A 55,011-nucleotide genomic window follows, 5' to 3' on the forward strand; every position below is an offset into this window, starting at 1 on the left:
GCCCCCCCCCCCCGGCGGGCCCCCCCCCCCCCCCCCCCCCCCCCACCCCCCCCCCGCCCCACCCCCTCACCCACACCCCGGGCCCCCCCCCCCCCCCAAACCCCCCCCCCGGGGGGGGGGGGCGGGTTCCCCCCCCCCCCACCTCTTGTCAGCACCGGAGACGATGATGTCGCGCATTGGAATCCATTCTTTCGTCTGGTCGGCGAGCTCGGCACAGGCTGATCTCGAGCGCACGCTGGCCAACACCAGGGAGGCCGGCTTCGACCTCATCGAATTCTCCTATCTCGACCCCGCCAATGTCGACATCGGCGGGCTCGCCAGGCGCATCGCCGATCTTGGCCTCGGCGTGGCGATCAGCATCGGATTGCCTGTTGATGGCGACATTTCGAGCGCCGACAAGGCGATTGCCGCGCGCGGCGTCGAAATCCTCAACGACACCATCGCGCTGACGCGCGATCTCGGCGGCCGGAAGGTCGCCGGCATTCTCTCCACCAGCCACGGATTGCAGGTCGAGGCGCCGACGCGCGATCAATGGCAGCGCAGTGCCGGCACGCTGGCCAAGGTTGCCGAGACAGCCAAGGCGGCCGGCGTCACGCTCAACCTCGAGATCGTCAACCGCTTCGAAAGCAATCTGCTCAACACCGCCGCGCAAGGGCTGGCCTTCATCGAGGACACCGGCTCGGACAACATCTTCCTGCATCTCGACACCTTCCACATGAACATCGAGGAGGCCGATGTCGGGCTGGCCATCCGTCATGCCGCGGACAAGATCGGCTATGTCCATATCGGCGAAAGCCATCGCGGCTTCCTCGGCACCGGCAATATCGATTTCGCCGCGATCTTCGATGCGCTGACGGCTATCGGCTACAGCGACGACCTCAGCTTCGAATCCTTCTCGTCTGAAATCGTCGATGAGAACCTGTCGAAGAAGACCGCGATCTGGCGCAATCTCTGGACGGACAACATGGCGCTGGCCAAGCACGCGCGTGCTTTCATCGGTCTGGGAATGGAGACGGCAAGGCGCAAGGCGGAACTCGTCTCGGCGCGGCACAAACCCTGACCCGCCCGTCGAGAGCCGAAGGACGCCGCGTGCGCCGCAGGGCTGGGTTTCGAACTCAGATTAACAAAAGGCCTCGTGGTAGCCGTTTTGGCAGCTTTTGTGCCGCCGGTTTTTTCCGAGATAGGAATTTTTTCTTGACCCGGTGACCTCAGCTATGGTACATATTTGCCTATGGTGCTGATTTGCGCCAGTGACCCGCCGCACAGGCGGGTTTTTTGTTCGATGCACCGTCAGCCAAGGTGCCGGCCGTTGGCGCCGGCATTGCCCGCGGCAGGTGCATCGGTTATCTGACCGGCCAGGCAAACAACGCCACGCAATCCACCAAACGGAGCCCAGCACATGACACGCGAGACAATCCTCAAATTCGGCACCGTCGAACACGCGGACGCCGGCGATCTGGCTGGCTGGATCGTCGTCGAGGGCAAGCCGACCATGCAAACCGCCGTCCAGCACACGACCGAGGACGGCAAGGTGCTGTCGGGCACCTGGCGCGCGACGCCCGGCACCTATCACGCCACCTATACCGACTATGAGTTCGTGCACATGATCGCCGGCCGCATCATCATTACGCCGGACGGCGGCACGCCGGTCGAGGTCGGCCCCGGCGATGCCTTCGTGGTGGAAGCCGATTTCAAGGGAACCTGGAAGATCATCGAGCCGGTGACGAAGCATTTTGTCGTCAGGGTTGGCTGAGGCGGATCGGCGACCCCGCGTGCGGAAAACGGTGCGGTTGCTGTCACGGCAGGACCGTATCACTGCCGCATCCCGGAGCAGGCGCGGCACGCCTGAACCTTGGCGTGTTCGTCGCTCTTGTCGCGTAGGCTAGGCGGCATGAGCAGCCGTCCTCATCCGCAAGCGGCATTTTCTATTCCCGCGATGCGGTGTTCGACCGGCTGAAGAACATGCTTCGCATGACGCCATCGCGCAGCAGCACGAAATGCACCAGGGCAGCCAGGATGTGAACACCGGCAAGTCCAAGCAATACCCAGACCAGCTTTGCATGGATGAGTGCGAATCCCCTTGCCGAAAGCGCGCTGACGGACGGCGCCAACGGCACAGGCAAGTTTCCGAAAAGCCGCGCGGGAGGCATGAAAGGCATTGGTCGGTAGCCCAGCCATCCCGTTATCAGGACGGCGAGAATCGCAACGTAGAGAAACATATGGAAGAAAGCCGTCGCAAACCGCATGGGCCGTGAGGCTTGCCTGACAGGGGCGCGGGTAAAGATGCGCCAGCAAAGTCTGAGGACGATGATGGCAAGGATCGTCACGCCGATCGACATGTGAAGCGGAAGCCAGTTCATCGTCGCCATACCCGGCCCGTCCATCGGCCCAAAGGCAACGGCGATTTGCGCCGCGAGCGCGATCACGGTGAGCCAATGCAACAGACGAATGCCGAAATGCCAGCGCAGGCGAGGGTTCTCCTTCACATCCGAAGCCCGACTCTTGTCAAATGCAAGAAGGAGGGCGTGATGGTTTCATCCGCTCCAGCGGCCAATTCGCAAAGAAGTATGGCGGCTCACCAAGTCTTTGAGAAGCATGGTGATCCCGACAGGAATCGAACCTGTGACCTACAGATTAGGAATCTGCCGCTCTATCCTACTGAGCTACGGGACCACGCGGCCAGACACATAGCCGCTTCGGATCGTTTCGCCAAGAGGCCGGCCGATGGCAATTCGGCCGGCTTTGCGCTGCCGTCGTCAGGCGGCCAGCGCGGTTTCCGCCAGTTTCACCCAGTAGCTCATGCCGTGCGGGATGACCTCGTCGTTGAAATCGTAGGCCGGGTTGTGGAGACCGGCGGTGTCGCCATTGCCGATGAAGATGAAGGCGCCGGGGCGGGCTTCGAGCATGTAGGAGAAATCCTCGCCGCCCATCACCGGCTGGATGCCGCGGTGGACATGGGCGTCGCCGGCGACACTCGTCGCGACATCGCCGGCAAACACCGTTTCTTCCGCGTGGTTGAAAGTCACGGGGTAATTTGCCTGGTAGTCGACCTCGATCTTGGCGCCGAACGCGGTCGCCAGCCCGTCGCAAATGCTGCGGATGCGCTCTTCGGACTTCTTGGCGATCTCCTTGCGCAAGGTGCGCACGGTGCCGGCGATTTCGGCGGTTTCGGGGATGATGTTGTAGGCGTCACCGGCGTGGAACTTGGTCACCGACACCACCACGGCCTCGACCGGATCGGTGCTGCGCGAGGCGATCGTCTGCAAGGCGCCGACCAGTTGGCTGGTGATGACGATCGGGTCGATCGTGCCGTGCGGCATCGCCGCATGGCCGCCCTTTCCCCTAACGGTAATGGTGAACTCGGCGGTCGCCGCCATGATCGGGCCCGGGCGGAGGGCGAACTGCCCGACAGGCAGGCCAGGCATGTTGTGCATGCCGAACACTTTCGAGATGTCGAAACGCTCCATCATGCCGTCCTTGACCATCTCGTTGCCGCCGCCGCCGCCCTCTTCGGCCGGCTGGAAGATCACCGCCACCGAACCGGTGAAGTTGCGCGTCTCGGCGAGGTATTTGGCCGCGCCCAGCAGCATCGCCGTGTGGCCGTCATGGCCGCAGGCGTGCATCTTGCCGGGGATGGTCGAGGCGTAGGGCTTGCCTGATATCTCGTTGAGCGGCAGCGCGTCCATGTCGGCGCGCAGGCCGATGGTCGGGCCTTCGCCCTGGCGGCCGCGGATGACGCCGACGACGCCGGTCTTGCCGAGCCCGGTGACCACATCGTCACAGCCGAAGGCTTTCAGCTTCTCGGTGACGAAGGCGGCGGTCTTGAAGACGTCGAAGTTCAGTTCTGGCGTCTGGTGCAGATGCTGGCGCCAGCCGGCAACTTCGTCCTGCATTTCGGCGGCACGGTTCAGGATTGGCATGATGGTTCCATCTCGCTGTTGGGACAGCGGCGTTGGCCGCTGCCTTGCAATTGTGATCGCCAGGCACTTTGCCATCTTGGCGTCACATAGAGTAAATAGCACCGCAACAATGGGTCCGGTTTTTGAGGGTCGGACCATATGCTGGCGATCGCGTAACGAAATCTTACGGAGCCAGGGGCGACTACGGCAAGAGGCGATTTCGGATTTGATCATGCGGTACAGGCATTTCCTCAAACTATTCTCGGCTGGCACAATCGCGCTATGGGTCGTGGCCGGGCCGGCGCTGGCCAATCCGGTGGTCGTGTTCGACTTGAACAGCGGCAAGATCCTGCAACATCAGGATGCGTTCAAGCGCTGGTATCCGGCATCGCTGAGCAAGCTGATGACCGCTTATGTCACGTTTCGGGCGATCGCCGCCGGCGAGGTCCAGCTGGATTCGCCGATCAAGGTGACCAAACACTCCGCCGCCGAGCCGCCAAGCAAGATGGGCTTCAAGCCGGGCTCGGTGATGCGGCTCGACAACGCGCTGAAGATGATGCTGGTCAAATCGGCCAACGACATCGCCATGGCCGTCGGCGAAAATGTCGGCGGTTCGCAGGCGGCTTTTGCCGACCGGATGAACGCCGAGGCGACCCGGCTCGGCATGAACGGCACGCATTTCGTCAATCCGAACGGGCTTTTTTCGCCTGACCAGTACACGACGGCGCGCGACCTCGCCGTGCTGGTGATGGCGATCCGCCGCGAATTTCCGCAATATGCGCCGTGGTTCTCGATCGAGGGTCTTGCCGTCGGCAAGAAGGCTATTCCCAACTACAATCTGCTGATCGGCCGCTATCCCGGTGCCGATGGCATGAAGACCGGCTTTGTCTGCCCCTCCGGCTTCAACATGATCGGCTCGGCGACGCGCAATGGGCGCACGCTGGTCGCGGTCGTGCTTGGCGAGAAATCGGCGGTCATCCGCGCCGAGACCGCCGCGAGATTGCTCGACCAGGGTTTTGACACGCCGGCCGCCGGTTCGGCCACCGTCACCACGCTGGCGCCCTATGGCGACACCGTCTCGCCCAACGACATGCAGGACGAGGTCTGCAAGAAGAAGGCGCCTGCGGAACAGTCCGAGGCGCCGCCGGTTGCCGCCAAGAACGTGCCGAAATCGCCCTATCAGGAAAAGCTCGACCATGTGCCGACGCTGGTTGCCGTCGGCCTTGGCGGCGCCACCGGTCCGGCGCCGAAGGCCATCCTCGACCAGGGCGGCCAGGAATATGCCGACGTGCCGATCCCGAGCTGGCGGCCCGACAGGCCGGCACCGGCCGGCACCGGCCCGAAGATTGCCGGCTCCGCCGCACAGGGCGACCAGCCGGCCAAGGTTGCGAACTAGCCAATGGGTAGCGGCTTCCCGATCCCAGTCTCGGTGCTGACCGGTTTCCTCGGCGCCGGCAAGACGACGCTGCTCAACCGGCTGCTCAAGGATCCGGCGCTGGCCGATACGGCGGTGATCATCAACGAGTTCGGCGAGGTGGCGATCGACCATCTGCTGGTCGAGCAGTCTTCCGACGGCATCATCCAGCTGTCGGACGGCTGCCTGTGCTGCACGGTGCGCGGCGAACTGGTCGACACGCTGGCCGATCTGGTCGACCGGCTGCAGACCGGCCGCATCGCCCGTCTGGCCCGCGTCATCGTCGAAACCACCGGCCTTGCCGACCCGGCGCCGGTGCTGCAGTCGATCATGGCGCATCCCGCACTCGTCCAGGCTTTCCGGCTCGATGGCGTCATTACGCTGCTCGACGCAGTCAATGGCGATGCCACGCTCGATGCCCATGTCGAGGCGGTCAAACAGGTCGCCGTCGCCGATCGCATCGTGCTCAGCAAAGCCGATCTGGTCACCGATCCCAATGAGCTGGAAATGCTGCGGGCGCGCCTGCGGCAGATCAATCCGGGCGCCGAACTGCTCGATGCCGGCGATACGGAGACAGGCGTGGCGGCGCTGTTTGACTGCGGCCTCTACAACCCGGCAACCAAATCCGCCGATGTGCGGCGCTGGCTGGGCGAGGAAGCAGCGCATGATCACCATCATCATGATCATGATCATGATCATGATCACCATGATGGGCATGATCACGAACATGGCCGTGACCATGGGCATCGCCACGATTCGCGCGTGCGTTCCTATTCGCTGGTGCATGACGGCCCGGTGCCGTTTTCGGCGATCGAGATGTTCCTCGACCTGCTGCGTTCGACGCATGGCGAGCATCTGCTGCGCATGAAGGGCGTCATCGAGCTCAGGGAAGACCCGTCGCGGCCGCTGGTGATCCATGGCGTACAGAAGATCCTGCATCCCCCGGTGCAACTGCCGTCGTTGCCCGATGGCCAGCGCGGCACGCGGCTGGTGCTGATCACGCTCGATATGCCGGAAGACTATATCCGCAGGCTGTTCGCCGCCTTCACCAACCGGCCGTCGATCGACACGCCCGACCGCGCGGCGCTGGAAAACAACCCGCTGGCGATTGCCGGGCGTTGAACTCTACGATTACGGCGCGCCGCGCTCGATCAGAAAGCGATGGCCGCCGGAGACCGCCGCCGTTTCAATCAACTGGTGGCCACTCTCCGAACAGAATGCCGGAATGTCGATGACGGCGAGCGGGTCCGTGGTTTCGAGCCACAGCCGGCTGCCCGGTTGCATCCCGGCCAAGCGCTTCTTGGCCTTGAGCACGGGCAAGGGGCAGTTCAGCCCCTTGAGGTCATAAATAGCGGCGCGATCATCCACGGGCGAAATCAACCGCCGAACATGCCGAGCAGCTTGTTCTTCAGCTTCGTCACGCGGCTCTCGTCGGCACTCGCCGCTTGCGTCTCAGCCATCGGTGCCGCTTCCGAAGGGGCCGCGATGGTCGCGGTGGCGACAGGGGCTTCCTTGGCGGCCTTTTCGGCCTCCTTTTCAGCCAGGGCCTGAGCCTTGGCGGCTTCCTTGGCTTGCTTGGCCGCCTCTATGGCAGCCAGCCTCTGCTCCTCGGCCTTCTGCTTGGCCGCCTTTTCGGCATCGAGGGCCGCCATCTTGCGGCCGGCAGGCGAATCGATGCGGCCCATGCGTGCCGTCTCGGTGACCGAGCCGTCATTGTTGAGCGATGGCGGATCGATCGGCACGCGTTCGCCGCGTGCGCGGCGCTTGGACCAGTCGGAGACGATGCTGGCTTCCTTGATACCGGCGATGGTCGGCTTGGGCGCCGGCACGCTGGCCTTGACCGCGCCGCTGAACGCCGCGTCGTAGGTGCTCATGTAGGAATTGTAGGCGCTCTTCAGCGAATCAGGCTGCGTCGTCGCCGGGCAGGCGCCGGTCGGATCGAATGTCTGACCGTCGGCGGCAACCTGGTTGAAGACGTAGCGCTTCTCGCAGACATCGACCTTCGGCGGCACCTTGGTGATCTCGAAATTGTCGTAGCCGACCTTCAGCATCTTCCAGAAATCGTAATTCGGGTCGTTGCGATAGCGCGCCATGTTGGCGGCGGTCATGCGGAACGGAAACGCCTGGATCTGGAACTCGGTCTGGCCGCCCTGGAAGGCATCGCGGCCAAAGGCATAGATCTGCTCGATCTGCGCGTCGGTCATCGAATAGCAGCCCGACGACGAGCAGGCGCCGTGCACCATCAAATTGGAGCCGGAGCGCCCGTTGGCGCGGTCATAGGCGTTGGGGTAGCCGATGTTGAAGGACAGATGGTAGTTCGAGCGTGGATTCATCTGCGCCGGGCGCACCGTGTAGAAGCCTTCCGGCGCCTGGCGGTCGCCTTCGGTGTATTTCGGCCCGAGCTTGCCCGACCATTTGCAGATGTCGTAGCTGGCCACCATGTCGTAGCGGCCGTTGGTCTTGGCCTTCCAGATTTCGAGCTTGCCCTCTTCCTTGAAGATGCGGGCCATCACCGAAGAGGTGCGGACCATGCCCTTGGCTCTCATGTCGGCGAGGATCTTGTCGGGCAGCGGCTTGTTGGCCTCCGGGGCAAAATCCTTCATCGACGAATTGTTGCAGCCGGCAACGCCGAGGGCGGCGATCAGGATTCCGGTGCGGGCAAGCTTGATAAACATGGCTGCGGATATCGTCTTTTCTCTGGCGCCAGGACGTTTCCTGCCCCGGCTGCTGCACTGCGCATCGACGGACCCTAAGCCCGTTAACCCTAACAAATTCCTTACCGCAAGTGCCGACGCATCCCCCTGCGGCAGTCTCATTGAGCCGAATGCAGCGGCATTTTTGTGGCAAAAATGCTCGTAGCCGCCACATTGTGGCGGGCAAGGCTGCCTGCGGTCAGAGACTGCGGCCCATGGCCAGGTATTTTTCGCGGCGCTGCTCGCGGAAATCGGTGTTGGCGCCGGCAAAGTCCTTCATCGTCCTGGCGATCAGGTCTCCGGTCGCGCCGATCACGGTTTCGGCGCCGCGATGCGCGCCGCCGAGCGGCTCGGGGATGATGGCGTCGATGATCTTCAGCTCCAGAAGGTCCTGCGCGGTGATCTTCATGTTGGTTGCCGCATCCTTCGATCGCGTCGTGTCGCGCCACAGGATAGAGGCGGCACCTTCCGGCGAAATCACCGAATAGATGGCGTGTTCGAGCATGTAGACGCGGTTGGCGGTGGCGATGGCAATGGCTCCGCCCGAACCGCCTTCGCCGATGACCACCGAGATCGACGGTACTTTCAGGCCGAGACAGGTCGAGGTTGAACGGGCGATAGCCTCCGCCTGGCCGCGCTCTTCAGCGTTGACACCAGGATAGGCGCCGGCCGTGTCGACCAGCGTCAGCAGCGGGATCTTGAAGCGGTCGGCCAGTTCCATCAGCCGCACCGCCTTGCGGTAGCCCTCCGGGCGAACTGAGCCGAAATTGTGCTTCAGGCGGCTGGCTGTGTCGGAACCTTTTTCCTGGCCGATGATGGCAATGGGCTCGCCGCGGAAACGGGCGAAACCGCCGACGATCGCCTGGTCCTCACCGAAATTGCGGTCGCCGGCCAGCGGCGTGAAATCGGTGAACAGGCCCTTGATGTAGTCGACGCAATGCGGCCTGTCGGGATGGCGCGCCACCTGCACCTTCTGCCACGGCGTCAGCGCCTTGTAGGCATCGCGCAGCGCGTCGCGGGAGCGCTTCTCGAGACGGCTGATCTCGTCGCCAACATCGACCGCCTCGCCATTTTCGGCAAGCTTCTTCAGCTCGAGGATCTTGCCCTCGAGGTCCTGCACCGGCTTTTCGAAATCGAGGTAATTATACATGCGTGAGCGGACCGATACGTCGGAAGGCAATGGCTGACGGAACCCTTGAATCCAAGGCTCCGGGCGGTGGAATGTCGTCCTCACATAGCGATATGAGGCCTAGTCGGCAAGCGGATGATGATCGTTGACCAGCCGCACCAGCCGCTCTTCCAGCACATGGGTGTAAATCTGTGTCGTCGATATGTCGGCATGGCCAAGCAATTGCTGCACGGCCCGCAGATCGGCGCCGTTCTGCAGGAGATGGCTGGCGAAAGCATGGCGCAGCACGTGCGGCGAGATCTTCGCCGAGGCAATGCCGGCCCTTGCCGCCAGCCCTTTCAGGTCACGCGCGAAGACCTGGCGCGAGAGATAGCCGCTGTCGGAGGCGGCCGGAAACAGGAACGGACTGTCGGCGAAGGCGGGCACCTTGGCACGGGCGGCAAGCCAGGTCTTCATCGCCGTGCGCGCCTTGGCGGACAGCGGCACCATGCGCTCCTTGTCGCCCTTGCCGCGCACCATGAAGAAACGGTCGTCGCGCTGCGCCACCGTCACCGGCAGGCCGACCAGCTCGGAAACGCGCAGGCCGGTGGCGTAAAGCACCTCGACCAGCGCATGCAGGCGCAGTGACGCCAGACTGTCCCCATCGCCCGACGAGACATCGCCGGCCTCAAGCGCCGCACGGTCGATCAGCCGGCCGGTGTCGGCCTCGCTCATCGTCTTGGGCAGCGGGCGGCCCTTTTTCGGGCTGTCCAGCGTGCCGGTCGGGTCATCGCCGCGCAGGCCTTCGGCGTAGAGGAATTTGAAGAACTGGCGGATCGCCGACAGTTTGCGCGCCTGCGACGTGGCTGCAAAGCCGCGGGCGGCAATGTCGTCGAGATAGGCGCCGATATCGGCGGCGGCGGCACCGGCCAGCCCGCCATCGATCGCGCCAGAAGCGTCCTCGAGGTCGCGGCGGTAGGAGGAAAGCGTGTTTTCGGCCGCGCCCCGCTCGGCGCTCATCATTTCCAGAAAGGCTTCGATGCGCGCGGCGCTGTTCATTCAACTTTTCTTCGGGTTCAGCTCTTCTTGGGGTTCAGCTTTTCCGGAGGGATGCGCACGCTCATTTCCCCCTTCTTTGGCTCGACGAACATCACCAGGGCGAACATCGTACCATAGGCAATGCCAGCCAGAATCGCTGTTACCACGACAAAGCGAAACAGTGTCGGCATCAATTTTCGCCCGTCTTCTTGTTCTGCGTTTCCAAACCGTGTCCCCTTATGGGACGCCAATCCCGCCAATTCAAGAAGCTGGGGCCTGTTAGCAACTTCTCATGCAGACCCTGCCGGTCCATATCGGGTTCAAGGCACTTGCCACGCTTGACGCAAACGGGCTTTTCATGTCGATACGCCGGCAAAGAGGGCCTTCGAAACATCCGATGAACGCGCTGCCAGCAAATCCTCCAGACGAGACCCACGCCGCGTTGCTTGGCCGGCTGGGCAGCCGTTCCGTCGTCTTCGTCGGACTGATGGGCGCCGGCAAGACGGCGATCGGCCGCAAGGTGGCGACGATGCTGGCGCTGCCCTTCATCGACAGCGACCAGGAGATCGAAAGCGTCTCGCGCATGACCGTTCCGGAGCTGTTCGAGCGCTATGGCGAGACCGAATTCCGGGCGCTGGAGCAGCGCGTCATCCTGCGCGTGCTGGAAAACGGCCCGCAGGTGCTGTCGACCGGCGGCGGCGCCTTCATGAATGCGCAGACGCGCGAGGCGATTGCAGCGCAGGGCGTGTCGGTATGGCTGAAGGCCGAGCTCGATCTTCTGATGGACCGCGTCTCCAAGAAGCAGAACCGGCCATTGTTGAAAAGTGCCGATCCGCGCGCCGTGCTGGAGCGGCTGATGGGCGAGCGCTATCCGGTCTACGCGACATCGGACGTCACCGTGCCGACCCGCGACGACCGCAAGGAAGTCATCGCGACCGAGGTGGTGGACGCGCTGTGCCGGCATTTCGGCATCGATGAGACGACGGCGGCGGGCGAGGTGGAATCGTGAGCATCGATGCACCCGTTGTCGTCGAAGTAGGCCTTGGCGATCGGACCTATGACATTCTGATCGGCTCGGGGTTGTTGGCCCGCGCGGGCGCGGAGATTGCGCGCCGGCTGCCGGGCACGCGCGCCGCGGTCGTCACCGACGCCAATGTCGCGGCAGCGCATCTCGCTGCCCTTCAGGCCAGCCTCGAAACGGGCGGCATCCAGACCGCCGTGATCACGTTGCCGCCCGGCGAGAAGACCAAGAGTTTTGCCCGTCTCGAAGAGGTGGTCGACGGTGTGCTGGCTGCGAAACTGGAGCGCGGCGACATCGTCATCGCCTTCGGCGGCGGCGTTATTGGCGACCTTGCCGGCTTTGCCGCCGGCATCGTGCGGCGCGGCATGAATTTCGTGCAGATCCCGACCTCGCTGCTGGCTCAGGTCGATTCCTCGGTCGGCGGCAAGACCGGCATCAACAGCCCACGCGGCAAGAACCTTGTCGGCGTCTTCCATCAGCCGAAACTGGTGCTGGCCGACACCGGCGTGCTCGACACGCTGCCGATCCGCGAATTCCGCGCCGGCTATGCCGAACTCGCCAAATACGGGCTCATTGACCGGCCGGAATTTTTCGCCTGGCTGGAAAAGAATTGGGTCCAGGTTTTTGCCGGCGGGCCGGAGAGGGCGCAGGCTATTGCCGAAGCCTGCCGCGCCAAGGCCGATGTGGTTGCGCGCGACGAATTCGAGACCGGCGACCGCGCGTTGCTCAATCTCGGCCACACATTCGGCCACGCGCTGGAAGCCGCCACCCAATATGACGGAAGCCGCCTCGTCCATGGCGAAGGCGTCGCAATCGGCATGGCGCTGGCCTACCGGTTCTCGTCACGGCTCAATCTGGCCAGCCCCGACGATGCCGCGCGCGTCGAGTCGCATCTGCGCGCCGTCGGCCTGCCTTGGCGGATAGCCGACATCCCGGGCGAATTGCCTGACGCCGAGGCTCTGCTGGCCTTCATCACCCAGGACAAGAAGGTGTCACGCGGCGCGCTGACCTTCATCCTGACGCGCGGCATCGGCCAGGCTTTCATTGCCAAAGATGTTCCGGCATCGGAAGTGCTGTCGTTTCTGACAGAAAACCATCCTGACCAGCAGAAGATGCGGCCGAGATGACCAACGAGCCCGGCTGGATCGTCGTTGCCGTCCTTGCCATCCTCATCGCGCTGCTCGTTGCCGTGCGCACGCGCCTGCTTGCCATGTTCGGATACGAGCTTTCGCGCATCGAGCCGCAGCGTTCCAGCCAGGACGAATTGCGCGGTGCGGTCGACGATTTCCGCCGCGACGGCCAGGTGGTGCGCGAGTATCGCGACCGCGTCGGCGGGCTGTTCGATCTCGCCGAGCTGGAAGTCTCCGACGTCATGGTCCACCGCACCAACATGCGCTCGGTCAATGCCGACAATGCGCCGGAAGCGGTGGTGCGCGAGATTTTGCAAAGCCCGCACACCCGCATGCCGCTGTGGAAAGGCTCGCTCGACAACATCGTCGGCGTGCTGCATGCAAAGGATCTGCTGCGCGCCTTGAACGAAGTCGGCAACGATTTCTCCCGGATCGACGTGATGAAGATCGCCTCGAAACCCTGGTTCGTGCCCGACACCACGACCTTGCAGGAACAGCTCAACGCCTTCCTTCGCCGCAAGGCGCATTTCGCCGTCGTGGTCGACGAATATGGCGAGGTCGAAGGGCTGGTGACGCTGGAGGACATTATCGAGGAGATCGTCGGCGAGATCGCCGACGAGCATGATGTCGACATACAGGGCGTCAAGCAGGAGGCCGACGGCTCCGTCGTCGTCGACGGCACGGTGCCCATCCGTGACCTCAACCGGGCTCTCGACTGGAACCTGCCGGATGAGGAGGCCACCACCATTGCCGGCCTCGTCATCCACGAGACGCAATCGATCCCCGAGGAGAAGCAGGCTTTTACGTTCCACGGCAAGCGCTTCGTCGTGATGAAACGCGACAAGAACCGGATCGCAAGGCTGAGGATCAGGCCAGCCGGCGACACCTGATACGCGCAGGGAGGCCGGGGCACGTCATCCGGCGATCTGGCTGGTCGAGCGTTCGTGGATCGTCGCGCCGGTCTCGGCATCTATGGCGGCCAGGCTGACTTCATAGCCCCAAAGCCTGCGAATGTGACGAAGCGTGGCGTCGCGGCTGGCATCCTCGAGAAGGATGCCGTCATTGACCTTGTGCTGCAGCCGCAAATGGCGGTCGCCGAGCAGATCGACATCCACCACCTGAATGTCCGGCCGGTTCGCGCCGAGATCGTAACTGTTGGCGAGCGCGTCGCGTATCTTGCGGTAGCCGCGCTCGTCGTGGATCGAGGTGACCTGACAATGCGGTTGGTCGGCAGCGTCGCCGAGCACAAAAAACCGCCATTTCCGGATCATGGCCGGACTGAGGTACTGGCGGATAAACGATTCGTCGCGATGATCGGCCCATGCGTCAAGCAGGACCTCGCGCCAGTTGCCCTGGCCGGCGATGTCGGGAAACCAATCGCGGTCCTCGGCCGTGGGTTTGGTCGAGATGCGCTGAATGTCCTGCATCATGTCGAGGCCGAGAGCATAGGGGTTGATGCCTGAAAAGCGCGGATCGTCGAAGGCCGGCTGAAAGACCACGTTGGAATGATTGCGCAGGATTTCGAGCATGGCGCCTTCGCTGATCTGGCCGCGGTCGAACAGCATGTTCATCAGCGTATAGTGCACGAAAGTGGCACAGCCTTCGTTCATCACCTGTGTTTGCCGTTGCGGGTAAAAATATTGCGCGATGACGCGGACGATCCTGATGATCTCACGCTGCCAGGGCTCCAGGACCGGGCTGTTCTTTTCCAGGAAATAGAGCAGGTTTTCCTCAGGCAGGTTGAGCGATTTCTTCCGCTCCGGGTCCTGGCCCTTTTCGTTGGTCGCTTGCTGGGAAGGCGGCAGCGTACGCCACAAGTCGTTGTAGGAGCGCTCCTCGTATTCGAGACGCTCGCGAATTCCTTCGCGTTGCCGTTCGGACGACAGCCTCGGCGGCCGGTGATAGCGAAACACGCCCTGATCCATCAGCGCGTGAGCGGAATCGAGAACAGCCTCGACGGCGGCGAGGCCGTGCCGCTCCTCGCAACGGACTATGTAGCCCTTGGCGAAGTCCAGGTAGCCGAGGATCGCACCCGCATCCGTCCACTGTTTGAACAGCTGATTGTTCTTGAAGAAATGATTGTGCCCGAGCGCTGCATGGGCCGTCACCAAGGCCTGCAGGGCCATGGTGTTTTCCTCCATCAGATAGACGATGCAGGGATTGGAATTGATGACCAGTTCATAGGCAAGCCCTCGCCCGCCTTTGCGATAGAGCAGATCCTGGTGGAGGAAATGTTTGCCGAAAGACCAGTGACGGTACATCAATGGCATGCCGATGGACGAATAGGCGTCGAGCATTTGTTGCGACGAGATGATCTCCATCTGAACGGGATAGGTGTCCAGATGAAGCTCTTCGACCGCAAGTGCCTCGATCGCGTCATAGGCCCGCGACAATGTTTTGAAATCCCAGTCTGACCCTGAGAAAAGCAGACTGGATTTGCTCGCTTGTCTGGCCATCGGGAACCCTCACGCTCTCTTGAGGGAGGCCGGCTGCCTGCCGAAGAGCTGGCGAAAGACCGGGTAGATATCGGCGGGTGTGGCGATGCGGCTCATCTGGAAGTTCGGCCACTTCTGGTCGATGGCGTTATAGGCACGCCACAGCGACGTCCCGTTTTCGGTCGAGCCGAAAATATGGGCTTCACGCTCGTCGATGATCTCGACATAGGCAAAATATTGGCACAGCCGCATGAGTTCGCCGTTGAGCAGCGAAATGCATCGCTCTGAATCGCCGGCGAAATTGTCGCCGTCCGAGGCCTGGGCGGCATAGATGTTCCAGTCGTGGGCCGGGTAACGGCTGGCGATAATACGGTGCATTTCCTCCAGCGCGGTGGAAACGACGGTGCCGCCGCTTTGGGTGTTGTAGAAAAATGTCTCCTCGTCGACCTCCTGAGCCAGGTGCGTGTGGCGGATGAAGACAATCTCGATGCGGTCGTAGCGTCGTTTCAAGAACAGGTGCAGCAGCACGAAGAAACGCTTGGCCAGATCCTTCTCGCGCTCGCCCATGGACCCGGACACGTCCATCAGACAGAACATGACGGCATTGGCGTTCGGCACCGGCCGGGAATCGAAGCGGTTGAAGCGGATGTCGACCGGATCGACATAGGCAATCCGGCGGCGGCGTCGTTCCAGCCGGTCAAGCTCTTCGCGCAATGCCGCGATACGCTGGCGCGCGTCGACGCTGGATGGCGCCGACTCGAGCGAGGCGATTTCCTCGAGGAGGACATCCAGTTCGACCTGCTTGGGGCGCCTCAGCGCAATGCGGCGGCCGTGGCTGTTGCGCATCGTGCGGCCGACATTGATGTTGGTCGGCGAACCGGTGGCGGCGAAGCCGGCTCTGCGCGGCTTGAAGGCAAGGATCTCCTTGAGGTTGAGCTTGACCATGTCCGGGAGCTCGAGATCCTCGAAGAACAGATCGAGCACTTCCTCGCGCGACAGTACGAAACGAAAGTCGTCCTCTGATGCCTTGTTTCCCGGGGACGATGCTCCCCCGCCGCCTCCGCCGGGCTTGGGGATCAGGTCTCCGGCGGAGAAATGCCTGTTGCCCGGCAAGATGTGCTGACGCCTGCCGGTGTCGCCGGCGTTGTTGAAGCTCGGCTCGCTTGTGCCTCTTTCGGGCATGCGCACGGCGTGCTCGGAATCCGCGTCGGCAATCCTGCCGGTGCGGATCTGGTCGCGTATGCTCCGCTTCAATTCCTCGCGCGCGCGTCGGAGGAAGCGCTGGCGATTGCCGAGACTCTTGTCTTTCGGGTTCAGGCGGCGGTCGATGAAGATCGGCATGGAACCATCCGGGTTCTCTAACCCGCCCTGTTCACCCGCATGTACCAGTCCACAAGGCGACGAACCTGCCGCTCGGTGTAGCCGCGCTCGACCATCCGCTGCACGAATTCATTGTGCCGCTTTTCCGTGACGCTGTCCTGCTTGGAGCCGAAACTGATCACCGGCAGGAGGTCCTCGACCTGGCCGAACATGCGTTTCTCGATGACTTCCCGCAGCTTTTCGTAACTTGTCCACGCCGGGTTGCGGCCATGGTTTCTTGCACGGGCGCGCAGCGTGAATTTCACCACCTCGTTGCGGAAGTCCTTGGGATTGGCGATGCCGGCCGGTTTTTCGACCTGCGAAAGCTCGTTGTCCAAAACCTCGCGGTTGAGGATCTGGCCGGTGTCGGGATCCTTGTAGTCCTGGTCTTCGATCCAGGCGTCGGCGTAGGCGATGTAGCGGTCGAAAAGGTTCTGGCCGTACTCGCTGTACGATTCCAGATAGGCTTTCTGGATCTCATGGCCGATGAATTCGGCATACCGCGCGGCCAGCTCGGACTTGATGAACTCCAGATAGGCGGCTTCCGTCTCCTTCGGAAACTGTTCGCGCTTGATTGCCTCCTCCAGGATGTACATGAGATGCACGGGGTCGGCGGCCACCTCTTCGGTGTCATAGTTGAAGGTCTGCGACAGGATCTTGAAGGCAAAGCGCGTGCTGACGCCGGCCATGCCCTCGTCGACGCCCGCGGCGTCCCGATATTCCTGAACCGACTTGGCCTTGGGGTCGACTTCCTTGAGGTTCTCGCCATCATAGGCGCGCATCTTGGTGTAGAGCGGCGAATTGTCGTGCTCGGCCAACCGGGTCGAGACGGTAAACCGGCTGAGGATGTCCAGCACCTCTGGAGCGCAGGGACTGGCGGCCAATTCGCTCTCCCGCAGCAGTTTCTCGTAGATCTGCCGCTCTTCGGTTATCCGCAGGCAATACGGCACCTTGACCACGAGGATGCGATCGAGAAAAGCCTCATTGTTCTTGTTGTTCTTGAACTGCAGCCATTCCGACTCGTTGGAATGGGCCACGATGATCCCCTGATAGGGAAAGGCGCCGAAATTTTCGGTGCCGTTGTAGCTGCCTTCCTGGGTGGCGGTCAGCAGCGGATGCAGGACCTTGATAGGCGCCTTGAACATTTCGACGAATTCAAGCAGGCCCTGGGTGGTCCGGTTCAGTCCGCCACTATAGGAATAGGCGTCCGGATCGGATTGGCTGAAATTTTCCAATTGCCGGATATCTACCTTGCCAACCAGGGCCGAAACGTCCTGATTGTTCTCGTCGCCGGGCTCGGTCTTGGCGATGCCGATCTGGCGCAGTCGCGAAGGCATCAGCTTGACGACGCTGAACTTGGAAATGTCGCCGGAGAGTTCATCGAGGCGCTTGGCCGCCCATGGCGAAATGAGCCCATTCAACCGGCGTCGGGCAATGCCGTATTTATCCTCCAGCAGGTCGCCCATGCGATCGGGATGGAAAAGACCAAGCGGCGATTCGAAAACCGGGCTGACCTGGTTGCCGACCTTCAGCGTGTAGATCGGGCGCTGCTCCATCAACTTCTTCAGCCGCTCGGCAAGGGACGATTTGCCGCCGCCGACCGGGCCGAGCAAATAGAGGATTTGCTTGCGTTCCTCGAGCCCCTGCGACGCATAGCGAAAATAGCCGGCGATGCGCTCGATTGTGTCCTCCATGCCATAGAAATCGGCAAAGGAGGGGTACACTTTCAGGGTCCGGTTGGAGAATATGCGGCCGAGCCGCTCATCCTTGCTGGTGTCGACCAGGTTCGGCTCGCCGATCGCCTCGACCATCCGTTCAGGCGCTGAGGCATACATCGACTTGTCCTCGCGGCAGGCAAGGAGATATTGCTGGATGCTGATCTCTTCCTGCGTCGCGTTGGTGTAAATTTCCGAAAACAGATCGAAGACGTCAGACTGGTTCTCTCGCATGATGCTTTTGCCCTCGGAGCCGCTGTGGCTTCCATTCGGCTCACCTCGCATTCAACTGTCGGGGGGTACCGTTTGTTCCCTTCATGTGAAGAGGTGGCTACGATCATAAGGATTTGAGGCCACTCCGGGATCAAGGCGCTCGGTGCGGAGCGGTATTCAGCGCGGGTAGCGGGTGTGTGGCGAATCCCTGACTGGACGGCTGGGGCCGCCGCGTGCAGTCTTGCCTCGTCAGGAGACAGTGATGATCGATCGACGAAGCCTGATCATGGCCTCGGTGGCGGCGATGCTGCCATTGGAAGCATCGGCCGCGTCGGAAACACGCCGACCCACGCCAAAAACCTTAGACTACGGGCCGGCCAAGCTCGACATCTATGCGCCCGATGGTGCAATGGACCTGCCGGTCGTGTTTTTCGTTCATGGCGGCACCTGGCAGTTTGGCAAACGCAGTCAGGTCGACGCCAAACCGGCCTTCCTGCTCGCCAACGGCTTCTGCTTCGTCTCTATCGATTACCGCATGTTGCCGCAGGCCGATGTCGCCACCCAGGCCGGTGACGTCGAAAAGGCCTACGCCTACATCAGGGCCAACATCGCCCGGCATGGCGGCGATCCCAACCGCATCGTCGGCATGGGCCATTCGGCCGGCTGCCATCTGATTGCGCTGACCGGCATGCGCGGCGGGTTGCCCGGCATAGCTGCGCTCATTCTCGACGATACCAGGGCCTATGATCTTGCAGCACTTGCCAAGAAGGGCGGCATGGTGCGGGCCTATGCCCGCGTCTTTTCCGATCCCGCGCAATGGGCGGCACTGTCGCCGGCCAGCCATGTCGACGGCCGCAGGCACCCGCCGACTTTCATTGCCTATTCGCGCGCCCCTGGCCGCGGCGAGGACTCCAAGGCCTTTGCCGAGCGCCTGCGCGCGACGGGCACCAAGGTTACGCTGTTCGACGGCAGCGCCTACACGCATATGTCGATCAATCGGGATTTCGGCGAGGATGGCGACGCGCTGACCGCGGCCGCGCTGGCATTCCTGAAATCGACGGTTGGCTGATCTTTACGGCACTGGATCAGATCAAAAGTGGCGGCGGGACATTGCTGTGCGGGCGCGCCTGGGTGCAAGTGCTCTTCGATCGTGAGCGGGAGGGAATTGCATGAACGGCGCCGATGTCCTGTGTGACGTGCTTCTGGCCAATGATGTGACAGTCTGCTTCGCCAATCCCGGCACCTCCGAAATGCACTTCGTTGCAGCACTTGACCGCAAGCCGAAAATGCGTTGCGTGCTCGGGCTGTTCGAGGGGGTGGTGACCGGGGCCGCCGATGGCTATGCGCGGATGACCGATCGGCCGGCCGCGACGCTGCTGCATACCGGTCCCGGCCTGGCCAACGGTCTCGCCAACATGCACAATGCCCGGCGTGCCTTCAGCCCGATGATCAACATCGTCGGCGACCACGCCTCTTACCATCTGCCGCTCGATGCCCCGCTCACCAGCGATATTGAAAGCCTTGCGGCGCCGATGTCCAACTGGGTCGGCCGCGTCAAGGGCCCGGCCGATATCGCGCCGGCAGCTGAAGCAGCCTTTCGCGCCTCGCTGACACCACCCGGCGTCGCGACGATGATCCTGCCGGCGGATGCCGCCTGGGGCGAAGTCGACGCGGTTTCGGTCGGCAAGGTGACGCTGGTGCCAGCGCCGGCCGTCGATATGGACGCCGTGCGCAAGGTCGCCGCGGCGATCCGTGCCGCTCCGGGCCGGGCAGGCATGATTGTTCGCGGAAAGGCCGCACGCGCCGATGCGCTCGCCATCGCCGGGCAAATCTCGACGGGCAGCGACGTCCGGCTGTTCGGCGAGGTTCTGATCGCACGGATGCAACGCGGGCGCGGGCGTGTCGCGCCGACCCGCATTCCCTATCCGGTCGACGCGGCGATGGCTGTGCTCAGGGATGTCGATGTTCTGATCCTGGTCGGCGCGAAGGAGCCGGTTGCCTTCTTCGCCTATCCGGGAAAACCGGGACGGCTCGTTCGGGAAGGCTGCGAGGTGCTGACACTGGCCGCCCATGGCGACGATCTGCATGCGGCGCTGGAGGCGCTTCGCGACGAACTTGGCATCAAGCCGCCGCAACGACAGGTGCTCGCGGCCGCTTTTCCCGACGAGGCAACGCCGAGCGGCAAGCTGACGGAAGATGCGATCGCGCTGTCGGTGGCGCGCAAACTGCCGGCCGATGCGATCATTTGCGATGAAGCGGTCACCTCGGCCAGGCGTTTCTTCGCGCTGTCGGCCTTTGCAGCGCCGCACGACTACATGATGGGCACGGGCGGATCGATCGGCGGCGGCATCCCGATGGCGACCGGGGCGGCAATCGCCTGTCCGGACCGCAAGGTGATCAATCTCGAGGCCGACGGCAGCGGCATGTACACGGTGCAGGGATTGTGGACGCAGGCGCGGGAAAAGCTCGACGTGGTGACGATCGTGTTTTCCAACCGAACCTATGCGATCCTGCATGGCGAGATGAAGAATGTCGGCGTCGGCGCCATCGGCGAGAACGCCAGGCGCATGCTCGACCTCGACTATCCCTCGCTCGACTGGGTGTCGCTGGCCAAAGGCATGGGCGTGGAGGCGGCCCGCGCCGAGACCTGCGAGCGGTTCGAAGCGCTGCTGGACAGCGCGCTGTCACGGCGTGGGCCGTTCCTCATCGAAGCGGTGCTCTGAGCGCGGCGAAAAACGATAGGCGGAACCGAGCTACCAGCGGGTCTTTTCGCCGGGAGCCGCCGGTTCGATCGCCAGCGCGTGCACGCCGGCCTTCAATTCATCGGCAAGCAGTTCATTGACGGCGCGGTGACGGTCGATGCGGCTCATGCCGGCAAAGGCGGAAGCGACGACGCGGACGCGAAAATGCGTCTCGCCGGTGCCGTCGTAAGTGCCGTGGTGGTCGGAGCCGTGATGGTGGTGACCGGCATGGAGATGGCTCTCGTTGATGATAACCAGCCTGTCCGGCGAAAATGCCTTATTGAGCTTGTCTTCCATGGTCGCCTCTATGGACATCGCCATCTCCCTTCACCAAATATCGCTGGCGTCTCGGCCTGGAAACCGAAAATCGGGTTTCGCGAGGGGCCGCCGCCGTGCAACAAAATCCGCCATTCGCCTGCTTTATGCCGCGATTCAGCGGTTAGGGCGATGATCGCGAAAATGTCAATTCTTGTTTCGCATCTGCGAACGCCCCATAAATGGGTAAGATGAAGCCGTACCCCAAATATTTCGAGAAGATTCGCGTCCGCCCCGACAAGGACGCGGAGCTGAAGTCGCACTCGCCGATCTGCCAGTGGGACGGCTGCAAGGAAGCGGGCACCCATCGTGCGCCGGTCGGGCGCATGAAGGAGGGCGAGTATTTCCATTTCTGCTTCGATCATGTGCGCGAGTACAACAAGGGCTTCAACTACTTTTCCGGCGTGCCGGACACCGAGGTCGCGCGCTTCCAGAAGGAAGCCATGACCGGGCACCGGCCGACCTGGAAGATGGGCGCCAACGGGGCCTCGACGCGGTCGTCGCCCGATATGGCCCAGATGCGTTCCGGCCGGGCCGGCTACTATAACCGCATGCGCGACCCGTTCGACCTGTTCAAGGGACCGAAGGATCCGCGCGAGGCGCGCGAGCGCAAGGCCAAGCCGCTTGAGGCCAAGGCGCTGGAAACGCTTGGCCTTGATACAAAGGCGACTGGCAAGGAGATCAAGGCGCGCTATAAGGAACTGGTGAAACAGCACCATCCGGATGCGAATGGTGGCGACAGAGGTTCGGAAGACCGGTTCCGCGATGTGCTGCAGGCCTATCGCGTGCTCAAACAGGCGGGCCTGTGCTGAGCGGCCATACGGTTCGTGTCGTTTTCCAACTTTCATAAGGTTGGAAAAGGCTCTAAGACCGCCCCCGGACAAAATCGATTGCCGGCGAAATCAGACGTTTCGCCCGTGGAGACGTTGAGAGATATGAACAAGGTCGATCGTGACATCGCCAACCTGCCCGACACGACGGTGTCGGTGAAGGAGAAATTCGGCTTCGAGTCCAAGATGGTGGTGCCGGCCTATTCGGTGACATCGGAGCATGTCCCCGACATCGACCCGGACTATCTCTTCGACAAGAACACGACGATGGCGATCCTTGCGGGCTTTGCCTACAACCGCCGCGTCATGGTGTCGGGCTATCACGGCACCGGCAAGTCGACCCATATCGAACAGGTTGCCGCCCGCCTTAACTGGCCTTGCGTGCGCGTCAACCTCGACAGCCATGTCAGCCGTATCGATCTCGTCGGCAAGGACGCGATCGTGGTCAAGGACGGCCTGCAGATCACCGAATTCCGCGACGGCATCCTGCCCTGGGCCTACCAGCACAATGTCGCGCTGTGCTTCGACGAGTACGACGCCGGCCGTCCGGATGTGATGTTCGTCATCCAGCGCGTGCTGGAATCGTCGGGCCGGCTGACGCTGCTCGACCAGAGCCGGGTCATCCGCCCGCATCCGGCCTTCCGGTTGTTCTCGACCGCCAACACGGTCGGCCTCGGCGACACCACTGGCCTCTATCACGGCACCCAGCAGATCAACCAGGCGCAGATGGACCGCTGGTCGATCGTCACCACGCTGAACTATTTGCCGCACGACAATGAAGTCGCCATCGTGCTGGCCAAGGCCAAGCACTATCGCGACAGCAAGGGCAAGGACATCGTCAACAAGATGGTGCGCGTCGCCGACATGACGCGTTCGGCCTTCATCAACGGCGATCTGTCGACCGTGATGAGCCCGCGCACCGTGATCACCTGGGCCGAGAATGCCGAGATATTCGGCAATATCGGCATGGCGTTCCGGCTGACCTTCCTCAACAAGTGCGATGAACTGGAACGCTCGGTGGTGGCCGAGTTCTACCAGCGCGCCTTTGGCGAGGATCTGCCCGAGAGCGCCGCCAACGTGGTGCTGGGCTAAGCAGAGTCTCGATGGCGGGTCCGGGCGACAACACGCGCAACAAGTCGAAGACGGGTTCTGAAGCCGACAGCTTCAAGCGCGCCGTCACCGTCTGCATGCGCGCCATCGCCGGCGACAAGGAGCTGGAGGTCGGCTTCGCCAAGGACCGGCCGGCGCTCGCCGGCAGCCGTGCGCGTCTGCCAGAATTGCCGAAGAAGGCGTCGAAGACCGATATCGCGATCACCCGCGGCCTCGGCGATTCCATGGCGCTGAAGCGCGCCTGCCACGATGTGCGCATCCACACCAAGCTGGCGCCGGAAGGCAAGGCGGCCCGCGCCATCTATGACGCGGTCGAACAGGCCCGCGTCGAGGCGATAGGCTCACGCGCCATGCAGGGCGTCGCCGACAATATCGGCTCGATGCTGGAGGACAAATACGCCAAGGCCAACCTCGTCGACATCAAGGACAAGGCCGACGCGCCGATCGAGGAAGCTCTTGCCCTGATGGTGCGCGAGAAGCTGACCGGCCGCCCGGTCCCGAAAAGCGGCGAGCGGCTGGTCGAACTCTGGCGCCCCTGGGTCGAGGAGAAGGCCAAGGCCGACCTCGACGGATTGTCGGCCAAGCTCGGCGACCAGCAGGCGTTCGCCCGGGTCGTGCGCGAGATGCTCGCCTCCATGGAGATGGCCGAGGAACTCGGCGACGACCAGGAGACGGAAGATTCCGAGGACAATGACGACAACCAGCCGCAAGGCGAGGAGCAGAGCGAGGAGGGCGGCGAAGAGGATTCCGGCTCCGAGCAGTCGCAGTCCGAGGATGCCGAAGCTTCGGCCGATGACGAACAGTCGGCCGAGACCGAAGCCTCCGACGCCACCGCGGACGACCTGTCCGACGATGACGACGCCGATGCCGAAACGCCCGGCGAGGCGCGCCGCAACGACAATCCCTTCACCAATCTGCCGAAGGAGATCGACTACAAGGTCTTCACCACGGCTTTCGACGAGACGGTCGGCGCCGAGGAGCTGTGCGAAGAAGAAGAGCTCGACCGGCTGCGCGCCTTCCTAGATAAGCAGTTGGCCAATCTGTCCGGCGTCGTCGGGCGGTTGGCCAACCGGCTGCAGCGTCGCCTGATGGCACAACAGAACCGCTCCTGGGATTTCGACCTGGAAGAAGGTTACCTCGACCCGGCAAGGCTGGTGCGGGTCGTCATCGACCCGATGCAGCCGCTGTCGTTCAAGCAGGAGCGCGACACCAAATTTCGCGACACGGTGGTGACGCTGGTGCTCGACAATTCCGGCTCGATGCGCGGCCGGCCGATCACGGTCGCGGCAACCTGCGCCGACATATTGGCCCGCACGCTGGAGCGTTGCGGCGTCTCGGTCGAGATCCTCGGTTTCACCACGCGGGCCTGGAAGGGCGGGCAGGCGCGCGAGAAATGGCTGAAGGACGGCAAGCCGCCGAATCCTGGCCGGCTCAACGATCTGCGCCACATCATCTACAAGTCCGCCGACCATCCGTGGCGGCGGGCACGGCGCAATCTCGGCCTGATGATGCGCGAAGGCCTGCTCAAGGAAAATATCGACGGCGAGGCGCTGCTGTGGGCGCACAACCGGCTGATCGCCCGGCCCGAGCAGCGCAAGATCCTGATGATGATCTCGGACGGGGCGCCGGTCGACGATTCGACGCTGTCGGTCAATCCGGGCAATTATCTCGAGCGCCATCTGCGCGCCGTCATCGAGCTGATCGAGACGCGTTCGCCGGTGGAACTGCTGGCCATCGGCATCGGCCACGACGTCACGCGCTACTACCGCCGGGCTGTCACCATCGTCGATGCCGAGGAACTGGCCGGCGCCATGACCGAGCAGTTGGCTTCGCTGTTCGCCGAGGAAAGCGCGAAGGATACGCGACGCGGCGGTGGTATGCGGCGCGCCGGATGATTTCCAGGCGCGGCGGCTTTCAGCAGACGCTTTTCGCCGCCGTCGCCCTGCTTTCCGGCGTGGCTTCGGCGGCAGCCGGTTCGGCCGACTCTAGTTCTGTCGAACCGGTCGAAATCTCGGCCCGCCCGATCACCGAATTCCACATTGGCCGTGCCGGCAAGCAGTTCGGCCCGTTCGAATTCGTCGGCGGGCTGGAGATGACCTCGCCGACACGCGATTTCGGCGCGCTGTCGGCCTTCCGCTTCCTGAAAGCCGGCGGTGACTTCATCGGCGTTGCCGACACCGGCTTCTGGTTCTTCGGCACGGTGGTCCGCGACGCGGAAAAGCGGCCCTCCGGCATCCAGAATTTCCGCATGCAGCAGATGGTCGACCAGACTGGCCGGCCGATCGACAGGAAATGGGAGGTCGATGCGGAAGGTCTCGCGGTCAAGGACGGCATCGCCACCGTCGGCTTCGAGCGCAGCCACCGCGTCGCCCAGTTCAAGATCGACCCCAACGACATGAAGGCGCCGTTCAAGCCGCTGGATTTCGTCGTTCCGGCCCCGGAGCTGCGCCAGAATCGCGGCTTCGAGACCGTCACCCACGCCAATGCCAACGGCCAGCATGAGGGCGGCCTGGTCGTGGTCTCCGAGAAGAGCCTGGACAAGGCCGGCAACATCTATGCCGCCATCATCGAAGGACCGCACAAGGGCGTCTTTACCGTCAAGCGCAATGGCGATTTCGACATCACCGACGGGGCCTTCCTGCCGGATGGCGACCTATTGCTTCTGGAGCGCAGTTTCTCGATGGCCCGCGGCGTCAAGATGCGGCTGCGGCGCATCTATGGCGAAAGCGTCGAGAAGGGCGCGGTCGCCGACGGGCCGGTGCTGCTGGAGGCCGACATGGGCTACCAGATCGACAATATGGAAGGGCTCGACGTCTGGACCCGCGATGACGGCGCGCTGATCGTGTCGCTGATCTCCGACGACAACCACTCGATCCTGCAGCGCAACCTCTATCTGGAATTCATCCTCCACCAGGATTGAGCCCACCGGCTTACGTCCTGGTGGCGATCCAGATGACATGGCGGGCGCCACGCTTGCCGTTGGCGCGCGTACTGACCTCTTCGACCCCGAAGCCTGCCTGCTTCAGCCGCCGCGTGAATCCGCTGTCTGGGCCTTGCGACCACACTGCCAGCACGCCGCCGGGTTTCAGGGCGCTGCGTGCGGCTGCGAGGCCTTGCACGCTGTAAAGTGCGTCGTTGGATTTGTGGACGATGCCTTCCGGGCCGTTGTCGACATCGAGCAGAATGGCGTCCCAGGCCGCGGGCCGCGACCGGATCAACTGCCCGACATCGGCTTCCTGGATGGTGACGCGAGGATCGTCGAGACAGCCGCCAAAGATTTCGGCCATCGGACCGCGCGCCCAGTCGACGACGGCCGGCACCAGTTCGGCGACGACGATTCCGGCATCATTGGCCAATTCTGTGAGTGCGGCGCGCAAGGTAAAACCCATGCCAAGCCCACCGATCAGGATTGTGGGCCGGCTCTGGCCGGCAATCCGCTCGCAGGACAGTTTTGCCAGCGCTTCCTCGGAACCGCTGAGGCGGCTATTCATCAGTTCGTTGGTGCCCAGCATGATCGAGAATTCGGTGCCGCGCCGCTTGAGGCGCAGTTCTTGTCCGCCGTCGGGAGTCTTCGCCGAATCGAGCTGGACCCACGGGATCATGATCTTTGTCCGACCATGATCTTTTCCGAAAACCGGGTCCCACTTTTCGGGATCATGGCTTAAGCCGCAACCGCCGGCTGGCTCCAGCGGGCGGCGAGCAGACGGTAGGGGATCAACGCCACGACGGCGATGATCAGTTTCACCGAGAGATCACCAAGCGCCCAGGAAATCCAGCGCATCGCCTCGACATGGAAGACGCCCATCAAAGGTGCGCTTTCCAACGCAAAGCCGTCGTTTGGTCCGGCGAAGGCAAAGGCAGCCGAGAACGCGACGGTGAAGAACACGGCGGTGTCGAACACCGACCCGACCAGCGTGCCGATGATCGGCGCGCGCCACCAGCTCTGCTGGCGCAGCCGGTTGAACACGGTGACATCGAGCAGTTGCGCGCTGAGGAACGCCGCTCCGGACGCGGCCGCGATACGCACCAGCCGGTCGGCGGCGGTCTCGAATTCGATCAGGCCATGGCGGAACAGGAAGGGCGGTACAAGGATCGAGCAGATCACCGCCGTCATGAAGCCGACAAAGACGATCCGGCGCGCCACAGTGGGTCCGTAGCGGCGGTTGGCGAGGTCGGTGACCAGGAACGAGAAAGGATAGGTGAAGGCGCCCCAGGTCAGCACGTCGGCCAGCGAGAGGCCGCCGATCTGGCCCTGCATCGGGAATTGCACGAGAATGTTCGATGCCACGACGACGAGCGCCATGGCGGCCACGAATGGCAAATACCGTGAGAAGGAAGTCATTTTTTTATCCTGGGTAATGGAACCAGCCAAGCACCATGCCCATGCGGGCGATGCTTGCCTTCGTATGTGGGCACCGGATTGCCAAAACCTTGCGGCTTCGATCCGATGCTCAGGCCAACAAGTGTTGGCCAGAGGCCAACAAGAGGTTGGCCAGGGCGGTCGTCCCCCGCCTTTGAACTGTTTTAAGCGGCAGCCTGTTCGGCGGTCTTCTTGGCGATCTGCTTTTTCAGCAAACGGGCGCGCTGCGACAATTCCTTGACGTCTGCCTTGGCCAGGAAGGCGTCGAGGCCGCCGCGATGTTCTACCGAACGCAGCGCGTTGGCCGAAATGCGCAGGCGCACGTTCTGGTTCAGCGCTTCCGAAATCAGCGTCACATTGACGAGGTTCGGCAGGAAGCGACGCTTGGTCTTGTTGTTGGCGTGGCTCACATTGTTGCCGGACATGACTGCCTTGGCAGTGAGTTCGCAGGTGCGGGACATGGTTCTAACCTTCAGTTCTCGGGGTCTGCCAAACACTCAAGTCCACGCCGGGTGGCGCGCGGCTCTGGTCAGGCGGCCTTATGGAAAAAGTTGGCGTTCCATAGTTGCATTTCGCCGAGGCGTCAAGCTCCGGCTTGCCCAGCCCCTGCATTGCCCACGGCGCGCCCGGCATTTTCATATTAAGGCCGGAATTCATCCTATAAGCGGTTCCATAGGGACATGCCAGACCGGAGTTGCCCGCCTCCGGCCGAAAATCAAGGACCCGATCCCGCCATGCTTCGTTCGCCACATGCCCTTGTTGCCATGCTTGCCATAGCTTTGCCGTCCGCCGCGTCTGCTGCCTCGCCGCAGTCGTTCAAGGGCGAGTACACGGTGTCGTTTCTTGGTCTTTCGATAGCGAAATCAACGTTTTCCAGCCGCTATGAGAACGGCGCCTACGCGATCCAAGGCAGTGTCACCGCGGCCGGTCTCGCCAAGCTGTTCGACGACACGCGCGGCACGATCTCGTCCAAAGGCACGATTGCGGGCAAAAAGATGGTGCCGCAGGCATTCCGCGCCGACTACACCTCCGGCAAGAAGGCATCGGTGGTCGATATCCGCTTTGCCAATGGCAGGGTCACTTCGACGAAGGTCGTACCGGCACCAGGCAAACGCGACCCCAAGAACTGGGTACCGCTCGGTGCCGGCGACCTGGCATCGGTGCTCGATCCTATGGCCGCCACCGTCATTCATGCCGACAGTCTCGACCAGGTCTGCGGCCGCACGGTGAAGTTCTATGACGGCGAGATGCGTGCCGACCTGACGTTGACCTACGCGTCGAAAGGCACGATCTCGGTCCCGGGCTACAAGGGCGACACCGTCACCTGCCAGATGGGCTTCGAGCCGGTGGCGGGTTATCGCAAGGGCCGCAAGGCGCTCAACTATCTCAAGAACAAAAGCCGCATGATGGTGACGTTTGCACCGCTCGGCCAAACCGGCGTATATGCGCCGATCCGTGCCACGGTTGGCACGCAGATCGGCACCTTGACCATCAGCGCCGGGCGTTTCGAAGCCGTACAATAGCCAGGCGCGGAATTGGCGCGCCACTGGAGACAGAATGGGGCGCGCAACACTGATCGGCTTTTCGGCGGTCGCCATGTGGGCGTTGCTCGCACTGCTCACCGATGCGTCGGGCCAGGTGCCGCCGTTCTTGCTATCGGCGATCACCTTCTCGATCGGCACCGGCGTCGGGCTGGTCGCGCGGCTGTTCATGCCGGCACCCGACAAGAGCCAGAAGATACCGCCGCAGGTGTGGCTGATCGGCATTGCCGGCCTGTTCGGCTACCACTTTTTCTATTTCACCGCACTGCGCAATGCGCCGGCGGTGGAGGCGAGCCTGATCGCCTATCTGTGGCCGCTGCTGATAGTGCTCGGCTCGGCGTTGATGCCGGGCGAAAAACTTGCCTGGAACCATATCGTCGGCGCGCTGCTCGGCCTTGCCGGCACCGTGCTGATCGTCACCAAGGGTGGCGGGCTGGCCTTCGACGCCCGCTATTCCTTCGGCTATGCCATGGCTGCCGTCTGCGCCGTCTTGTGGTCGTCCTATTCGTTGTTGTCGCGGCGCTTCCCATCGGTGCCGACCAGCATCGTCACCTGGTTCTGTGCTGCCACCGCGGTGCTGTCGCTCGCCTGCCACCTGGCGCTGGAACAGACGATTCTGCCCGTCGGCGCCGGCCAGTGGCTGGCGGTGCTTGGTCTTGGCCTGATGCCGGTGGGCGCTGCCTTCTACGCCTGGGACATCGGCGTCAAGCGCGGCAACATCCAGGTGTTGGGTGCCGCAAGCTATGCCGCACCGCTGTTGTCGACGCTGGTGTTGATCGCGGCCGGCGTCGCCGAGCCGTCGCTGCGCATCCTCGCCGCCTGCGTGCTCATCACCAGCGGTGCGGTGCTCGCCGCAAAATCCCTGTTCCTGCGCAAGCCGGCTGCGGTCGAGAGCAGAGCCGGGGCATCCGAAGGCGGAGCCCAGGCATGACGATGCCGTTTGCGGGCGGCATCGACGCCAATGCCAATGCGACACTGATTTTTTCGCTGGCGGCGGCGGTGATCTATGCCTTCACGCTTGGCATGCCGCCAACGCTGGCCCGCTCGGCCGCAAAGACGCTCGCCGTGGCGATGCTCGCCGTGCTGGCGGCGCTGCAAGGCGGCCCGCTGCTGCTGGTCGCCGCGCTCGCACTCAGCGCCGTTGGCGACGCCTTCCTGTCACGCGACGGCGAAAAGGCCTTTCTCGGCGGGCTGGCCAGTTTTCTTGTCGCTCACATCGTCTATGTCGCGCTGTTCCTGCGCAGCGGTGGCGGGTTGGGAGTGCTTGGCGCCGAGCCGTGGCGCGGAGCGATCGCGCTCGCCATGGCGGTGTTCGTGGTCATCGTGCTGGCGGCGCTGTGGCGTCGTGTCGGTCCCAGCCTGCGTATCCCGATCACCGTCTATATCGCGGCGATCCTGGCAATGGCCATCTCGGCGCTGACAACAAGCAATATGTGGGTGATCGGGGGCGCCGTGCTGTTCATGGCGTCGGACGGGCTGCTCGCCACGGAGAAATTCCTTGTGGCCGCCATCTCGCCGCATCGTGCCTGGATGCGTTTCGCCGTCTGGGCGCTGTACTACGCCGCCCAACTCGCGATCACGCTAGGCTTCCTGCTAAATCAGGCTTCTTATTGAGTTAGGACTGTCCAGGCTGCCAGCCGGGTGCCGCCAGCTCAAAAGCTGCAAACTCGAAGCCCGGCGCGACGGTGCAGCCGACCAGTGTCCATTCGCCCAGGCTGCGCGCCGATTGCCACCATTCCGCCGGCACGACGATCTGCGGCCGCTCACCGGCTGCGAGATCGATGCCGAGCACCTGTTCCACAACGGTGCTGCCTTCTTCCCACATCGACAGCGCCAGCGGGGCGCCGGCATGGAAATGCCAGACCTCGGCGGCGTCCTTGACCCGGTGCCAGGCCGAAACCTGATGCTCCTCAAGCAGGAAATAAATGGCGGTCGAATGGCCACGCGCGCCGCCGGTGCCATCGCGAAAGGTCTCGGCATACCAGCCGCCTTCCGGATGCGGCTTCAGCCCGAGCGTCGCGATAATTTCTGCGGAGCTGGTCATGGCGACGATACCACCGGGCCTAGAAATTGTCCTTGCGCTTGCGGATTTCGGCAAAGACCTCGGCGTCCGAAGCTCTCTCCAGCCCCAGATGCTTGCGGATCGCCGGATCGTGCCAGCGCAGGAAGGGATTGGTCGACAGCTCCTCGCCGATCGTCGTCGGCAGCGTCGGCTTATTGTCGGCGCGCAGCTTTTCGATCTTGGCGGCGCGTTCCTTCAATGCCGAATTCGTCGGGTCGACGGTCAGCGCGAAACGGGCGTTGGCGAGCGTATACTCGTGGCCGCAATAGATGGCCGTTTCAGCCGGAAGTGCAGCCAGCTTCTTTAGCGATTCATACATCACCGGCGGCTTGCATTCGAACAGCCGTCCGCAACCCAGCGCAAACAGCGTGTCGGCGGTGAACGCCACACCCGAAGCCGGCAAATAGTAGGAAACGTGGCCGGCGGTGTGGCCGGGCGTGGCGATGACTTCGATCTTTTCATCGCCAAGATGGAGAACCGAGCCGTCTTCGACGGTCTCGTCGATGCCGGGGATCTTGGCCTTTTCCGCTTCCGGGCCGACGACGCGCAGCTTGAAGCGCTCCTTCAATGCAAGATTGGCCTCGACGTGATCCATGTGATGATGCGTGGTCAGGATCATCGTCGGCGTCCAGCCGGTGCGCTTTATCGCGGCCAGGATAGGCGCTTCCTCGGGCGCGTCGATGATCGCGGTCTGGCCGCTTTTGGGATCATGCACCAGCACGCCGAAATTGTCGCTGCGGCACATGAACTGTTCGATTTCGACCGGCATCGCATCTCTCCGTTTATGGCCGCAGACATAGGGCGCCGGCGCGTGGATGTCATCCTGGATGTTGAAGACATGCTGGATGTTGAGCAACATTCCGGGACGTTGAACAACATCCCGCAATGTCTAGTGACATTCCCGGAATGGCAGGTCGTCGCGGCCTGTTGTTGAAACCCGCCGATATCGCGGCTACATCCCTGCCATGCATTCCGACATCGTCGATCTTCGCTCCTTCTATTCGACAACACTCGGCCGTTTCGCCGAGCGTTCGATCACCATGGCGTTGTCGTCGATATGGGCGGTCGTGCCCAACGAGCGGCTGGTTGGTCTGGGCTACACCTTGCCGTGGCTGGAGAGGTTCGGCTGCGACGCCGAGCGGGTCTTCGCCTTCATGCCGGCGACGCAGGGCGCGGTGGTGTGGCCGGCGACAGGGCCGACGGCGACGGCACTGGTCTTCGACGAGGAACTGCCGCTGGTCGATTCCTGCATCGACCGCATGCTGCTCGTCCATTCGCTCGAACATGTCGAGAACCCACGTGAGACGCTGAACGAGATCTGGCGCGTGCTGTCGCCGGCTGGCCGGGTCGTCATCGTCGTGCCCAACCGGCGCGGTGTCTGGGCGCGCTTCGAGCACACCCCATTCGGCAATGGCCGGCCCTTTTCGCGCGGCCAGCTAACCGAATTGCTGCGCGAGGCGAATTTTACGCCCGCCGCCTGGTCCGATGCGCTGTTCTTTCCGCCGTCGAGGCGCCGTTTCATGATGCGCTTCCACAATGTGCTGGAGCGCGCCGGCCGGCGGCTGTGGCCGATCTTTTCCGGCGTCATCGTCGTCGAGGCGCAGAAACGGCTCTATCAAGGCGTGCCCGTCGTCCAGCGCGCCTCGCGCCGCGTCTTCGTGCCGGTGCTGTCGCCGCATGGCGCCACCCGGCTTGGCCGTCACAAAGCCGGTGCCGAGCCCTCGGCTGCGCGGGTGACGGCTTCGTGATCACGGCAAGCGTGCCTGACGTCGTTTCCCTGCCTATCTGTCGCAAGCGGACCGACAGTTTATCCGGCAGCCCATACGAACGCCTGTCAAGTTTCTCCATCCGGTTTCAGCACTGACGCAAGGACCTCGGCCATGGCTGATCAACCGGACAATGCCGCCGCCGTTCAGCCGGTTGCCGTGGCGGTCGAAGCCAGCAGCCTGCGCGATCAGCTGATGACGATCCGGCGGGCGCTGGCGGGATCGCCGGTTCGCAAATGGTTGCAGTGGACATCGGTCGGCATCATGGCCGTGATCATCGCAACGTCGATCGGCCAGGTTCTGCTCAACCGCTGGAACCAGCCTTTCTACGATGCGCTTGCGCGCCGCGACATGGCGGCCTTCCTGCACCAGCTCCTCGTCTTCGCGATGATCGCCGGCGGGCTGCTGGTGCTCAATATCGGCCAGACCTGGCTCAACCAGATGATCAGGCTCAAACTGCGCGAGGCGCTGACGCTGGATCTGATCGATCAGTGGATGCGGCCGGCGCGCGCCTTCCGGTTGGCCAATGCCGGCGCCATCGGCGTCAATCCCGACCAGCGCATGCAGCAGGACGCCGCGCATCTGTCCGACCTGTCAACCGATCTCGGCGTCGGCCTGCTGCAGTCGTGCATCCTGCTGGTGTCCTTCGTCGGGGTGCTGTGGGAGCTGTCCTCGGGCTTCGTGTTCCACATCGGCGGGACCTCGCTGGCCATACCGGGCTACATGGTCTGGGCCGCCATCCTTTACGCCGGCATCGCCTCCTGGCTGAGCTGGCTGGTCGGGCGCCCGCTCATCCGCCTGAACAGCGACCGCTATACACGCGAAGCCGAGCTGCGCTCCTCGATGGTGCGCGTCAACGAGAATGTCGATGCCATTGCGTTGTATCATGGCGAGGCCGACGCCAGGCGGCGGCTCGAACTCGATCTCGGCACGGTGCTGGGCGCCATGCGGCGCATCTACGCCGCCCAGATCAACCTGTCCTGGGTGACCGACACCTATGGCTGGATCACCGTCGTGGCGCCCATACTGGTCGCTTCGCCGGTCTATTTCTCAGGTGATATCAGCTTTGGCGGGCTGATGATGGCGGTCGGCGCCTTCAACCAGGTCCACTCCTCCTTGCGCTGGTTCATCAACAACATCGGCAGTATCGCCGATTGGCGCGCCACGCTGATGCGCGTGGCCGATTTCCGCATCGCGCTCGATGAAACCGATGCGCTGCACGACACGGAAAAGCGCATCGCCTTCGGCCAAAACGTCAATGGCAGCCTGACTTTCGAGAAGCTCGAAGTGACCTCGCCGGAGGGTTGCACCAGACTCGCCGACTCGCATGTCGAAATCCGCCCCGGCGAGCGCGTCATGATCACCGGCGACCCCGGTGCGGGCAAGACGCTGTTCTTTCGTGCCATTGCCGGCCTGTGGCCATGGGGAAGCGGCCAGATCGGCCTGCCGGCGGGAGAAACCCCCATATTCGTGCCGCGCGTGCCTTATTTTCCGGTCGGCACGTTGCGCGAAGTCCTCGATCACCCGAACGGGCCCGCGCCGGCGAACGATGCCGACATTTCGGCGGTGCTGGCCGAGGTCGGTCTGGGACGGCTATCCTCGTCGCTCGACCGCGCCGGGCGTTGGGACCATGAGTTGGGCGATGACGAACAACGCTCGCTGGCCTTCGCCAGGCTCGCGTTGCGGCAGCCGAAATGGGTGATCATCGATGAGGCGCTGGATGCGTTCGACGGCCCATCGCTAAGACGCGTGCTGTCGATGCTCGATAAGCGTTTGCCGGGGACAGCGATCCTCAACATCGGGCGCGGCCAGCACAACAACCACTTCTTCCCGCGCGCGTTGACGATCATCAAGGATTCTGGTGCGCCAGCCCTGAAGCCCGCCCGCGTCAGAGCCGGCGCGATCGAACCGCCGCCAGCCGCCGCTCGTCGCAAGAAATGAGCTGATTTCCGGGCGGGGGAAGCAAAGCTTTATTTTGCCGTGATCGCGAGGGAAGCTCCTTGGGAGAAACATCTTGGCGACGGCCATGCTTGATGCTCTGCGCCTGCTTGCCTGTCTTGCCTGCGCCCAGGCTGCCCCGGCCGCCTCGCCGCCGGATGCGCTCGCCGTCGACGTCGAGCTGGTGCTGGCGGTCGACATCTCGCTGTCGATGGACGAGAAGGAGTTCGCCCTGCAGCGGGCCGGTTATGTCGAGGCGCTGCGGCATCCCGACTTCATCAAGGCTGTCCGCGCCGGCGCCAAGGGCCGCATAGCGCTGACCTATTTCGAATGGGCCGGCACGGTGCGCGACGACGCGGTCATCAGCTGGCAGATTATCGATAGTGCCGAGAGCGCGAACAGCTTTGCCGACAAGGTCGCGGCTCGTCCGTTCCGCAGCTTTCGCGGCACTTCGATTTCCGGCGCGCTGGCCTTCGGCACCGAGCTTTTCGACCGCACGTCTTTCCAGGGCGAACGCAGCGTCATCGACATTTCGGGCGACGGACCGAACAATATCGGGCCGCCGGTCACCGCAACGCGTGATGCGGCGACTGCCAAAGGCATCGTCGTCAACGGCCTGCCGATCCTGATCAGCCCGTCGCCCACCTTCAGCCATCTCGACCAGTATTATGCGCAGTGCGTGATCGGCGGACCCGGTTCCTTCGTGCTGCCTATCTATGCCGCCGCGGAGTTTTCGACAGCCATCCGGCGCAAGCTGCTCCTGGAAGTGAGCGGCATTCAGGACGAGGTGGGAAGCATCCCCGTCGACGCGGCGACGCCGATAGACTGCCTGCAAGGCGAACGGGACAGGCGGTTTCTATCGGATCCGTATTTTCCCGAACTTGACCGTTGAGCTCTCGACAGAGGGGTTAACGCGATCCGGAGGAAAAACCGTTCCACAATTTCCCGGAATCCCTCTCGGTTTAAGCGGGCCGGGCACCAAATTGATTGCGAAACTCGTTGGACAGATCGCGGCGCCAGCGCCGGCCGTGGACATAGCCTTGCATCAATTCCGGCAGCGAATAGCCAAGCGTTTTGGATGAACGGTTGGCCATGTAGCCCTGAAATGCCTCCGGTATCCTGCCTCGCAGGATGTCGGCGATGAGCTGCCGCGAGATCATGTAAGGCGGAATGTGCGGGTAGGCATGGGCAATATGCGGATGTTTGCCCATCAGGTTCGCATAGGCCTCGACATAGCCGTCACGGCGGCCGGAAATCGAGTTCTCCGAATTGTATTTCGTCCAGTCCAGATCCCTGGACAACTGCGCACCGAAGCGCCGGGCAAGGCGCAGCAGCAATTCGCGATCCTGCATGCGGGTGATGTCGCTGTCGTAGCCGCCGATGGCCAGCAAGGCTTCGCGGCGAGCGGTGATCGCGGAGCCGGCAATGAAGATGGTCTGCCCAACCAGCGTCCGCTCCAGCATTGCGGGGCTCACGAACGCCTCGGGGTTGACGCAGTTTGTGATGCGATTGCCTTTCAGGGACACGAACGAACTGATCAGCACTTGCAGTGCAGGATTCTCATCGAACCAGGTCAGGGTTCGTTCAAGCCGGTGCGGCATGTAGATGTCGTCGGAATCGAGGAACGTCACCAACGGTGCCCGCGCGCGCTCGATGCCGGCATTCCTGGCAGCGTTGGCGCCTCGCCATTTCGCCCCGACATAGATCAGCCGCGGGTCCTGGATACGGGCCAGCGCCGCTTCGGTTCCATCGGTCGAACCATCGTCGACGACAATGTGCTCAAGCCTCGACATGCTCTGGGAGAGTACGCTTTCCACGGCGCGCAACACCGTTTCGCGTCGGTTGTGGGTCGGCGTAATGACCGTGATGAGAGGTGTCGGTTGGATCCCGGCCATGTCTGTCAGCTGTTTCCTGCGCAGGGTTGCGCGTCTGTCCAGGACTTTTCGATTTTCAGAACGGTCGAATGGATTGGACTTCCCTTCCTCTACACCGCATCACAGTCGGCGCGACGCTACAAAAAACGACTGCCCCTGTCACCCACCGTGCCGGTACTCAATCCGCGCGAGACAACGAATCCCCGCTGCTAGCGTTCCAATTGCAACAGCACCGCCGCACATAGCATTGCGAATCACCATGGAAGCAACCCATCATGACAGGTAGCATACATCTCATTACCTCAGACGTAATCGCTTAGCGCTCGGCGTTTGGTCAGATTGCCCATGCGAGGCCGGCAACTCGGCTTCGATGACAAGGGAGTCCAGTCATGGCCGCTTACGCCGTCGCCCATATGCGCCAAGCCGCAATGGGTCCGCAGATCGTCGAATATCTGCACAAGATCGATGCCACGCTGGAACCTTTCGGCGGCCGTTTTCTGGTTCATGGCGGCGATGTGGAGGTGATCGAGAACGACTGGCCTGGCCATCTGATCATCATAGAATTTCCCGACAGGCAGCATGTGCGTGGCTGGTACAATTCGCCCGCCTACCGGGCGATACTGGCGCTGCGCACGGACAATTCGGAGGCCGATGTCGTGTTCGTCGACGGCGTCGAACATCCGCACAAGGCCACGGATGTTCTGGAACAATCGACGGGTCAAGGATCAATTGGACGCTGAACCGCGGTTCAAGGAATGGCGGTAAAGCGTCTAGCTGTGCCCAACATAGTCGGGCACAGTTTCAATTTTGTCACGAACCATGCCAGTCGCAAAACTGAACTGGCCCCAAAACGCCAAACCATAAAATGCCTGACCGACAATCAGAGAAAAGGGAACCTGCCAAAGCGGCATCCCCGTTTCCCGGGCATGGCCTACGATCCGTCGTGTCGTGCGCCATGACATGGTGAGCCACCGGCTGAAAGACTTGACTATCCGTCGCGCGCGGCTCGGCGAATTGAGCGCAACGAACTTCCGGTCGGCGTCGCGACCTGTAACCAGGGCGCGCCAGTAAAAGAACCGCCAGCCCCGCGGCGAATAGTGATAAACGCGTGCGTCGACATTATGAATTTTGTGGCCCTCCCGCAGCAGTTCGCGCATCAGCAAAGTGCAGGAAACCTTGAAGCCGTTATGTTTTGGAAAAGGATGGCTGACGATCCACTCGCGTCGAAACGCTACATTGTTAGCGTTGATCGCTCGCTTCGAGGCAAATCGCCCGTCTCCACGGGCCATCGGGAAAAACCAGATCAACGCAAACGTTCTTGAAAAGAAATCGTCGTATGAGAGGTATGTATATCCGTTTGCGCAGATAACTTCAGAGTTTTCAAAGGGCTCAAGCAGTCCTGGTAGCCATCCTGGTTCCGCGACCACGTCGGAATCCATAAAGATGACGATATCTCCGTCCGATGCCAGCATGCCGTTGTTCTTCAGGTCGTAATATCGGCCGCCAGGGAAAGCCGTGAAGACGAGTTCGGCAACCTGACCGAGCTGCGGGGCCTCATTCGAAATCTCACGACGCAACGCATCCTCGTCCGACTCTGCTCCCCCGTGAGAAATAACGATCCTTGGTCGCACTAAACCGGTTGCTGAAACCGATGTGATTTCCCGAGCCAAGGCCTTCATCCCAACGCCGATCTCGTCCCAGTCGATCGATTTTGCATTCTCCATTTCGACGACGAGTGAATACGTTGGACGCTCTTGAGCCATATCTGAACCGATCAAGTTATTAGTGCCGATGTGGCTATAACGCTCTCGGCGGGCTGTCAAACCAGCGTGCAATAAGAATTTGTGCTCGTGATCGCCATGGACGGCGATGCGCTTTGATCAATAACATCGCATCTCTGGCGCCCCTGGATGCTTCGTGTTCTCGTACAATGCCGTTCGATCAGATCGAGAACCTTGAGCTCCTCTTTTTAAGAAAACCGCGACGGCAATTGTTGGCATGGAAGTTCGACGTGTCAGAATATTCCGCCAAGAACCGCTCTCTCCACTCCTCATTGATGGTGTCTCGTTGAATATCGAGGCCCGAATCGAGATCAGACCCGGGTTTCAAGACAAGCTTGGCGTCGACCAGAGATGCAGCCCTTTCAAGGCAGGTCCGTGGATGTTCAAGGAGTTCTTCGTATGTCAGTGATAGGAAGGACAATCCGTTTTTTGCAAACCAGACATCCCAGGCCAGATTTTCCAGGATGATTTTTTCAAGCGAGTCCGCGATTGCTTTGCCGTCGTAGCATGGTCTCTTCTGATCGGCCTCGGTAGAGCGGAACCGACCACTCTGACGAGCGCGGGTCCACGAAACTGCTTGACCAACGAGGTCCCCACGCGTCAACCGCATATAGCGCAGCTTTGGAAGGCTTGCGGGGAGATCCACGGTTTTGGCAACCTGTGAAAACTGGCTGGCAAACAGTTTGACCGCGTAAATCCCGGAGGGAGACCGCCCGTCCTTCAGTGCACGCAAAACCTGGGCACGGGGGTCGCGGGGATAGTTCGGCATTTCTAGAACACGGCGGCCCCCGAACCACTCGAGTGGGTTGCCAAGCCCGGTGGCTGCCATCAATCCGGCTAGGTGGTTGCTGCCGCTGCGCGGTGAGGTGCAGATGAGAATTCCGGCTTTCAACCCAGCCCGCATGTCCGGTGGGATTTCAACTGGCAGAGGGCGCCTACGAAAGAGATACATGGCGATCAATATTACCGTTTCAGCAAGAACACTGCCTGCTGGCCGAAGAAGTTCCAGAACCACCACGGCATCGACAGGCCGATCTTCTGCCCGGCAGCGTCGAGGGCGGTTGCCTTCTCGACTGTCGCGCCGAGTTCGTCGCACAGATTGACGAAATCGCGGATGGTGCAGAAGTGGATGTTGGGCGTGTCGTACCAGGAATAGGGCAGGTCCTTGGTCACCGGCATGCGGCCGTTGACGAACAGCGACAGGCGCACCCGCCAATGGCCGAAATTGGGGAAGGAGACGATGGCGCGGTTGCCGATCCTGAGCAGTTCGTCGAGCACCAGCTTCGGGTTGCGGGTGGCCTGCAGCGTCTGTGACAGGACGACGAAGTCAAAGCCCTTGTCGGGATAGAATTCGAGATCCTTGTCGGCATCGCCCTGGATGACCGAGAGGCCGCGCGCCACGCATTCGTTGACGCCGCGCTGCGACAGCTCGAGCCCACGGCCGTCGACCTGCTTGGTGTCCTGCAGCAATTCGAGCAGCGAGCCGTCGCCCGAGCCGACATCGAGCACGCGCGACTGTGGCGGGATGAGGTTGGCGACGACCTCGAGGTCGACGCGCTGGTCGCGGTTGACGCTCATGGCTTCGCCCCCTGCCTGGCGCACGATCCCGATCCGAAAAGCCTGCAATTTTTCGGGGTCATGCGCTGAGCCCTCTCGCCCGGGCCGCCGAGCCGATGAAGCCGTTTATGGCGGCAAACAGTTCCGGCTCGTCGAGCAGGAATGCGTCGTGGCCGCGGTCGGTTTCGATCTCGACGAAGGATACCGATGCGCCGGCGGCGTTGAGCGCATGCACGATCGAGCGGCTCTCCTCGGTCGGAAACAGCCAGTCCGAGGTGAAAGACACCAGGCAGAAGCGGGTTTTCGTTCCGGCGAAGGCATCGGCCAACCGGCCGCCATGGTCGGCGGCAAGGTCGAAATAGTCCATCGACCGCGTCATGTAGAGGTAGGAATTGGCGTCGAAGCGATCGACGAAGGTCATGCCCTGGTGGCGCAGATAGCTTTCGATCTGGAAGTCGGCGTCGAAGCCGAAGGTCAGCGCCTCGCGATCCTGCAGATTGCGGCCGAACTTGCGGTGCAGGGCGGCTTCCGACAGGTAAGTGATGTGGGCGGCCATGCGCGCCACCGCCAGGCCTTTTTCCGGGCGTTTGCCGTGCTCGAAATATTTGCCGCCATGCCAGTCCGGATCGGCCATGACAGCCTGGCGGCCAACCTCATGAAAGGCGATGTTCTGCGAGGAATGGCGCGCGCCGGTGGCGATCGGCAGCGCCGAGAAGACGCGCTCCGGATAGCTCGATGCCCATTCCAGCACCTGCATGCCGCCCATAGAGCCGCCGAGCACGCAGAACAGCTTTTCGATGCCGAAATGGTCAATCAGCATCTGCTGCGCCCGCACCATGTCGCGGATGGTGATAATGGGCAGGTCAAGCCCATAGGGCTTGTCGGTGGCGGGATTGGTCGAGGCCGGACCGGTGGACCCAAGGCAACCACCGATGACGTTGGAGCAGATGACGAAGAAGCGATTGGTGTCGATGATCTTGCCGGGGCCGATCAACACTTCCCACCAGCCAGGCTTGCCGGTCACCGGATTGGTGCTGGCGACGTGCTGGTCTCCGGTCAGTGCATGGCAGACGAGGATGGCGTTGGAGCGGGCATCGTTCAGCGTGCCGTAGGTCTGGTAGGCGATCTGGAACGGTGACAGCAGCGTGCCGGCGTCCAGCTTGAGCGGCTTGTCGGATCCAAAACGCAAAACCGGGCTCGACGGTTGGTCGACCTCGTTGTTGGTTTTGCGGGCACGCAGAACGGCCATGACATCCATCTCACACTTTGAGCCCACGCATCGCGCTTGTCGAAAGTCGATGCCGATCCGGGTGTCCGGCCGGCGCGGACAACAAAAAACCGGCATTGCGGTTGCAAAGCCGGTTACAGGATGCAAACGGCCCTTTAGCAAGTTGTTTAACGTGGCTGCAAGCCGACCGGCCAAATCACCACGGAAGTCCGCTCCCCTTCTAGGGCTGTGGCGCGCCGGCGTCAACGGCCAGCCTTGGGCGGTGGCTGTCGCCTCTCGACATTGCAGGCCACGGCTTGTATTTCCGCTGCGGCTTCCCTCAGGAAGCGTTCTCGACGGATTTTGCGACATGAGCCAGACACCGGACCAGGCACGTCCAACCCCGCGCGCGGGCATCATGGACATAGACGCCTATGTGCCGGGCAAGAGCACGGCGCCCGCGGGCGTCGCCAAGGTTCACAAGCTGTCCTCGAACGAGAATCCGCTAGGGCCCTCGCCGAAAGCGATCGAAGCCGCGCGCGAGATTGCCGGAAAGCTCGACGTCTATCCAGATGGCACCGCCAGGCGGCTGCGCGAAGCGATCGCCGAGGTGCATGGTCTCAACCCGCAGAACATCATTTGCTCCAACGGCTCCGACGAGATCCTCGGCCTGCTGGCGCAGACTTATCTGGCGCCCGGCGACGAGGCTGTCATCACCGAACACGCCTTCATGGTCTACAAGATCTACATCCAGTCGGCAGGTGCCGTTCCGGTGACGATCAAGGAAAGAGACGAGCGCGCCGATATCGACGCCATCCTCGCAGCCGTCACGCCGCGCACCAAGATCGTGTTCCTGGCCAATCCCAACAATCCGACCGGCACCTATGTGCCTTTCCAGGAGGTGCGCCGCCTGCATGCCGGCCTGCCCAGGCACGTGCTTCTGGTGCTAGACGCGGCCTATGCCGAATATGTCCGCCGCAACGACTATGAGGCCGGCATCGAGCTGGTCGGTGCTGCCCAGAACGTGGTGATGACCCGTACCTTCTCCAAGATCGGCCTCGGCGGAGCGCGGATCGGCTGGATGTATGCGCCGATGCATATCGTCGACGCCATCAACCGCGTGCGGGGTCCCTTCAACGTCAATGCGACGGCGATCGAGGCCGGTATCGCAGCCATCCGCGACCGCGCCCATGTCGAGCGCAGCGTGGCGCACAACGAGACCTGGCTGGCCTGGCTGAGCGAGGAATTCACAAAGCTCGGGCTGCGGGTAACGCCGAGCGTCGGCAATTTCGTCCTCGTTCATTTTCCTGACGATCAGAAGCATTCGGCGGCGGCGGCGGACGACTATCTGACGGCGCGCGGCTATATATTGCGGCGCGTTTCGGGCTATGGCTTTCCCAACGCGTTGCGCATGACCGTCGGCACCGAAGAAGCCAATCGCGGCGTTGTCGCCGCTCTCACGACATTTCTGAAAAGCTAGAACGCCATGACATCACCGATGTTTGAAAAGATCGCGCTGGTCGGCATCGGCCTGATCGGCTCGTCGCTGGCCCGCGTCATCCGCCGCGAGGGGCTGGCCCGTCACGTGGCCATATCAACGCGCAGTGCGGCGACGCTGGCGCGAGCCGAGGAACTCGGGCTCGGCGATAGCTATACCACCGATGCGAAAGAGGCGGTCCGCGATGCCGACCTAGTCGTCATTTCGGTGCCGGTCGGCTCATCCGGCGCGGTGGCCGAGGAAATCGCGCCGGCGCTGAAGAAGGGCGCGATCCTCACCGATGTCGGCTCGACCAAGGCGTCTGTCATCGCGCAGATGCAGCCTTATGTCCCTGAAGGCGTCCATTTCATTCCCGGCCACCCGCTGGCGGGCACGGAAAAATCCGGCCCCGACGCCGGCTTCGCCGACCTGTTCGACAATCGCTGGTGCATCTTCACGCCGCTGCCCGATACCGACGCGGACGCGCTGGAGCGGCTGTCGGAGTTCTGGCGCCGCTGCGGCGCCAACATCGATACCATGGACCCGCAGCATCACGACATGACGCTGGCCATCGTCTCGCACCTGCCGCACATCATCGCCTACAACATCGTCGGCACCGCCGACGATCTGCAGTCGGTGACCAAGTCCGAAGTGATCAAATATTCGGCTTCCGGCTTCCGCGACTTCACGCGTCTTGCCGCTTCCGATCCGACCATGTGGCGGGATGTGTGCCTGCACAACAAGGACGCCATCCTCGAAATGCTGGCGCGGTTCTCGGAAGATCTGGCGTCCCTGCAACGCGCGATCCGCTGGGGGGACGGCGAAAAACTCTTCGACCTGTTCACCCGCACCCGCGCTGTGCGCCGCTCGATCATCGAGGCCGGCCAGGACATCGACGTGCCCGATTTCGGTCGCCAGGCCGTCGAGCATCCCGCGAAGGGCTAAGTCAGTTTCAGGCTGGCCAGGTCTGCGCAACCATGGCCAGCGTCTCGGCCCGGTTCGGCGCACCAAGCCTGCCGCCGAAGCGCAGGCATTTGAGCGCGGCGGCCGCACTGGCAAAGCGCAAAGCCTGCTCGACCGGCATGGCTTCCGCCAGCCCGACGGCGAAGGCGCCGTGAAAGACATCGCCGGCGGCCAATGTGTCGATCGCCTTGATCTTCGGTGCCGCGACATGGCGCACGCAGCCTGCGCGACGGTCGTGCCACCAACTGCCCGCCGCGCCGCCTGTCACTGCGACAAAAGCGTCGGTGCGGCTGGCGAGATCGGCGCAAGCCGTTTCTGGATCGAGCGCCTGGCCGCAGACAATGCGCGCCGCCGTTTCCGAAGCGACGATGTGCGTGGCGAGCGGCAACAGCTGTTCCAGGATCTGCAACGGTGCGGTATCGGCATCGAGGATTGCCGGCCGGCCGAGGGCGCGCGCCGCTCTCAGGGCAAGGGCTGCCGCACCTGGCCAGCGGACATCGACCAGTACGGCGTCGAATGCCGTGAGGTCGGCGACCGGCAAGGCTTCGGGATCGGCCTGGGCAAGCCCGTCATAGAACGGCACGATGATGCGCTCGCCATACGCGTCGACCAGGATCGAGGCCAGCGCCGAGCGGGCGCCTCTGACGCGGCGCACAAAGGTGCAATCGACGCCTTCGGCCTCGATGACGGCGATGAGCTGGTCGGCGACGGCATCGTCACCCGCGCTCGCCCACAGCGATACCTCGGCCCCCAGGCGATGCGCGGCGCAGGCAGCACTCGTGGCCATGCCCGAGGCGATCTGGACGCCGTCGGAGGCAATGAACTTGCCTTGATGCACGGGCAGCGTCTCGACGCGCAGGATGGTGTCCAGCGTCAAAGCGCCAACGCTCAGCAGCTTCACGGGTCTTGCCATCGCAGCGCTATTCCACCGGCTTGATCTTGCCCAGCGGAATGAAGCCGAGCGAGGCCTTGCCCCTGACCACCTTCAGCGGCATCGACGGTTCGTTGCCGAGCACCGCCAGGGCAGCAAAGCCCTGCTCGATCTGGCTTTTCTGCTCGGGTATGGCGGCGCCGAGAATGGCCGCCACCGCCTTCGGGTCCTTCAGCCTGATCATCAGATTGGCGTTGATCAGGCCCTCGGCATCGACCGAGAGCGGTCCCGAAACGGTGACGCGCGCCGTCCCCGACGACAGGTCGAGGTTGCGGATTTCGATCGCCTGGCCACGAAGGCTCTTCACCTGCGTGCCGATCAACGCGACACCGTTCTTCAGCGTGACGTCGCCACTGGCATCGAGCGCCGGAAGCACGCGCCCGCCAATTGCGTCGGGGTCGATCTCGAGATCGCCGAAACTGCCGAGATAGTCGATATCCTCACCGTTGGGCTGCAACTGACCCGATGCCTTGCCGGCGCTGAACAGTTGCACCGGATCGGTGTCGTCGGCCGGGTCGGTCTGGCCGGAAAGGCCCTCTGCCTCCAGCGAAATCCGCTGCGGCAGCGGCCACCACAATTTGAAATTGGCCTGCAGATTGTCCCAGTCTATCCACAGCGGCACCATGTCCGGAACGGAGGTCCTGAGCGGGCCGCGCAGATTGGCAACCGGCGACAGAGGCTGGATGATCTGGGCGGCTGCGTTGAAACTGCCGGCTGAAGCCGCAATGTTCTTGGCATCGTCCTCATAGGCGAGGTTGTCGCAGGAGACGGTAAAGCTCAAGGGATAGCCGCTGACCTGGAGATTGCCGCAGCCGGCCTCGACGCCATTCTTGTTGAGCGTGGCAACCGCCTTGTCGGCTTCGCTCCTGACGCGGTCAGCCAGATAGAACCAGCCGCCGCTGTAGAGGGCGAACAGCACGACGATGAATGCTGCAAGCCAGACCACACGGCGACGTTTGTTCGGCTGGCGTTCGTCACTTGACGTCATGCTTTGGCTCTCGTTAACGCATGGGTGTTGCGGACGGGTAGGCGATTCCGCCAGGTAGACAGACGAATAGTTAGACGGGACGGGCGGAAAAAACACCGGTCCGGTTCGGTGTTGGCATCTTTTGCAATCAGGCGCGGCGATATGGGCGATTTTTGGGTGTTTGGCTATGGCTCGCTGATCTGGCGGCCGGGATTCGCGCATGTCGAAACACAGCGTGCCCGCCTGCATGGCTACCGGCGCTCGCTCTGCGTCTATTCCTTCGTGCATCGCGGAACGCGCGAGCGGCCGGGGCTGGTGCTCGGCCTCGACCGTGGCGGGTCCTGCGTCGGCCTCGCATTCCGCGTTCCCGGCGACTTGCACGACGAGGTCATGGCCTATCTTCGCGAGCGCGAACTGGTCACCAATGTCTATCTGGAGCGCATGCTCAAGATTCGCCTCGACGGGGGCGGTACGGTCGACGCGGTGGTCTACATTGTCGACCGCCACCACGAGCAATATGCCGGAGCGCTCGACGCGGCGGATGCGGCGGCCGTGGTGCGCGGCGCGGTCGGCCAGTCCGGCAACAACGAGGACTATGTGCTGAGCACGCTTGAGCATCTCGAGGCGTTGGGCATCCGCGACCACTGGCTGGAGGATGTCGCCAGGCAGGTCGCGCCTTTGTGAAGCTGGCTCTGCGGAAAAAGGCGGCCAGGCCTTTGACCTCGTTCAGGCAAGACCTAGGTTAGGCTCCGACTCTCAGCCCGCGGGCGCCATTTGCCCGCCCCAATCATCCCGGAGATACGCCTTGCAGAAACGTCGTCTCGGTCGCACCGACCTGTCCATCGCGCCGCTGGTTCTGGGCGGCAACGTCTTCGGCTGGACCGCCGACGAGAAAACCTCGTTCGACCTGCTCGACCGCTTCGTCGGCGCCGGCCTCAACGCCATCGATACGGCGGATGCCTATTCGCGCTGGGTTCCCGGCCACAAAGGCGGTGAATCGGAAAACATCATCGGCAAATGGATGAAAGACCGTGGCAATCGCGACAAGGTCGTGGTGATCACCAAGGTCGGTTCGGATATGGGGCAGGGGCACAAGGACCTGTCCGCCGCATACATCGAAAAGGCCGTCGATGCATCGCTGAAGCGGCTGCAGACCGAGTTTATCGATCTCTATCTGTCGCATTGGCCGGACCCTGCAACGCCCTATGAAGAAACGCTTGGCGCCTACGAGAAGCTGCTCGCCAAGGGCAAAATCCGCTATGCCGGCTGTTCGAATCTCGACGCCGGCCAGTTGCGTGCCGCACTCGATGTGGCGAGCTTGCGCAGCCTGCCGCGCTACGAGGTGCTGCAGCCGGAATACAATCTTTACGATCGCTCGTCCTTCGATGGGCCGTTGCGCGATCTATCCGTGGCCGAGGACATCGGCGTCATCACCTATTTCAGCCTGGCCAAGGGTTTCCTCAGCGGCAAATACCGCAGCGAAGCCGATCTCGGTCAAAGCCCGCGTGGCGGCGGGGTGAAGGACTATCTCAATGCGCGCGGCATGCGCATCCTTGCGGCACTCGACGCGGTTTCATCAAGGCATTCGGCCAAGCAGGCGGAAGTGGCGCTTGCCTGGGTTATCGCTCGGCCGGGCGTCACCGCGCCGATCGCCAGCGCCACCAAGCCTGAACAGATGGACAGCCTGATCAGGGCAGCGTCGCTGAAACTGACCGCCGACGACATGGCCGAACTCGACAGAGCGAGCGGCTGAAGCTTCAGGCGCCACGCCTCGCACGAACGTCCAAGACGCCCCTCTGGTCCTGCCATACCGTCTCCTCGCGCAAGGCAGGACAGAGGATAAAATGGCTGAGCCGCTTCTTTCGCAGCCGGATTTTTGGGGACAACTTCTCGCGCTGATGCTTGCCGCCCTGGTGATCATGGGCAGCCCGGGACCGGCGACGATAAGCGTTACCGCCGATGGCGCTGCCTTCGGTTTGCGCCGCTCGCTGGGTTATGCCTGGGGAATCATACTGGGCACGATCGCCGTGCTTCTGGTTGTCGCGACCGGGGTCGTGGCGGTGCTCACCGCGATGCCGAGGCTGGCGCCGTTGCTGGCTTTCGCTTCCGCGGCCTACATCCTCTATCTCGCCTTCAAGATCGCCACGGCGCCGCCCATGGCAGCACGCGGCGCCGAGGCTTCGTGTCCAACATGGCTGGCTGGATTCCTTCTCGCGGTCGCCAATCCAAAGGCCTATGTGGCGATCGCCGCCGTGTTCGCCGGTGCTTCGTCCAAACAGGGCGCCACTGAGCTTGGTCCATGGCTGAAGCTGACGGCTCTCGCCCTGATGATCGTTGCCATCCATGCTCTGTGGCTTGTCGTGGGAGCATCGTTCGCGCGCTTCCTGCGCCGGCCGGCGGCCTCGCGGATCATCAATCTGGTCTTTGCCGCGACGCTGGTGTTGACCACCACGCCGGCCGTGTTCGGTTGAGAACTGTCGGCCGGAGACTTCCGATTCAGGCTTTGGTTCTTTCAGCCGCGTCCAGCTCTTGCAGCCTTTTCACCGCTGTCGGAGGCAAGGCAGGCGGGCTCGGACCGCGCGCCACATCAATCAGGAATTGGTCGCAGGCAGCCTCGGTCTCGCCGATCAGCCGGGCCATGAATTCGTCCTTGCTCAAGCCGGGCGGGATCGGCGGCAGGAAGCGTGCCTTGATGGTGCCGGGGTAGCGCAGGAATTTCCGGCGCGGCCAGTACAGGCCGGCGACATGGGCAACCGGCACCACCGGAACGCCAAGCTGCGCATAGATTTCGACGATGCCGTATTTGTAGGCCGGTTCGTCGCCCGGTGCCCGGCGTGTGCCCTCGGGATAGATGATCAGCTGGCGAGGGTTGCGCGCCATCTCCTCCTTGGTCGCGGCGACCACGGCCTTCAGCGCCTTCGAGCGGCTGCCGCGGTGAACCGGGATCATCCGCATCTTCATGATGTACCAGCCGAAGAACGGGATCCAGGTCAGCTCTCGTTTCAAGATGTAGAGCGGGTCCTGGAGGAAGGGGAAGAAGGCGATCGCGTCCCAGAACGACTGGTGCTTGGGCGCCAGGATGAACGAGCCTGCTGGCAGGTTTTCCTGGCCAGTGATGTCGCTCTTCGTTCCAGCGATCTTGTCGAAGAGCCACATCGAGGTGCGCGACCAGAATTTCGGCACGAACCAGGCGCGGTGACGGGGCGACAGGAAATAATAGGGGGTCCAGAGGATCATCTGGACGATCAGGTTGACGTAGAAGACGAAATTGAACGTCAGCGATCTGGCATAGAGCATGGGGGAGGCCCGGTGAGGAGGTGAGCGTTGGTTACACCAAGCGCGGGGAAAAAGGAAATGGCCGCAGGGCGCCTTGACCGACGAAGAAAGCGGTCGCCGATTGGGGAGACCCGGTTCCGCTACTTCAGCCGCGCCAGCCGCTCCTTCAGGCGCGGGCCGGCAAAATCGAGGAAGGCACGCAGCTTCACCGGCAGCAGGCCATGGCCCGCATGCACCAGGCTTACCGGCCATGGATTTGGCTCGAACTCCTCCAGCAGGACGCGCAGCATGCCGGACCGCAGCGCGGCCTCGATCTGGTAGGAGAGCACTTTTGTGAGCCCGACGCCGGCAATCGCCGCATCGATGGCCGCTTCGGCGGTGTTGACCTGAAGCCGTGAATGGACCTGAACCGGGATTTCTGCCTTGCCCTTGATGAAGCTCCAGGTGGCGGCGGAAGCAAGTCCCTCAAAGGTGATGCAATCGTGTGTTTCCAGATCTTCCGGGGTGATCGGCGTGCCGTGTTCAGCCAGATAGGCGGGGCTGGCGCAAACGACGCGGCGGATCGCGCCGACGCCCATGGCGACCAGGCTCGAATCGGGCAACCGGCCGATGCGGATGGCGAGGTCGAAATGGTCCTCGACCAGCTGGGTTATGCGGTCTGCCAATATCAGGCGGATGTCCACGTCGGGATAGGCTGCGAGAAAGCCGGTGACGACCGGCAGCACGTGCAGGCGGCCAAAGACGACCGGCGCGGTGATGGCCAGTTCGCCGGTCGGAGCACTGTATTCGCCGGCTGCCGTGCGTTCGGCCTCGCCGACGTCGTCGAGGATGCGGCGGCAGGCGGCAAGATAGGTCTGGCCGGCATCGGTCGGTGTCAGCCGTCGCGTCGAGCGATTCAGGAGACGTGTGTTCAGATGGCGCTCGAGATCGGAAATCTTGCGGCTGACCGTCGCCAGCGGAATGCCGAAACGGCGGCTGGCCGCGGAAAGGCTGCCGGCCTCCACCGCGGCGACAAAGAGCGACATGGCTTCGAGACGATCCATAACTTCTTCCGGAAAATGGAAGGATGAGTTGCAAATATGCCATCTGCATTGGAAGGATGGAAGGCTTTATATTGGGTATCGGCCTGCCTGCAGCATGGCCTCGCAAAGGAGTTGCCATGTCCGAAGCCCGGCCGCCACTGCCGCCCTTCACCGCAGAGACATCAGCGCAAAAGGCGCGCATGGCCGAGGACGCCTGGAACTCCCGTGATCCGGCACGGGTCGCGCTTGCCTACACAATGGACAGTCGCTGGCGCAACCGGGCCGAATTCCTGCAAGGGCGCGATGCCATCCAGGCGTTCCTGACACGCAAATGGAGCCGCGAGCTTGACTATCGTCTGATCAAGGAGGTCTGGGCCTTCCACGGCAACCGCATCGCCGTGCGCTTCGCCTATGAATGGCACGACGACAGCGGTTCATGGTTCCGCAGCTACGGCAACGAGAACTGGGAATTCGACGAACATGGACTGATGCGCCTGCGCATCGCCAGCATCAACGACCTGCCGATCGGCGAGGCTGACCGCAAATATCACTGGCCGCTCGGCCGGCGGCCGGACGATCACCCAACACTGTCGGAACTCGGGCTTTAGAGCAATTCCAGGAGGCTTTCGATGAACGCGCATGCTTTCACCAGCGACGTCGCCTTCACGCCGACCGTCAAGGCGATCCAGGCACGCAAGGGCTCGCGTCAGTCCTATGCCCGCGTCGAGGAGCGTGGCGGCTGGCAAGCTGTCATCACCCCTGACCTTGCCGCCTTCATCGAGATGCAGACCAGCGTTTTCCTGTCGACGGCCAATGGCGATGGCCAGCCCTACATCCAGCATCGCGGCGGACCCGCCGGCTTCCTCAAGGTGCTGGATGAACACACGATCGGCTTCGCGGATTTTGCCGGCAACCGGCAGTTCATCACGCAGGGCAATCTGGCCGACAATCCAAGGGCGTTCCTGTTCCTGATCGACTATATGCACCGCCAGCGCATCAAGATCTGGGGCACGGCGCGGGTCGTCGAGAGTGACGCCGAGTTGATGGCGAAACTGATGCCGCAAGACTACAAGGCGCGCCCCGAGCAGGTCATCCTGTTCACGGTCTCGGCCTGGGATGCCAATTGCCCGCAGCATATCCCGCAACGGTTCGAGGCGGCCGACGTGGCGGCGGCACTCGAAGAGCGGGACAAGCGTATCGAACGCCTTGAGCAGGAGATCGCACGGCTCAGGGGAAATTCGGGCGCGGCCGCAGGGGAATAATCAGCCGCCGGCCGCGGTTTCGGCCAGTGCGATGCCGTTAGGCGTCGGCTTGACCGGCACGATGCCGCGCGCCAGCGCCAGCAGATATTTGTTGTATTCGGTGAACAGCACGCGCAATGCCCGCGGCTTGGTCAGCCAGCCGCCATTGTCGAGGTTAGAATTGACCACCGGATAGGGCTCGAGCTTGGCGCCATGCAGCAGCCTGCCCATTTCCAGCAGGCTGCGGGGCATGTGATAATTGTTGGTGACGAGGATCACCGTGCCATAGGCGTGGCTCTCGACCCATTTGGCGCTTTCCTCCGCATTGCCGATCGTATCGAGCGCGGCGCGGTCGATGTCGACGCAACAGGAAAACAGCTTCTTGTCGCCGCCGGTCGCTGCCTGCAGCTGGCGACGGCTGGCCGAAGGGTGCACGCCGCTGATCAGCAGCCGTTCGCCCTTGCCGGACGCCAGCAGATCCATCGCCGCATCGAGGCGGGACTGGCCGCCGGTCAAGACAATGATCGCGTCCGCCCTGGCCGGATTGGCGGGCGTCGTCAGATGGCTTACCTTGTTGGCGAACCAGCCGAAACCGCCGGCAAACAACGTAGCGAGGATGAGCAGAGACAGAGCCGAGAGGCGCAACGCGGCTCTTAGACGGCTCACAGCGCGGCGGTCATGCGAACGGGCAACCACCACTGGCATCTGCCCAGCCGTACCGGTCGAATCCCGCGCGTCCATCGCCATATGGTTAATCCTGAAATGCGGCTTTGGGTAGGTAAAAGACGCACTTTGCGTTACGTGAATTCTCCATCCGTGATCACCCTGTTTTATCCATGGCGTTGTCCCAAAACCGGTTCCCACTTTTGGGCGACATGAATTAGCCTGCATCCGGTTGGCGGACATCGATGTCGCTGAGATAGGCAACCACGGTGGCGTGGGACGTGGCAGCCGTCAGTCCGCCGATCACCAGCACCATCAACACGACACCGAGATAGCCTGCCGAACCGATGGCGAAATTGCCGAACAGGGCGGTCGCCTGGTCGGCCTGCGGCGTCGCCATATTGCGCGACGACCACCAGGAAAAGACGATGAACACGAGCACTGCGGCGGCACCGCCAGCCGCTGCTCCCTTCATGCCGGTGACCAGGAAATGCCGGCGGAATTCGCGCGCGATGAAGCGTGCCTCGGCGCCGACGAAATGCAGCACCTCGATGATGTGACCGTTGCCGGCCATGGCGCCGCGCGTCGCGAACACCACGGTCAGCACGGTCGCCGACAGCATCAGCGCCAGCACGGCAATGCCGATGGTCACCGTCGTGCGGGCCATCGCCACCAGCCGGTCAACCCAGGTGCGGTGATCGTCTAGCGATGCGCTCGGCAGTTTCGGCGTGATCGCGGCGCGCATGGCGGCGAAATCGGGCGGGCTGTTCTCGTCGATGGTGACGATGATCAGTCGCGGCACCGGCAATTCGTCGATGTTGAGGCCCGAGCCCAGCCAGGGCTCCAGGAGCCTCGCGGTCGCCTCGCGGTCGATGATCCGGGTCCCCTTCACGCCGGGAAATTCGCCGGCGATCTGCGAGGCCTGGGTCAGGGCCGCCTCCATGTCGAGGCCGTCGACCGGCTTGATCTGGATCGTTGCCTCGCGTGAAATCTGGTTCTCCCAGACGGACGCCGTGTCGCGCACCAGCGTCACCGCGCCGAAAGTCAGGCAGGACAGGAAGGTCATGATGGCGATAACCAGTACCAGTGCCCGGCCGGCGATGTTCTGCGCCGGCACGATCGGCGCCATCCTGCGCTGGGCGCGGGGCTTTGCCTCGGTCGCCTCGGCGTCCTGCTCCCGTTCCACAAAATGTTCGGCGGACAGTTCAGTCATAGATGTCCAGCCTTCCGCCGGCCAGGATCATGCGGCGCGCGTCGACCTGTTCCATCAGGCCAAGGTCGTGGGTGGCGATCACCACCGCGGTGCCGAGGCGGTTGAGCTCGATAAACAGCCGCAGCAGCCGTCGCGCCAGAGGCGGATCGACATTGCCGGTCGGTTCGTCGGCGAGCAGGATTTCCGGCTGCTCGATCAGCGCCCGCGCGATCGCGGCGCGCTGCTTCTCGCCGCCGGACAGAACCGGCGGCAGCACATGCATGCGCTCGCCCAGCCCGACCCACTTCAACAGCTCGGTGACATCGGTGCGGTAGCTCGCCTCCTCGCGCCCGCGCACGCGCAGCGGCAGCGCGACGTTCTCGTAAGTGGTCATGTGGTCGAGCAGGCGAAAATCCTGGAACACCACGCCGATCCGGCGTCTGAGATGCGGCAGCTCGGTGCGCGAGATACGCGAGCGATCCTTGCCGAAGATGGTGATCAGCCCGCGCGTCGGCTTCAGCGACATGAACAGCAAGCGCAGCAAGGTCGTCTTGCCGGCGCCCGAAGGCCCGCTGAGGAACTGGAAGGAGCGCTCCGGGATGTGCAGGGAGATGTCGCGGAGGATTTCCGGACCCATGCCATAGCGGAGGCCGACATTTTCGAAACGAATCAATTTCGACGACCTGAATTTCGGCACGGCGGCGAGCCGGCCTGTTCTGGGTAAAGACCATCGGCCGGCATGGTTAACCGGCGGTTAATTTCTGGGCTCTTTCGGCTCGTCACGAGGGCTCCGGTGGGGAAGCGTTAACCATTTGTGTTTACGCAAAAGAAACGAAAAGCGAACACGTGCTGCAATGCTGGGGCCATGATGGCTGACGATCGAACCGCGCGCCCGGTTTCCGGCGAAATCATGACCGATTCGGCGGCAATTGCCGCAGCGGACAGGTTCATGCGTGGTTCGGCCGGCGACATCGTCGATGCCCACTACGTGGTGATGCCGCGCCTTGCGCCTGCGGTGGAAAGCGTTTCGCCGCTGCCGCGCGCGATCGTCACGCCGCCCATCGAAGGCATGGACATGCTGCGCAAGCCCGAAGCCTCACCGGAGCGGCTACCGGCCTCGCGCGGCGGGCCGATCTTCTGGGTCGCTGGTATCGGCGCTGCCTTGGCCGCGTTCTGGGTCTCCGGTGGGCACGCGCTGGTGCGCCAGGCGCCGTTCCTGTCCAGCGCGCAGGCGTCGGCGCTCAGCATTTCGGGCGTCACGTCACGCGTCGACGCTACCGGGCCGAACGCCGCACTGTTCGTCGATGGCGAGGCCGTCAATGATGGTGCGAAACCGACGCAGCTGCCGCTGCTTGAAATCCGGGTGACCGGCAATGACGGGCAGACCACCCGCTATACGTTGGGGACATCCGGCCGTTCGCTGGCGTCGGGCGAAAGATTCGGCTTTGCCAGCAGGCTCGACGTGCCTAGAAACGGTGTGAAGACCGTGTCGGTCACTTTCGCCGAATAGGCGATCACCGGGGAAGACCATCAATGCCCATCGTACGCGGCAAGGACATCGAGGTTCTGTTTTCGGCATCGGCGATCGCGCGGCGCAATCTCGAGCTCGCCAAGGAGATTGCCGGACACGATTATCACGATCTGCTGGTGATCTCGGTGCTGAAGGGCTCGTTCATCTTCGCCGCGGATCTCATCCGGGCCATGCACGATGTCGGCCTGTCGCCGGAGGTCGAATTCATCTTCATCTCCAGCTACGGCGCCGGCACCAGCAGCGGCGAGGTGAGGGTGCTGCGCGACATCGACAATGAGGTCGCCGGCCGCGACGTGCTGCTGATCGACGACATTCTCGAATCGGGGAAGACGCTGAGCTTTACCCGCGAGCTGATGTTGTCGCGGGGCGCCAAGAGCTGTTCGATCGCCGTGCTGCTCGACAAGCGCATGCGCCGCCAGACCGAGCTCAATGCCGATTATGTCGGCTTCGACTGCCCCGACTATTTCGTCGTCGGCTACGGCATGGATGTCGCCCATGCTTTTCGCGAATTGCCGTTTGTCGGTGTCGTCAAAGGGGATGTCTGAGCGGCATCAAAAAGGTTTGCTGACGCTTAGAGCGGGTCGTCGCTTCACGAAAACGCCGAACCGCTCTAGTTTTTTGTTTTGACGCAATTCCCAAGG

General features: G+C 62.9%; 57 protein-coding genes, 1 tRNA gene and 1 riboswitch. Of the genes, 29 read left to right on the top strand and 29 right to left on the bottom strand.

Annotated elements, in window-relative coordinates:
* The first annotated feature begins 166 nt into the window (after positions 1-166).
* Positions 167-1,060, top strand: coding sequence for a sugar phosphate isomerase/epimerase family protein (locus NKI66_RS23550; RefSeq protein WP_128304689.1), 894 nt, complete (start codon positions 167-169; stop codon positions 1,058-1,060).
* Positions 1,061-1,399: 339 nt separating this feature from the next.
* A complete protein-coding gene (locus NKI66_RS23555) occupies positions 1,400-1,753 on the top strand; it encodes a cupin domain-containing protein (protein WP_127266678.1) in 354 nt (117 codons plus the stop codon).
* 172 nt (positions 1,754-1,925) lie between these two features.
* Here the strand turns inward: NKI66_RS23555 and NKI66_RS23560 are convergent, their stop codons facing one another.
* From NKI66_RS23560 to NKI66_RS23570, 3 genes are all read right to left on the bottom strand, one after another.
* The gene (locus NKI66_RS23560) at positions 1,926-2,486 is read right to left on the bottom strand and encodes a cytochrome b (protein WP_352753170.1); all 561 of its coding nucleotides are present in this window, start codon (positions 2,484-2,486) and stop codon (positions 1,926-1,928) included.
* 110 nt (positions 2,487-2,596) lie between these two features.
* Positions 2,597-2,673, bottom strand: a tRNA-Arg gene (locus NKI66_RS23565).
* An 83-nt stretch (positions 2,674-2,756) separates the two neighbouring features.
* Complete coding sequence (locus NKI66_RS23570) at positions 2,757-3,920, bottom strand: M20 aminoacylase family protein (RefSeq protein WP_352753172.1); 1,164 nt, start codon at positions 3,918-3,920, stop codon at positions 2,757-2,759.
* Positions 3,921-4,131: 211 nt separating this feature from the next.
* On the opposite strand from NKI66_RS23570, the gene NKI66_RS23575 reads away from it, so the two are divergent.
* Positions 4,132-5,295 (top strand): D-alanyl-D-alanine carboxypeptidase family protein, encoded by a 1,164-nt coding sequence (locus tag NKI66_RS23575; RefSeq protein ID WP_352753174.1) that lies wholly within the window; start codon positions 4,132-4,134, stop codon positions 5,293-5,295.
* Between the two features lie 3 nt (positions 5,296-5,298).
* Entirely contained in the window at positions 5,299-6,435 is a 1,137-nt protein-coding gene (locus NKI66_RS23580; protein ID WP_352753176.1) for a CobW family GTP-binding protein, read from the top strand.
* A 9-nt stretch (positions 6,436-6,444) separates the two neighbouring features.
* On the opposite strand, the gene NKI66_RS23585 is transcribed toward NKI66_RS23580, so the two are convergent.
* The 5 genes from NKI66_RS23585 to NKI66_RS23605 all read right to left on the bottom strand — a co-directional run bounded on the left by NKI66_RS23585 (position 6,445) and on the right by NKI66_RS23605 (position 10,343).
* Complete coding sequence (locus tag NKI66_RS23585; RefSeq protein WP_352753178.1) at positions 6,445-6,681, bottom strand: sulfurtransferase TusA family protein; 237 nt, start codon at positions 6,679-6,681, stop codon at positions 6,445-6,447.
* 8 nt (positions 6,682-6,689) lie between these two features.
* The gene (locus NKI66_RS23590) at positions 6,690-7,988 is read right to left on the bottom strand and encodes a L,D-transpeptidase family protein (RefSeq protein ID WP_352753180.1); all 1,299 of its coding nucleotides are present in this window, start codon (positions 7,986-7,988) and stop codon (positions 6,690-6,692) included.
* A 217-nt stretch (positions 7,989-8,205) separates the two neighbouring features.
* Entirely contained in the window at positions 8,206-9,156 is a 951-nt protein-coding gene (locus NKI66_RS23595) for an acetyl-CoA carboxylase carboxyltransferase subunit alpha (RefSeq protein WP_023811063.1), read from the bottom strand.
* Positions 9,157-9,255: 99 nt separating this feature from the next.
* Positions 9,256-10,173, bottom strand: coding sequence for a site-specific tyrosine recombinase XerD (locus tag NKI66_RS23600; protein WP_352753182.1), 918 nt, complete (start codon positions 10,171-10,173; stop codon positions 9,256-9,258).
* A 17-nt stretch (positions 10,174-10,190) separates the two neighbouring features.
* Positions 10,191-10,343: a hypothetical protein gene (locus NKI66_RS23605; protein WP_013529356.1), complete on the bottom strand. Its 153-nt coding sequence runs from the start codon at positions 10,341-10,343 to the stop codon at positions 10,191-10,193.
* Between the two features lie 206 nt (positions 10,344-10,549).
* Between NKI66_RS23605 and NKI66_RS23610 the strand changes: the two genes are divergently transcribed.
* The 3 genes from NKI66_RS23610 to NKI66_RS23620 are packed head-to-tail and all read left to right on the top strand — an operon-like array spanning position 10,550 to position 13,193.
* Positions 10,550-11,161 (top strand): shikimate kinase, encoded by a 612-nt coding sequence (locus NKI66_RS23610; RefSeq protein ID WP_023811065.1) that lies wholly within the window; start codon positions 10,550-10,552, stop codon positions 11,159-11,161.
* The gene (gene aroB / locus NKI66_RS23615; RefSeq protein ID WP_352753184.1) at positions 11,158-12,300 is read left to right on the top strand and encodes a 3-dehydroquinate synthase; all 1,143 of its coding nucleotides are present in this window, start codon (positions 11,158-11,160) and stop codon (positions 12,298-12,300) included. The genes NKI66_RS23610 and aroB overlap by 4 nt, the downstream gene beginning before the upstream one ends.
* On the top strand, positions 12,297-13,193 hold the full coding sequence (locus NKI66_RS23620) for an HlyC/CorC family transporter (protein ID WP_352753186.1): 897 nt from the start codon (positions 12,297-12,299) through the stop codon (positions 13,191-13,193). Before aroB ends, NKI66_RS23620 begins: the two co-directional genes overlap by 4 nt.
* A 24-nt stretch (positions 13,194-13,217) precedes the next feature.
* Here the strand turns inward: NKI66_RS23620 and NKI66_RS23625 are convergent, their stop codons facing one another.
* The 3 genes from NKI66_RS23625 to NKI66_RS23635 are packed head-to-tail and all read right to left on the bottom strand — an operon-like array spanning position 13,218 to position 18,046.
* On the bottom strand, positions 13,218-14,759 hold the full coding sequence (locus NKI66_RS23625) for a SpoVR family protein (RefSeq protein WP_023811068.1): 1,542 nt from the start codon (positions 14,757-14,759) through the stop codon (positions 13,218-13,220).
* Between the two features lie 9 nt (positions 14,760-14,768).
* On the bottom strand, positions 14,769-16,079 hold the full coding sequence (locus NKI66_RS23630) for a YeaH/YhbH family protein (protein WP_352441756.1): 1,311 nt from the start codon (positions 16,077-16,079) through the stop codon (positions 14,769-14,771).
* Between the two features lie 17 nt (positions 16,080-16,096).
* Positions 16,097-18,046 carry a PrkA family serine protein kinase gene (locus NKI66_RS23635; protein ID WP_352441755.1) on the bottom strand — a complete coding sequence of 650 codons (1,950 nt, stop codon included), beginning with the start codon at positions 18,044-18,046 and terminating at the stop codon, positions 16,097-16,099.
* A 241-nt stretch (positions 18,047-18,287) separates the two neighbouring features.
* On the opposite strand from NKI66_RS23635, the gene NKI66_RS23640 reads away from it, so the two are divergent.
* Positions 18,288-19,094, top strand: a complete 807-nt coding sequence (locus tag NKI66_RS23640; RefSeq protein WP_352554447.1) for an alpha/beta hydrolase — start codon at positions 18,288-18,290, stop codon at positions 19,092-19,094.
* A gap of 100 nt (positions 19,095-19,194) precedes the next feature.
* Entirely contained in the window at positions 19,195-20,748 is a 1,554-nt protein-coding gene (locus NKI66_RS23645) for an acetolactate synthase large subunit (protein ID WP_352753189.1), read from the top strand.
* A 30-nt stretch (positions 20,749-20,778) separates the two neighbouring features.
* On the opposite strand, the gene NKI66_RS23650 is transcribed toward NKI66_RS23645, so the two are convergent.
* Entirely contained in the window at positions 20,779-21,081 is a 303-nt protein-coding gene (locus tag NKI66_RS23650; RefSeq protein ID WP_128304678.1) for a BolA family protein, read from the bottom strand.
* Positions 21,082-21,263: 182 nt separating this feature from the next.
* On the opposite strand from NKI66_RS23650, the gene NKI66_RS23655 reads away from it, so the two are divergent.
* From NKI66_RS23655 to NKI66_RS23670, 4 genes are all read left to right on the top strand, one after another.
* The gene (locus NKI66_RS23655; protein WP_032909134.1) at positions 21,264-21,893 is read left to right on the top strand and encodes a J domain-containing protein; all 630 of its coding nucleotides are present in this window, start codon (positions 21,264-21,266) and stop codon (positions 21,891-21,893) included.
* A gap of 123 nt (positions 21,894-22,016) precedes the next feature.
* Positions 22,017-23,003 carry a cobaltochelatase subunit CobS gene (gene cobS, locus NKI66_RS23660; protein ID WP_023811073.1) on the top strand — a complete coding sequence of 329 codons (987 nt, stop codon included), beginning with the start codon at positions 22,017-22,019 and terminating at the stop codon, positions 23,001-23,003.
* An 11-nt stretch (positions 23,004-23,014) separates the two neighbouring features.
* Entirely contained in the window at positions 23,015-24,916 is a 1,902-nt protein-coding gene (gene cobT, locus NKI66_RS23665; RefSeq protein ID WP_013529369.1) for a cobaltochelatase subunit CobT, read from the top strand.
* Positions 24,913-25,941 carry an esterase-like activity of phytase family protein gene (locus tag NKI66_RS23670; protein WP_352753191.1) on the top strand — a complete coding sequence of 343 codons (1,029 nt, stop codon included), beginning with the start codon at positions 24,913-24,915 and terminating at the stop codon, positions 25,939-25,941. Before cobT ends, NKI66_RS23670 begins: the two co-directional genes overlap by 4 nt.
* 10 nt (positions 25,942-25,951) lie before the next feature.
* Here the strand turns inward: NKI66_RS23670 and NKI66_RS23675 are convergent, their stop codons facing one another.
* The 3 genes from NKI66_RS23675 to rpmB form a co-directional block, all read right to left on the bottom strand.
* Complete coding sequence (locus NKI66_RS23675) at positions 25,952-26,623, bottom strand: spermidine synthase family protein (RefSeq protein WP_352753193.1); 672 nt, start codon at positions 26,621-26,623, stop codon at positions 25,952-25,954.
* 59 nt (positions 26,624-26,682) lie between these two features.
* The gene (locus NKI66_RS23680) at positions 26,683-27,363 is read right to left on the bottom strand and encodes a queuosine precursor transporter (RefSeq protein ID WP_023811077.1); all 681 of its coding nucleotides are present in this window, start codon (positions 27,361-27,363) and stop codon (positions 26,683-26,685) included.
* A 182-nt stretch (positions 27,364-27,545) separates the two neighbouring features.
* Complete coding sequence (gene rpmB / locus NKI66_RS23685) at positions 27,546-27,842, bottom strand: 50S ribosomal protein L28 (protein ID WP_013529373.1); 297 nt, start codon at positions 27,840-27,842, stop codon at positions 27,546-27,548.
* Positions 27,843-28,115: 273 nt separating this feature from the next.
* On the opposite strand from rpmB, the gene NKI66_RS23690 reads away from it, so the two are divergent.
* Genes NKI66_RS23690 through NKI66_RS23700 form a run of 3 tightly spaced genes read left to right on the top strand, consistent with a single transcriptional unit; the run spans position 28,116 to position 30,536 of the window.
* On the top strand, positions 28,116-28,904 hold the full coding sequence (locus NKI66_RS23690; RefSeq protein ID WP_023811078.1) for a DUF3108 domain-containing protein: 789 nt from the start codon (positions 28,116-28,118) through the stop codon (positions 28,902-28,904).
* A 34-nt stretch (positions 28,905-28,938) separates the two neighbouring features.
* Entirely contained in the window at positions 28,939-29,853 is a 915-nt protein-coding gene (yddG, locus tag NKI66_RS23695) for an aromatic amino acid exporter YddG (protein ID WP_023811079.1), read from the top strand.
* Positions 29,850-30,536, top strand: coding sequence for a lysoplasmalogenase family protein (locus tag NKI66_RS23700; RefSeq protein WP_023811080.1), 687 nt, complete (start codon positions 29,850-29,852; stop codon positions 30,534-30,536). The genes yddG and NKI66_RS23700 overlap by 4 nt, the downstream gene beginning before the upstream one ends.
* Position 30,537: 1 nt before the next feature.
* Here NKI66_RS23700 and NKI66_RS23705 read toward each other — a convergent pair whose 3' ends face one another.
* Positions 30,538-30,966: a cupin domain-containing protein gene (locus tag NKI66_RS23705; protein WP_023811081.1), complete on the bottom strand. Its 429-nt coding sequence runs from the start codon at positions 30,964-30,966 to the stop codon at positions 30,538-30,540.
* Between the two features lie 19 nt (positions 30,967-30,985).
* Positions 30,986-31,753: a hydroxyacylglutathione hydrolase gene (gene gloB, locus NKI66_RS23710; protein WP_023811082.1), complete on the bottom strand. Its 768-nt coding sequence runs from the start codon at positions 31,751-31,753 to the stop codon at positions 30,986-30,988.
* Between the two features lie 196 nt (positions 31,754-31,949).
* On the opposite strand from gloB, the gene NKI66_RS23715 reads away from it, so the two are divergent.
* The 3 genes from NKI66_RS23715 to NKI66_RS23725 all read left to right on the top strand — a co-directional run bounded on the left by NKI66_RS23715 (position 31,950) and on the right by NKI66_RS23725 (position 35,580).
* On the top strand, positions 31,950-32,732 hold the full coding sequence (locus NKI66_RS23715) for a class I SAM-dependent methyltransferase (protein WP_023811083.1): 783 nt from the start codon (positions 31,950-31,952) through the stop codon (positions 32,730-32,732).
* 132 nt (positions 32,733-32,864) lie between these two features.
* Positions 32,865-34,691 carry an ABC transporter ATP-binding protein/permease gene (locus NKI66_RS23720; RefSeq protein WP_352753197.1) on the top strand — a complete coding sequence of 609 codons (1,827 nt, stop codon included), beginning with the start codon at positions 32,865-32,867 and terminating at the stop codon, positions 34,689-34,691.
* Between the two features lie 85 nt (positions 34,692-34,776).
* A complete protein-coding gene (locus NKI66_RS23725) occupies positions 34,777-35,580 on the top strand; it encodes a DUF1194 domain-containing protein (protein ID WP_023811084.1) in 804 nt (267 codons plus the stop codon).
* 70 nt (positions 35,581-35,650) lie between these two features.
* Here NKI66_RS23725 and NKI66_RS23730 read toward each other — a convergent pair whose 3' ends face one another.
* The gene (locus NKI66_RS23730; protein WP_023811085.1) at positions 35,651-36,583 is read right to left on the bottom strand and encodes a glycosyltransferase family 2 protein; all 933 of its coding nucleotides are present in this window, start codon (positions 36,581-36,583) and stop codon (positions 35,651-35,653) included.
* Positions 36,584-36,951: 368 nt separating this feature from the next.
* Here NKI66_RS23730 and NKI66_RS23735 point away from each other — a divergent pair, with 368 nt between their 5' ends.
* Positions 36,952-37,302, top strand: coding sequence for a DUF1330 domain-containing protein (locus tag NKI66_RS23735; RefSeq protein ID WP_023811086.1), 351 nt, complete (start codon positions 36,952-36,954; stop codon positions 37,300-37,302).
* A 30-nt stretch (positions 37,303-37,332) separates the two neighbouring features.
* Here the strand turns inward: NKI66_RS23735 and NKI66_RS23740 are convergent, their stop codons facing one another.
* The 4 genes from NKI66_RS23740 to metX all read right to left on the bottom strand — a co-directional run bounded on the left by NKI66_RS23740 (position 37,333) and on the right by metX (position 41,149).
* On the bottom strand, positions 37,333-38,340 hold the full coding sequence (locus tag NKI66_RS23740; protein WP_245273210.1) for a glycosyltransferase family 2 protein: 1,008 nt from the start codon (positions 38,338-38,340) through the stop codon (positions 37,333-37,335).
* A 163-nt stretch (positions 38,341-38,503) separates the two neighbouring features.
* The gene (locus NKI66_RS23745) at positions 38,504-39,358 is read right to left on the bottom strand and encodes a Stf0 family sulfotransferase (protein ID WP_352723189.1); all 855 of its coding nucleotides are present in this window, start codon (positions 39,356-39,358) and stop codon (positions 38,504-38,506) included.
* The gene (gene metW, locus NKI66_RS23750) at positions 39,307-39,921 is read right to left on the bottom strand and encodes a methionine biosynthesis protein MetW (protein ID WP_352441742.1); all 615 of its coding nucleotides are present in this window, start codon (positions 39,919-39,921) and stop codon (positions 39,307-39,309) included. Before metW ends, NKI66_RS23745 begins: the two co-directional genes overlap by 52 nt.
* Positions 39,922-39,979: 58 nt before the next feature.
* The gene (gene metX / locus NKI66_RS23755) at positions 39,980-41,149 is read right to left on the bottom strand and encodes a homoserine O-acetyltransferase MetX (protein WP_023811090.1); all 1,170 of its coding nucleotides are present in this window, start codon (positions 41,147-41,149) and stop codon (positions 39,980-39,982) included.
* A 114-nt stretch (positions 41,150-41,263) separates the two neighbouring features.
* A riboswitch (SAM riboswitch) is annotated at positions 41,264-41,341 on the bottom strand.
* Between the two features lie 136 nt (positions 41,342-41,477).
* Here metX and hisC point away from each other — a divergent pair.
* Positions 41,478-42,587 carry a histidinol-phosphate transaminase gene (gene hisC / locus NKI66_RS23760; RefSeq protein ID WP_023811091.1) on the top strand — a complete coding sequence of 370 codons (1,110 nt, stop codon included), beginning with the start codon at positions 41,478-41,480 and terminating at the stop codon, positions 42,585-42,587.
* Between the two features lie 6 nt (positions 42,588-42,593).
* Positions 42,594-43,529, top strand: a complete 936-nt coding sequence (locus NKI66_RS23765) for a prephenate/arogenate dehydrogenase family protein (RefSeq protein WP_023811092.1) — start codon at positions 42,594-42,596, stop codon at positions 43,527-43,529.
* 7 nt (positions 43,530-43,536) lie between these two features.
* Here NKI66_RS23765 and NKI66_RS23770 read toward each other — a convergent pair whose 3' ends face one another.
* On the bottom strand, positions 43,537-44,460 hold the full coding sequence (locus NKI66_RS23770; protein WP_352753199.1) for a sugar kinase: 924 nt from the start codon (positions 44,458-44,460) through the stop codon (positions 43,537-43,539).
* Positions 44,461-44,467: 7 nt separating this feature from the next.
* Positions 44,468-45,466, bottom strand: a complete 999-nt coding sequence (locus tag NKI66_RS23775) for a DUF2125 domain-containing protein (protein ID WP_352753201.1) — start codon at positions 45,464-45,466, stop codon at positions 44,468-44,470.
* A gap of 141 nt (positions 45,467-45,607) precedes the next feature.
* Here NKI66_RS23775 and NKI66_RS23780 point away from each other — a divergent pair, with 141 nt between their 5' ends.
* The 3 genes from NKI66_RS23780 (at position 45,608) to NKI66_RS23790 (ending at position 47,916) form a co-directional block, all read left to right on the top strand.
* Positions 45,608-46,129: a gamma-glutamylcyclotransferase gene (locus tag NKI66_RS23780; RefSeq protein ID WP_127295979.1), complete on the top strand. Its 522-nt coding sequence runs from the start codon at positions 45,608-45,610 to the stop codon at positions 46,127-46,129.
* 121 nt (positions 46,130-46,250) lie between these two features.
* Positions 46,251-47,198, top strand: coding sequence for an aldo/keto reductase (locus NKI66_RS23785; protein ID WP_352723186.1), 948 nt, complete (start codon positions 46,251-46,253; stop codon positions 47,196-47,198).
* 91 nt (positions 47,199-47,289) lie between these two features.
* Positions 47,290-47,916, top strand: a complete 627-nt coding sequence (locus NKI66_RS23790) for a LysE family translocator (RefSeq protein ID WP_352723184.1) — start codon at positions 47,290-47,292, stop codon at positions 47,914-47,916.
* Positions 47,917-47,941: 25 nt separating this feature from the next.
* On the opposite strand, the gene NKI66_RS23795 is transcribed toward NKI66_RS23790, so the two are convergent.
* A complete protein-coding gene (locus NKI66_RS23795; RefSeq protein ID WP_023811098.1) occupies positions 47,942-48,742 on the bottom strand; it encodes a lysophospholipid acyltransferase family protein in 801 nt (266 codons plus the stop codon).
* Positions 48,743-48,861: 119 nt separating this feature from the next.
* A complete protein-coding gene (locus NKI66_RS23800) occupies positions 48,862-49,764 on the bottom strand; it encodes a LysR family transcriptional regulator (RefSeq protein ID WP_352723182.1) in 903 nt (300 codons plus the stop codon).
* 116 nt (positions 49,765-49,880) lie between these two features.
* Between NKI66_RS23800 and NKI66_RS23805 the strand changes: the two genes are divergently transcribed.
* Both NKI66_RS23805 and NKI66_RS23810 read left to right on the top strand, forming a co-directional pair.
* Positions 49,881-50,351 carry a nuclear transport factor 2 family protein gene (locus NKI66_RS23805; RefSeq protein ID WP_352631955.1) on the top strand — a complete coding sequence of 157 codons (471 nt, stop codon included), beginning with the start codon at positions 49,881-49,883 and terminating at the stop codon, positions 50,349-50,351.
* A gap of 21 nt (positions 50,352-50,372) precedes the next feature.
* Positions 50,373-51,005: a pyridoxamine 5'-phosphate oxidase family protein gene (locus NKI66_RS23810; protein WP_352612748.1), complete on the top strand. Its 633-nt coding sequence runs from the start codon at positions 50,373-50,375 to the stop codon at positions 51,003-51,005.
* Here the strand turns inward: NKI66_RS23810 and NKI66_RS23815 are convergent, their stop codons facing one another.
* From NKI66_RS23815 to ftsE, 3 genes are all read right to left on the bottom strand, one after another.
* Positions 51,006-51,731: a YdcF family protein gene (locus tag NKI66_RS23815; RefSeq protein ID WP_128304658.1), complete on the bottom strand. Its 726-nt coding sequence runs from the start codon at positions 51,729-51,731 to the stop codon at positions 51,006-51,008.
* 133 nt (positions 51,732-51,864) lie between these two features.
* Positions 51,865-52,860 (bottom strand): cell division protein FtsX, encoded by a 996-nt coding sequence (locus tag NKI66_RS23820; protein WP_352441733.1) that lies wholly within the window; start codon positions 52,858-52,860, stop codon positions 51,865-51,867.
* Positions 52,853-53,512, bottom strand: a complete 660-nt coding sequence (gene ftsE, locus NKI66_RS23825; protein WP_010911739.1) for a cell division ATP-binding protein FtsE — start codon at positions 53,510-53,512, stop codon at positions 52,853-52,855. The genes NKI66_RS23820 and ftsE overlap by 8 nt, the downstream gene beginning before the upstream one ends.
* Before the next feature lie 192 nt (positions 53,513-53,704).
* Between ftsE and NKI66_RS23830 the strand changes: the two genes are divergently transcribed.
* The gene (locus tag NKI66_RS23830) at positions 53,705-54,349 is read left to right on the top strand and encodes a hypothetical protein (protein WP_352723178.1); all 645 of its coding nucleotides are present in this window, start codon (positions 53,705-53,707) and stop codon (positions 54,347-54,349) included.
* A 23-nt stretch (positions 54,350-54,372) separates the two neighbouring features.
* Positions 54,373-54,915, top strand: a complete 543-nt coding sequence (gene hpt / locus NKI66_RS23835) for a hypoxanthine phosphoribosyltransferase (protein ID WP_023811104.1) — start codon at positions 54,373-54,375, stop codon at positions 54,913-54,915.
* Positions 54,916-55,011: the final 96 nt, after the last annotated feature.

The sequence above is a fragment of the Mesorhizobium sp. M0518 genome (assembly GCF_040321125.1).
Classification (GTDB): domain Bacteria; phylum Pseudomonadota; class Alphaproteobacteria; order Rhizobiales; family Rhizobiaceae; genus Mesorhizobium.

What these genes read in the sequence shown, in the direction of transcription:
- NKI66_RS23550 (WP_128304689.1), top strand. Translation starts at nt 167, where the DNA reads ATGTCGCGCATTGGAATCCATTCTTTCGTCTGGTCGGCGAGCTCGGCA.
- NKI66_RS23555 (WP_127266678.1), top strand. Translation starts at nt 1,400, where the DNA reads ATGACACGCGAGACAATCCTCAAATTCGGCACCGTCGAACACGCGGAC.
- NKI66_RS23570 (WP_352753172.1), bottom strand. Translation starts at nt 3,920, where the DNA reads ATGCCAATCCTGAACCGTGCCGCCGAAATGCAGGACGAAGTTGCCGGC.
- NKI66_RS23575 (WP_352753174.1), top strand. Translation starts at nt 4,132, where the DNA reads ATGCGGTACAGGCATTTCCTCAAACTATTCTCGGCTGGCACAATCGCG.
- NKI66_RS23580 (WP_352753176.1), top strand. Translation starts at nt 5,299, where the DNA reads ATGGGTAGCGGCTTCCCGATCCCAGTCTCGGTGCTGACCGGTTTCCTC.
- NKI66_RS23590 (WP_352753180.1), bottom strand. Translation starts at nt 7,988, where the DNA reads ATGTTTATCAAGCTTGCCCGCACCGGAATCCTGATCGCCGCCCTCGGC.
- NKI66_RS23595 (WP_023811063.1), bottom strand. Translation starts at nt 9,156, where the DNA reads ATGTATAATTACCTCGATTTCGAAAAGCCGGTGCAGGACCTCGAGGGC.
- NKI66_RS23600 (WP_352753182.1), bottom strand. Translation starts at nt 10,173, where the DNA reads ATGAACAGCGCCGCGCGCATCGAAGCCTTTCTGGAAATGATGAGCGCC.
- NKI66_RS23605 (WP_013529356.1), bottom strand. Translation starts at nt 10,343, where the DNA reads ATGCCGACACTGTTTCGCTTTGTCGTGGTAACAGCGATTCTGGCTGGC.
- NKI66_RS23610 (WP_023811065.1), top strand. Translation starts at nt 10,550, where the DNA reads ATGAACGCGCTGCCAGCAAATCCTCCAGACGAGACCCACGCCGCGTTG.
- NKI66_RS23620 (WP_352753186.1), top strand. Translation starts at nt 12,297, where the DNA reads ATGACCAACGAGCCCGGCTGGATCGTCGTTGCCGTCCTTGCCATCCTC.
- NKI66_RS23625 (WP_023811068.1), bottom strand. Translation starts at nt 14,759, where the DNA reads ATGGCCAGACAAGCGAGCAAATCCAGTCTGCTTTTCTCAGGGTCAGAC.
- NKI66_RS23630 (WP_352441756.1), bottom strand. Translation starts at nt 16,079, where the DNA reads ATGCCGATCTTCATCGACCGCCGCCTGAACCCGAAAGACAAGAGTCTC.
- NKI66_RS23635 (WP_352441755.1), bottom strand. Translation starts at nt 18,046, where the DNA reads ATGCGAGAGAACCAGTCTGACGTCTTCGATCTGTTTTCGGAAATTTAC.
- NKI66_RS23640 (WP_352554447.1), top strand. Translation starts at nt 18,288, where the DNA reads ATGATCGATCGACGAAGCCTGATCATGGCCTCGGTGGCGGCGATGCTG.
- NKI66_RS23645 (WP_352753189.1), top strand. Translation starts at nt 19,195, where the DNA reads ATGAACGGCGCCGATGTCCTGTGTGACGTGCTTCTGGCCAATGATGTG.
- NKI66_RS23650 (WP_128304678.1), bottom strand. Translation starts at nt 21,081, where the DNA reads ATGTCCATAGAGGCGACCATGGAAGACAAGCTCAATAAGGCATTTTCG.
- NKI66_RS23655 (WP_032909134.1), top strand. Translation starts at nt 21,264, where the DNA reads ATGGGTAAGATGAAGCCGTACCCCAAATATTTCGAGAAGATTCGCGTC.
- cobS (WP_023811073.1), top strand. Translation starts at nt 22,017, where the DNA reads ATGAACAAGGTCGATCGTGACATCGCCAACCTGCCCGACACGACGGTG.
- cobT (WP_013529369.1), top strand. Translation starts at nt 23,015, where the DNA reads ATGGCGGGTCCGGGCGACAACACGCGCAACAAGTCGAAGACGGGTTCT.
- NKI66_RS23670 (WP_352753191.1), top strand. Translation starts at nt 24,913, where the DNA reads ATGATTTCCAGGCGCGGCGGCTTTCAGCAGACGCTTTTCGCCGCCGTC.
- NKI66_RS23675 (WP_352753193.1), bottom strand. Translation starts at nt 26,623, where the DNA reads ATGATCCCGTGGGTCCAGCTCGATTCGGCGAAGACTCCCGACGGCGGA.
- NKI66_RS23680 (WP_023811077.1), bottom strand. Translation starts at nt 27,363, where the DNA reads ATGACTTCCTTCTCACGGTATTTGCCATTCGTGGCCGCCATGGCGCTC.
- rpmB (WP_013529373.1), bottom strand. Translation starts at nt 27,842, where the DNA reads ATGTCCCGCACCTGCGAACTCACTGCCAAGGCAGTCATGTCCGGCAAC.
- NKI66_RS23690 (WP_023811078.1), top strand. Translation starts at nt 28,116, where the DNA reads ATGCTTCGTTCGCCACATGCCCTTGTTGCCATGCTTGCCATAGCTTTG.
- yddG (WP_023811079.1), top strand. Translation starts at nt 28,939, where the DNA reads ATGGGGCGCGCAACACTGATCGGCTTTTCGGCGGTCGCCATGTGGGCG.
- NKI66_RS23700 (WP_023811080.1), top strand. Translation starts at nt 29,850, where the DNA reads ATGACGATGCCGTTTGCGGGCGGCATCGACGCCAATGCCAATGCGACA.
- NKI66_RS23705 (WP_023811081.1), bottom strand. Translation starts at nt 30,966, where the DNA reads ATGACCAGCTCCGCAGAAATTATCGCGACGCTCGGGCTGAAGCCGCAT.
- gloB (WP_023811082.1), bottom strand. Translation starts at nt 31,753, where the DNA reads ATGCCGGTCGAAATCGAACAGTTCATGTGCCGCAGCGACAATTTCGGC.
- NKI66_RS23715 (WP_023811083.1), top strand. Translation starts at nt 31,950, where the DNA reads ATGCATTCCGACATCGTCGATCTTCGCTCCTTCTATTCGACAACACTC.
- NKI66_RS23720 (WP_352753197.1), top strand. Translation starts at nt 32,865, where the DNA reads ATGGCTGATCAACCGGACAATGCCGCCGCCGTTCAGCCGGTTGCCGTG.
- NKI66_RS23725 (WP_023811084.1), top strand. Translation starts at nt 34,777, where the DNA reads ATGCTTGATGCTCTGCGCCTGCTTGCCTGTCTTGCCTGCGCCCAGGCT.
- NKI66_RS23730 (WP_023811085.1), bottom strand. Translation starts at nt 36,583, where the DNA reads ATGGCCGGGATCCAACCGACACCTCTCATCACGGTCATTACGCCGACC.
- NKI66_RS23735 (WP_023811086.1), top strand. Translation starts at nt 36,952, where the DNA reads ATGGCCGCTTACGCCGTCGCCCATATGCGCCAAGCCGCAATGGGTCCG.
- metW (WP_352441742.1), bottom strand. Translation starts at nt 39,921, where the DNA reads ATGAGCGTCAACCGCGACCAGCGCGTCGACCTCGAGGTCGTCGCCAAC.
- metX (WP_023811090.1), bottom strand. Translation starts at nt 41,149, where the DNA reads ATGGCCGTTCTGCGTGCCCGCAAAACCAACAACGAGGTCGACCAACCG.
- hisC (WP_023811091.1), top strand. Translation starts at nt 41,478, where the DNA reads ATGAGCCAGACACCGGACCAGGCACGTCCAACCCCGCGCGCGGGCATC.
- NKI66_RS23765 (WP_023811092.1), top strand. Translation starts at nt 42,594, where the DNA reads ATGACATCACCGATGTTTGAAAAGATCGCGCTGGTCGGCATCGGCCTG.
- NKI66_RS23770 (WP_352753199.1), bottom strand. Translation starts at nt 44,460, where the DNA reads ATGGCAAGACCCGTGAAGCTGCTGAGCGTTGGCGCTTTGACGCTGGAC.
- NKI66_RS23775 (WP_352753201.1), bottom strand. Translation starts at nt 45,466, where the DNA reads ATGACGTCAAGTGACGAACGCCAGCCGAACAAACGTCGCCGTGTGGTC.
- NKI66_RS23780 (WP_127295979.1), top strand. Translation starts at nt 45,608, where the DNA reads ATGGGCGATTTTTGGGTGTTTGGCTATGGCTCGCTGATCTGGCGGCCG.
- NKI66_RS23790 (WP_352723184.1), top strand. Translation starts at nt 47,290, where the DNA reads ATGGCTGAGCCGCTTCTTTCGCAGCCGGATTTTTGGGGACAACTTCTC.
- NKI66_RS23795 (WP_023811098.1), bottom strand. Translation starts at nt 48,742, where the DNA reads ATGCTCTATGCCAGATCGCTGACGTTCAATTTCGTCTTCTACGTCAAC.
- NKI66_RS23800 (WP_352723182.1), bottom strand. Translation starts at nt 49,764, where the DNA reads ATGGATCGTCTCGAAGCCATGTCGCTCTTTGTCGCCGCGGTGGAGGCC.
- NKI66_RS23805 (WP_352631955.1), top strand. Translation starts at nt 49,881, where the DNA reads ATGTCCGAAGCCCGGCCGCCACTGCCGCCCTTCACCGCAGAGACATCA.
- NKI66_RS23810 (WP_352612748.1), top strand. Translation starts at nt 50,373, where the DNA reads ATGAACGCGCATGCTTTCACCAGCGACGTCGCCTTCACGCCGACCGTC.
- NKI66_RS23815 (WP_128304658.1), bottom strand. Translation starts at nt 51,731, where the DNA reads ATGGCGATGGACGCGCGGGATTCGACCGGTACGGCTGGGCAGATGCCA.
- NKI66_RS23820 (WP_352441733.1), bottom strand. Translation starts at nt 52,860, where the DNA reads ATGACTGAACTGTCCGCCGAACATTTTGTGGAACGGGAGCAGGACGCC.
- NKI66_RS23830 (WP_352723178.1), top strand. Translation starts at nt 53,705, where the DNA reads ATGATGGCTGACGATCGAACCGCGCGCCCGGTTTCCGGCGAAATCATG.
- hpt (WP_023811104.1), top strand. Translation starts at nt 54,373, where the DNA reads ATGCCCATCGTACGCGGCAAGGACATCGAGGTTCTGTTTTCGGCATCG.